The organism is Lactiplantibacillus sp. ME-2, assembly GCF_022549155.1.
Taxonomy (GTDB): Bacteria; Bacillota; Bacilli; order Lactobacillales; family Lactobacillaceae; genus Lactiplantibacillus; species Lactiplantibacillus plantarum.
Genome location: NZ_JAKZEQ010000032.1, coordinates 1 through 43,072, shown reverse-complemented (window position 1 = coordinate 43,072; position 43,072 = coordinate 1). Strand labels below are relative to the sequence as shown.

The following is a 43,072-nucleotide window of genomic DNA, read 5'->3' as shown; positions in this document are numbered from 1 at the left end:
CTTACCGTCCAGAAAGCAGCTTAATAAAGTTGTCCAATTTTAAGGGTTCACTTTAAACTCGCGTGAGTTTAGTCGATTTTTTTATTATTACGTTTACTTATAGCAATCACTATTATAATTATTTATACATCTGCTTAAGCGTACTAATCTCACGAGTCGTGATATGTGCTGCTCGATGCGACTGGTAATACATCACCGCACTCTTATTGTTCTCATGCTCTAGTCCCAGTGCATGTCCCAATTCATGGGTCGCAACGGACAGCTTATATTCTACCGAATGATTGCTGGCTGGAAAGCGATTCGTGTAAATCACACACTTCGCCGAATCCATCCAAGTTGTTCCTTGCGAACCACTTTGATAGTACGTCCGCCAAGTCCGGCCGATTTCCGATCCGGTCGTCTCCGTCTCGTCTTCACTCTCGCCCAACGTAATCTGGGCTTTCGCTTGGTCCTCAGCCTCAACTAACCACACCGCGTTAGTGTTATTCCAACGTTCCACGGCTCGTAGCCAAATCGCTCGATACACCTTGCTGTCACTCGTGATCCGATACGTGATGACCCGACTCTTAAAACGGGCCTTATAGTTCAAAACCTTAGTCCCGTTATTTATATAATCATATTGATAGTTATCCATCTGATCATTGTAGTAGACCTGATCATGCGTCGTATCGTGACCACTAGCCTTATCCGCTTCAACTCGCGACGCATTCGGGTTGATCAGCGTACTGATTTGTGGCGCAAACATCAACAGCATCCCGCAGAAACCCAAGCTCATTATAATTAATAATAATAAATTTTTATGTTTCATCATAACGTTACCCGGCTTTCTGATCAGATTTTTGGCTGTCAAGCGCGCCAAATCGCAACTTTGTCCATCTGATATGTTACAGCGTTCACCATTCTATTACAAGTTATATATTATATTTATTTATGAAAACTGAAGGATTTTATTACATTAAAAATATTTATATTAACTCAAACAGTTATGAAAGCACTGTTATATCAACTTTTTAAGCCCGTATCATTTTTTGAGTACTCGTCGGCAATTATTATCAATGATTATAATTACTTATACTGGGCATTTGTTTAACACTTTAACTAAAAAAGAGCTTCAGCGTCTGCTGAAGCTCTTAACTCAGGCTCGATTAATCTGATAATGGTCTAAAAAAGCAGTCCAGATTAGCACTTACTTTCAATAAAAGTACCGCTTAGGAGAACTATTACTAAATTTAATACTCTTCTTTACCGATAACGTGCAGTTGCTGATCAAGGTGATAACAAATTGGCACCCCGTTAGCAACTTCGACACCATCAATCCCAGTATCACTAATATGCTCTAAATATTTGATCATCGCACGCAACGTACTACCATGCGCCACCACGAGTTGGCTTTGACCGTCTAACAGCCGCGGTGCAATCTCATCGATCCAATAAGGCATGATGCGGTCGTAAGCCATCTTCAAGCTTTCTCCCCGCGGTTCGACGGCGGCACCGTACTTGGTGTAACGTCGATCATGGTCTAGTTCAGCTGGTGTCAACAACGGCGGCACCGTATAAAAGCTCCGCCGCCACTGTTGAACTTGCGCCTTACCGTACTCTTGACGAGTCACATCCTTATTTTGACCACGTAAGGCACCGTAATGTCGTTCATTTAACCGCCACGTCTTATACTCAGGCAGCCATAACTGATCAATTTCACTTAACATAATATTCGCGGTAACGATAGCCCGTTTTAGGACTGAGGTATGCACAGCGCCAAACTGCAGTCCCGTAGCTCGTAATCGCTTGCCAGCTTGATGAGCCTGTGCAATACCCACTGCTGTTAGCGGGACGTCACTCCAACCGGTATACGTATTATCCCGATTGGCCGTACTCTCACCATGGCGAACCAATACTAGTTCTGTCATTCTCTTTCCCACCTACTATCTTCAATACTTCCTATGATAATCGATTTGGTTCATTTTTCAAAGTCACAACCAGCTGTTACGTGCGATAACGCACTTGCCACAAAAAAACGGTCAAGCTGATTAATATCACCCTGACCGTCCACGATTAATTAATTTTCTTGATTTGAAACGGCGTGCGCGGCTTTGATGACATGTTCATCATCAGTGGCGGCCGCTGTTGGCTGCTCAATCGCACCCATCGTATCCCGTTCACGGAACCGATTACCGACAAAGGTCACGACGGAACCAATCAAAATCACAACAATTCCGACCACTGTCGTCCACAAAATTTGTTCATGGAGGATCAACGCTGCTAAGATTGGCGCCAACCCCGGCTTAATGAAGAATACTAGGGAAGCCGTTGAAACATCGGTTTGTTCCATTGCCAAGAAATAAAACGCGAAGCCCCCACCAGTAACACAAACGCCGATAAAAAATAGTAACCAGAAATAGTTGAGATTAACATTCACCAAAACCGGAATGGCAGCAAATTGCCGCAAACCGATGGCCGTCAACCCATTGGCGACAGCCGGAATCTTAGTAATCCAAGCTAAAACTAGAAGTTCAAACGCACCAGCAAAGAAAGTAAAACAAGTCATCGTCAGCCCATTCAAGCCCCGTTTAACAGACCCATAACGCGAGATGATACTGTACAGCCCAAAAGTCACGGCAGACCCGATGGCTAATAGCAGCCCGAGCCCATTCGTCAAATGGGCCGGATTAACAATGATCAACAACCCAATCACAGAAATCACGACGGAGATCAAGTTAGCTCGACCCAACCGTTCTCGCAGAATTAAATAGGAGAATAATAGCGCAAATACCGGATTACAACTAAACAATACGGCCACAGTCGAAGCTTGATCGACCGTAATCGCGAGTTGGTAAAGCGACATACTGACAATGACACACACTAGCCCGGTTAAAGCAAATAGCCGCCAGTCAGCACTCACTAACTTTCGTCCGGTTTGCTTTAATGCCCGCAATGCAAATGGCAGTAACACAATTGCCCCAATAAAAAATCGAATTAGATTCAATTGGATTGGGTTAAAGGCACTGCCGGCCATCTTTAGCGCAATTTCCATCGAACTAAACATTAAGGTCGAAATTGCAATGTAAAGATATGCTTTCTTCACGAAACGTTCGCTTCCTTCTTAATCAAAATTTAATACGCAACGGTTCTCAGTATAGCACCATTTTCACGTGATTTTCAAATCAGCTCAGTATACTACCTCGCTTTTATCCGCGGGAAAACGCCTTTTAACGCGGAATCAGGCGTTATTTTTTTCAATTTTTAATTGCTTTTGAAAACAATTTTCATCAGGCTTGAACCATTCAATGGCATCTTGCCGCCTCAACCATCATCCAGCACGCACTCATCAGCTTGTCATCAAAAACTACCAGCGAGACGTGTTGGGACGGCCCTGAGCAGAAAGTATCTAATTGGTCAAACCTTGTTGACCGAACTAAATTGAGTTTTCATCATTAATAACCAGCAAAAAAGCACCCGCAACGCCTGTCACTAGTGGCACGCATTCGGGTACTTTTAATTTTAAGTCACACAATAATTAACGAATAAAGTTGGCTTGAACGATCACCATCAAAATCGGAATAACGATCAGGCTCAGTAGTGTCGTTTCTGTCACCATGACCGCGGCATAATCGGCATCCGCCCCGTACAGTTTGGAGACAACTGGCGCGTTCGTCATGACAGGCATCGCGGACTGCAGAATGAAGACTTGCTTCATCTCCAATGGAATCGACATCGGAATAAGCATCAGCGTCATCAGTACCGGCGCAAGGATAAAACGCCCAAGTAAAATTCCCAAGCTATCCCGGTCGAAGCGCATGCTGCTTAACCCGGCGTTGGCCATTGAAATCCCAATAAAGATCATGGACAGCGGAATCGTTAGACCGCCGATATATGAGAAATCATCCATCAAGAATTTTGGAACGTGAATGTTTCCTAGAACAAGCAAGACACCAATCATAAATCCTAGTAATGGCGGTGAGAAGATCTTGGTCAGTGTCTGCTTCAAGTCAAACTTAGCGGTGCCAGTACCGTCACGTTGAATCAAGTAAACGCCCAGCGTCCAGAAAATGGTGGTATTGGCCATGTAATAAACTAACACATATGGTAATGCGCTATTCCCAAACAAGGCTTGATTAACCGGTAGCCCAATAAACACCGTATTGGAGTTCAAAAACATGGAGGCAAATAAGCCGCGATGACTCTTTTTAATATTTAAGGCTCGCATCACCCCGAACGAAATACCAAACAAAATAGCCATATTAAGAACTGGAAAACGTAATCCTGGCAACGTTGATAATAATTTATGCGCTGTAAACTGCTTTGTGATCGTTGCAATCATGTAGGCTGGTAGCGCAATTTGAGTGACCAATCGGGCAATCAGCTTAGTCGCACTTTCATTAAACCAGCCCCAGCGTGCCAACAAGTAACCAACTGCAATCATCACGATGATCGTCATGACACCTTGAATACTCTGCACGAATGTCTGTAAAATTTGCACGCTCAGTCTTCCCCTCTTAACAAATTGCTCATCATTGAATATCGCTATCAAGCTATGTAAAATAATAATTCAATGAGAATTATTCAAGTATACCACTGTTTTATGATGGCTTGTACCGTAATTTATAGATGGAAACGTTTGACGCCGGTCACAATATTACTTATAGTGTTCTATAATTGTGTTACTACTGATGCCAGTAATTTTTTGATTATTAAAATCTTTTTAAATTACTAACTTTAAGGACCAATGATTTGCTAAACGTCATAAAATGACTATTGAGGGAAAAATCTAAAGTGATGAGGAACGAATATGTCAGAAAATAACAATGATAATGAAATGGGACCACGCCAACGCCGCTATCGTGAACAGCAACAGCGTAACCCACATTTGAAACCACACAAAAAACGTCCTTGGTTAATTACTTTACTAATCGTCGTTGTCCTGTTGATCGTTACGGGTGGCTGGTGGGGCTATAAGACCTGGAATGCCGCTAAGGATACGATGAATACGACCTACCAGTCGACCGGCTCGACCAAGCTTCGGAATGTTGATGCCGTTATTAAGAAGGGCAAGCCATTCTCGATTCTACTGTTGGGAACTGATACTGGTGCACTAGGTCGCGGCAAGGACTTCTCGGCCCGGACTGATACCATGATTGTTGCGACAATCAATCCTAAAAAAGAAAGTATGACGCTCACTAGTATTCCACGGGATACGCAAGTGATGATCAATGGGCAATCACAAAAAATTAACGCAGCCTACACCATTGGGGGCGCAAGTGGTGCCGTCAAGTCAGTGGAGAAGTTACTGGATGTTCCAATTGACTTCTACGTCTTACTGAACATGGGTGGTTTAAAACAGATCATCAACGCGATGGGCGGCGTGACCGTGACACCTAAGCTGACTTTCAAATACGGTAATGCCAACGTTAAGAAGGGCGTTAAGATCAAACTTAATGGTGCAGCGGCACTTGATTACTCACGGATGCGTTATGACGATCCTCAGGGTGATTATGGTCGTCAAAAACGGCAACGGCAGGTTATTATGGCCATGGTTAGTCAGTCTAACTCACTTGGGTCAATTGCCAATATTGAAAAGATTACGAAAAAACTCGCTAAGAACATGCGCACCGACTTAACTTGGAATGACATGGTCGCACTCGATACGAAGTACAAGAATGCGTCTCACCATGCCAAATCATATACCGTTCAAGGTACTGACGCGACGATCGATGGGCTCTCTTATCAAGTTGCCTCTTCGTCAGAACGTTACAAGAATTCGAAGCGCATCCGTAAAGCGCTGGGACTCTCAAACAGTAATTTAACAGAGTCAGTCTTCTCTGAGACAGCTTCAATTACAACGGGTAGCTCAAGTTCCAGTTCAAGTTCATCAAGTACCACAACGTCTAGTGATACCACTACTTATGGCACTAGTACGACACAAGATACAACGACGCAGGACCAGACCACGACTCAAGATCAAACCACAACTAATCAGTACTAAGCAACTATTAAAAAATGGGTTTCTTCAGAATAAAAATTCTGAGAAACCCATTTTTTGATGATTATTTTTAATTGACCGGCCAAGATTGTAAAAAGTGTTGAAACTTTGTTTCGCGCTGTTCAATTAGATCCGGTGTCGGCAATGCTTCTAGTGCGGTAAGTTGGGTCTCAATCGCCTGGTTGATCGCAGCAACTAATGTCTGATCCTGATGGTCAATAACCAGGTCAACTAAGCCGCGCGACTGCAAAGCGCTAGCTGTCATTGGTAATAAATCGATGGCGTCACTGCTAGTTTGTTGCCCATGTAAAATCGCTGTAACTGCCTCGGGAGAAGCAACGTTGAAAAGTGCATCATCTAGCATGATAATGCGGTTGGCGTTGGCAAAGGCTAACGCCCCACCGCTATGGCCCTCACCGAGAAATACAACAACGTTCGGTACGGTCAGCTGACCAGTCACCGCAATCAAGTCCGCAATGGCCTGACTCTGACCATAGCGTTCCGATTGGGGACTCGCATCAGCACCTGGCATATTGATTAAGCTAACGACCGGCCACCCAAATTTAGCCGCATGGGTTACGACTCTTAACGCCGTGCGATAGCCTGGAACAGTTAATGCCCCCCCGTTTTTTCGACGCCGGCTCGCAATATCAACACCCCGGTCAACGCCCAGAACAGCTAATTGGCGACCAGTAGCAGTGCGCCCAAAGCCCGCCGTCAAAGCCGCATCCTGACCTAATAAACGGTCTCCCCGTTGTTGCGTCATTGTCGGCAATAACGCTTGAATGATAGTCGGCGCACTGATCCGATCAGCCGCCCGTAATCGCTGTAATCGTTTATCCATGGGCTGACCTCCCAATCCCATAATTCGCTAATGCTTGTCCTAGCGTTGACCGCAATTGAGGTCGTTCAACAACTGCATCCACCATGCCATTTTTAAACAGCTGATCCGCCGTTTGAAAATCCGCCGGCAGCTTGACAGGCAAAGTTTGTTGAATGACCCGGGCTCCGGCAAAGCCAATCTTAGCACCCGCTTCTGCGATAATCAGGTCACCCTTAAACGCAAAACTCGCCGATACGCCCCCCATAGTGGGATCTGTCAGCACTGTGATCAAGGGTAACGGCGTTGCTGCTAACCGTGCTAATTCTGCCAGAATCAAATTCATTCCGACCAAGGCATAAACACCTTCTTGCATCCGAGCACCACCTGAGGCGGTCACAATGATCAGTGGTAGCCGTTGGGCCTGCGCCTGTTCACTAGCGTGCAATAAGCGACGTGTGACCGCCGTGTTTAACGTCCCCATCATAAAATGACTATCCATCACTGCTAAGATACAGGGTTGTTGCTCAATCAGGGCCGTTCCACAGACAACAGCCTCGTTTAACCCGGTCTGGCGTTGAGCCCGCCGCAGTTTGTTCGTATAGTCCGGGAATCCCAGCTGATTGACAGGCCGCTCAGTCATCGTCAACGGCTGAAACGCCCCTTCATCGACGAGTTGTTCTAATCGTTGCGCCGTCGTCAATCGTTGCCAATAGTGACAATAAGGACATTGCTGATAAGTGCCCCATTGGCGTTGGTGGACGTGCCGACCGCACTTAGGGCAGGCTTGCCAGGTCCCAGAAGCTGGATAATGACTCATTTCGACGCCTCCCAACGTGCTAGACTGTGAATCGTGTACTGATCATGAATGTAGGCGGGCCGGGCCACCGTTTGCTGTAGAAAAGTTAAGTTCGTCGTGGGTCCCGTCAATGTTACTTGCGCTAAGGCCCGTTGTAAGTTGCGCACGGCTTGCTGACGGTTCGCACCGGTGACCATCAACTTGGCAATCAAACCATCATACATGGTTACTAGCCGATCGCCCTGATGATAATCCGTATCCACTCGTACATCGGCTGGCCAGCTCAGCGTTTCAATCCGCGTCTGCTTAACCGGTAAGGTCGCGGTCAACCGAGCTTCGATCGCCGTACACTTGGGCTGCAAGCCAACATGTTCTGGAAAATCAACCGGGACGCCAGCCGCCTGTTTGATTTGTTCAGCCACAATATCAATTCCGGTGGTTAATTCTGTCACCCCGTGTTCAACCTGTAAACGCGTATTCATTTCCATGAAATAGAACTGACCATCCGCAAATAAGTATTCAATTGTGCCCAAACTTTGATAATGTGTACCCGCTAATAACTGCCGGGACAAATCGTATAAGGTCCGGCGTTGTGTCTCAGTCAAAATACTTGCCGGACTTTCTTCGAGAACCTTTTGCTTGTGCAATTGGAGGCTACAGTCACGATCACCAAGAATGAATAATTTCGTCCCCGTGCCGAGGACTTGAACTTCAATGTGGCGAGCAGTTGTCAGAAATTGCTCTAAATACATCGCATCATTCAAAAAGGACGCAGCAGCTTCTTGACGCGCAGCCCGCAATTGTTGATGGAGTTCATGAACGTTGGTAAGCACTCGAATACCCTTGCCACCGCCACCATAACTGGCTTTCAAAACTAGTGGAAAACCGATCTTGGCGGCCGCGTGTTTAATATCCGGCCATGCTAAGCCCTGTAATGATTGACCTGCTAGTACCGGAACGGCTTGTTGCCGTGCAAAATCCTTAGCACGGGCCTTATCACCCATCAACTTAATTTGCTCAGTCTGCGGGCCAATCCAGGCAATGCCACATTCCGCACACATGGCGGCAAAATCCGCATTTTCAGCTAAAAAACCATATCCCGGGTGAATCGCATCGGCGTGCGTATTAATTGCAGCCATTAGAATCGCTTCGGCATTTAAATACGATCCACTGGCAGCTGCAGGTCCGATACAGACCACTTCATCCGCTAATTGTGTGTAACCCGCATGCCGATCAGCAGTTGAGCAAACGGCGACCGTCTGAATATTCAATTGTTGACAGGCTTTGATAATCCGTACGGCAATTTCACCGCGATTCGCGATTAACAGCTTGCGAAACATAGCTACCGATCCTTTCGCATTGTAAATAACGGTTGTTCGTACTCAACAGTGGCGTCGTCAGCAACTAGTACTGCTGTTAACGTCCCATCGGTCGGACTAACTAATGGATTGAATAATTTCATACTCTCAATCTGGCCTAGTTCTTGACCAGCTGTCAGTGACTGACCAACCTTTAAATCTGGTGCCAAGTGGACCACCCCGACCATCGGACTCGGCAGTGTAACGACTTCATCTTCAGTCTCCGCAACTGTGCTGGCAGGCGTAGCGGCTACGGGAGTTACCGTTTCTGAAGCTAACGCTGGTTTTGTCACTTCAATCTCCAAGTCGCCGGCTTTAACACGAATTTGCTGATAACCCTGTCGCGCGTATTTCTCAACTAATCGATCTAAATCTTTTAATTCCATCTGCACACCCCTACTTCTTGATCAAGACTGAGCCATATGCTAGCCCGCCACCAAATGCTGTTAACAGCACTGGCCCAGTTAAGGTATCAAAAACATTGGCTAAGGCCATTGCCACCCCAGCTGAGGACGTATTACCATAATGATCAACATTATGTGGAAACTTCGTCATTGGTAACGCCAAGTTAGCCGCAATTTTTTCAATGATCCGTAAATTAGCTTGATGACAGATCACGTATTGTAAATCACTGGGTGTCAGTTGCGCACTCGCAATTAACCCACGCATCTGTTCTGGAACAACCGTCGTGGCAAATTGAAAAACATCCCGTCCAACTTGGTAAAACGCATCCGTTTGCGGGTAGTTCGTTGCGGCAACTTCAGTAATCGGCCGTACTCGTCCAGAGTGAATGACCGTAGCGTTTCCTTGCGATTCTAATTTCTCAGCGATCAAGCTGTTTTCATCTGGATTGTCAGTAGCTTGTAATAACGCGCCACCAGCACCGTCCCCAAAGAAGACGGCTGCCGTCCGGTCTTGAAAGTCCATCATCTTGGAATTAACTTCCGCACTGATCACCATCACATTTTGGTATTGCCCACTGCGAATAAACTTGTCAGCCGTTGCTAGGCCAAACGTGAACCCAGCACACGCTGCACTCAGGTCGAACGCAAACGCATTATCAGCGCCAATATTAGCTTGCACTAAACAAGCCGTCGCAGGTGTTAAGGCATCGGGCGTAATTGTCGTAACTAGGATCAAATCAATGGCACTGGCAGCTAAACCACTTTTTTGTAGTAACTGATGGGCGACCTGGGTGGCTAAATCCGAGGTGTTTTCATCATTCATCGCGTAGTGTCGGGTTTTAATCCCAGTATGCGCCTGAATCCATTCGTCGCTAGTGTCCATAATGGCTGCTAATTCGTCATTATCAACAACGCGTCCCGGAACATATTGTCCCATGGCGGTTAATTTTGTATAAGTTGGCATTTTTAAACCCCCGCTACTTTCCGTTTCGATTAGTTTAATTTTATCAATAAAAGCCTATCCGTCAAAGTTTACGGCTGTATTTTTGGTAAATCCTTAGAAACCTAGCCAAAATGAAAGAACAGTGGTGCCCATAACCGACACACCACTGTCCATCATAACTTTGTTAATACTTATCTGGCGCCATAAAGCCATTTTTAGCTAATAGCGTCATCACATCAACCCGTTTATCCGTCGGGACTTTCTGCGCAAACACCTTTAATCCCGCTGCTTGTAACGCATATAATGCCCGTGCTTCGGCTTGACCGATTGCAATAGCATTGGTGACCATCACCATGCCCGCTGAAAAAGCTAGACTACCAATATCAATGCCCGTTTTGCTAAAATCAAGTCCCCCCGCTACTAAGCGCGCCATGTTCTGGGGCGTATCAGTTAGGATTAGTGGCTTTACTTCATCAAATAGCGAGTCTTGATAAATCTCGATCATTTTGTCAACTGTAATCACATTAGCTTTCACACCAGGGGGCGCGGCTTGCACAATTAGAATCTTGCGAAGTGCATCCTGGGCAACTTCGTCTGAGACGACCAAAATACGGTTAGGACTGACCGTCTTGGTCCACACCGTGGCAACTTGCCCGTGGAGTAGCCGACTATCAATGCGTGCTAAACGAATATCCATCGTCATAGCGGCTCATCTTCCCCATCGTCCTGTAACAACTTGAGATGCTTAATCCCAATCTTTCCAGTCTCTTCAAGGTGGGCAATCACCTCATCAATTGGCTTATCACGAACAGTGTAAGCCTCAATCAGCATTGGCAGATTCAGACCGGTAATCAGACCCATGCGCTCTGTATGTTCGGCAACGATCCGACTAGCGGCGTTAAATGGCGAACCGCCCCATAGGTCAACCAAGAATAAAACTTGATCATCCGCGTCAAACCGGGCAACCGCAGCAGCTAATTTATCAGCTAATTCATTAGGTTCTTCGTCTAGTTGAAAGGTAACCGTTTGGACCTTATCTTGCTTGCCAAAGATCATGTAGGATGAATCGACAACGCCCTGCGCAAAACTCCCATGACTGACAACGACAAATGCTAACATCTACTTTCCCTCCTCAGTCGGTTAAATCTACTCAATAAGATACATGCAAAAAGCATGCCAAGTTAGTGTATCAACTCATCGCGACCTTTGCCTGATGAGTCTCCAATAATTGCACAATATAATAATTTTCAGCATCTGAGAAGGTTAACTGTAGTTGATCTGTCAATTGCTGATTGGCCTGTTGCACAAGTGGGTACCACTTCGATGCCATAATGTCTGGCATCTCTTCGGTGGGTGCCGAAATTTCATCTTTGATGGCCGTTCGTTCTAGCGCACCCGCTAAGTGCATAATCAAATCAATGCGAAAAGCATTCGTCATTACACCATCCAAGTGCGTCGCAATCACTTCGCTATACTCCCATAAAATTCCCGTTAACTTCTTAGGATTTAAAAACGTGAAGTAATCGCCTAAGTACCGTTCGCAGAGTTCCGGTGTCAACTGCTGACTTTCTTCCGCCATGGTCTGTGGCGAATCGATACCCGTCGCTAACTGGTCAATAAACTTTTCGCCACCACCTTGTAGCAATTCTTCCAATGAAATAAAAGGGACGTCTAATTCGGGTTTTGTAATCCCAGTTGCCGCAATGATTTGATAATTTTGACTGATTTGTTGTATCCGTGTCTTCATTTCGACCACTGAGATTGGGAATACCGTAATACCTTCGATAAAGTTTTGAGCTAATAAACTGTCTAAAATTGACTTGATACGTTCAGCCGTCCCAACGCCGGTCGCACAAATTGCAATAATCGCCCGTTGTGCCGTCTTATCCGTCGCTAAGGCGGGCTTGACTGTTGCGCGCTGACTATCCGTTGGTAGGTTCCGTGAAATTCGCGAATAACCTTTGAAACCAACGAGCTCCTGATACATAGAATCCAGATCACTATCGACCAGTCTAGCCTTCCGAACGGCTTCCAAAACAACCGGCGTGGTCACCATGTCAATCGTTCGCGTCGCAATTCCTGTCTCCTGCTGAATTCGTTCCCCGAAGGTCGTTAACGACCCCATATCGACTAGTAACAAAATTCCTTTCCCAGAATCAAGCTTTTCTACTCGTCGCTTGACATGATCATAGGCGACACTCGGGTCCATATCGAGAGGCATGTCGAAAGCCTGAACATCATAATCATCTAACAATTGTCCGACGACCTGTGCCATGGAAGACGCGGTACTCATCCCGTGCGCTGCCACCAACACGCCAACTTTGCCGTTAAGCTGCATCGATTTTAACGAGATGAGCAAAATGGCCAGATAATAAACTTCGGACTTGGGAATCGGTAAATGATACCGTTCCTCTAATCCTTGCTTGAGCGCCTCCGCTGCTTTGATTTCAGCCGGATATTCACGCACCATCGCTAACATATCCGAACTCATTTGACGCATGGGCTTGCCTGCCTGGATGCGTTTGATAAAGGAACTGACATGCAAGCTCACAGCGTAAATAAAGTTATCCTTGAAGTTATAACCCAGCATATCTTGAACCGTCATCTGTGCCGTCTTGGTAAAATCAATAACGTCCTGATCAACGATCTCGGCTAACTTGTTTTCTGGTGAAACTTCTAACTGATTTTGTTTATAAAATGATTTCAAATGCACATTGATATCGGTCGTGATGAAACGATTGATGTGTTCTTTATCAAGGCCTTCTCGTCGGAGTAACGCTGCTTTATCACCAATAATCTCATATAAATTATATGGTAATTCATAATTATCGTTCTTATTACGAAGCGGTTTTGGACCATCATTTGGCTTCACGATGAGAACCGGGTCCAACAACTCAGAGATGGCCCCCAGTTCGTGACGGTTAGAGGCTACTGTCATGAGACCGCTACGGATATTCTGTGGCAAATCATCCATCGTGATTGTGATTTCACTGTCATTTTCGATGCTATTGACAAAACCCTGGGCACACACCAGCTGAATGTTCGACTTCAACTGACCGACGTTCCCAAATGTGACTGAGCCAAGTAAGGCCTGCACCACGTCCTCCGTTAACCGAATCTGTTTATTGATTCGATTAGCTTCCAATGACAATAATGCCTTCAGTAATTCTAAACGTTCCTTGGCTGAGCGATGATTGAACGCTGGTAGCTGAATCGTAATCGGAATTCGCCGAACAAAGGTCTGCAGTAGGGTACTTTCTGGGTCCTCGGTCGTTGCACAGACTAAGCGGACATTGGCATGGTGACTCTTCGCCGTCTCACCGAGTCGTGAATAAGTCCCGTGATCCATGAAATAAAAAATCATTTCCTGACCTTCTGGTGGTAGACGGTGCACTTCATCTAGGAACAACATGCCCCCATCCGCTTCTTGGATCAAACCGTCCTTATCTTCATTAGCACCTGTAAAAGACCCCTTAACATAACCAAACAAATGCGACATCAATAATTCCGGATTATGCGCATAATCGGCACAATTGAATGTAATCAGGCCTTGCGGGTTCGTTAAGACTTGTTGGGTTTCCGCAAAACGATACATGGCGTTTGCAAAGTAAGTTTTACCAGAACCAGTCGGGCCAATGATTAATGTATTCAATCCCCGCGGTGGGTAAAGAATGGCCGCTTTCGCCTGTTCCACTTGATTAGCAAGGCTCTCATGCGAACCAATCATGCTGGCAAATATATCATTTACAACCGGTTTAGGCACAGACGTCGCGACGGGCGCTGTCGGTATTCGCTCTGTCGTCGCCCCATTCGCTACGCCACTAGTTGTTGTGGCCGTTGTGGCTGTCGTATTCACCGGAACATAGTGCACAGGCCGCCCTGTCAGCTTGTGCAGCTGGCCTTCTCGTACCAGTGCATTTAATTCCTTGCTGACGTTTGAACGCGCTATCATTAAAGCGGTCGCTACCATTTCCGTCGTCAGTCCGTGTCGATCGCTATGTTGACGGACGTATTCACAAATCTTGGATTTTCTGGTCAACTTCGCCACTCCTTTTCACCACTATCAAATAGCTGATCCGTTTTGATACACTATAACACACTATATTCTACCATAGTTCCCGAATCAGTTACTTTTTAAGACTTGTCAGTACAACTATTTCTGTTTCATGGTATTGAAATTCCATTTATGACGCACCTTAACGTGCTCGGATACTGCTTTTGATGCGTTAAAAAAGCTTAAGTATCAACCCGCGCTAACCCCACCCGTTGATACTTAAGCTTCTTAAACTAACTATTAAATAATCACCAATCCGTCGGCAAAGAACCCTCGACAGCATTGGTCATTATTTCAAATACTTATCTTTTTTACCTTTACCCTTGAATATTCTCCCAAGGACTTGGAAAAATGTCAGTGATTTTACAATTCGATCAGGCTCAATATATTGCCGAACGGCTCGTAGCACCTTCTTAGGGTCCTTAGCTGAGAAAGTAATCATACCGTTCCGTTTCGTTTGAAAAGAGAACCGCGGAATCCAACGGCCACCAAACATTACGGATACGACCACATATTTCACTTCAGTCCAAGGGATTTGAATAAAGTTACGAACATTGCGATCATCATAAAATTCAAAGCCGTTATCACCGACCATGATTTTACCGTAATCGGTCAACCCCATATGTGAATTGCCGTTCGTAACTAAATCAACCTTAGTATTGATTGATTGCACCATATTAATCCCTCCTCGTATCCATCCTCATACCGATTATACGGCGAGTTTGTCAGTTATGCAAAGTACGCTTGTAAATAAAAAGGATGAGCTCCCACGAGTCCATCCTTTAAATATGACATAAGCAAGTATTACATCCAACCAATAACGTGCAACAGAACCCCCAATACGAAGAGGCCAAGAATAATAATGATTGGTGAAACTTTCTTCTTTAATAACCACATGCAGAGGAAGGTTAACAGCAACGCCATCAAACCAGGAATCAATTGATCCAAGTTATCTTGTAAGGTGGTTACCTTGTATTTGTCAAGTGAACGACCAGCAGCTTGCTGTGTTAAGGCTTCCTTAACACCAGAAGCACCCTTGGGCAGTTTATCCCAGTCAATGTACGAACCAGCTTGTTGCTTAATGGTCGAAACTTTAACTGGACTGAAGTCCACCTTAACCCACCGTTCAATTAACGCCGCTAAGATAAACATCCCTAACATGGAAGCACCACGGGTAATATCTTGCAAAATACCACCAGATAAGTCATCAGTAATCTTAGAACCGGCTTTGTAACCGAATTCTTGGGTATACCACATGAAGCCCATCCGAATTGCATTCCAAACAACGAAGTATAAGATTGGTCCAACAATGCTACCAGAAATAGCCAATGATGCAGCTAAGGCACCAACGATAGGCTTAACCGTGTACCAGAACACTGGGTCCCCAACACCGGCTAAAGGTCCCATCATACCAACTTTAACCCCTTGAATCGTAACGTCATCAATAGGTGCCCCATTGGCACGTTCTTCTTCAAGCGCTAAGGTAACACCAATAACTGGTGAAGCCACGTATGGATGAGTGTTGAAGAATTCTAGATGCCGCTTCAAAGCAGCAGCACGGTCTTCTTTAGTTGTATATAATTTCTTGATTGCTGGAATTAAAGAATAAGCCCAACCACCGTTTTGCATACGTTCGTAGTTCCATGAACCTTGGAGGAACGTTGAACGCCACCAAACATGCAGACGATCACTTTTACTTAATGTAACTTTTTTAGTAATATTTGTAGTTTCAGACATCTCAGTTTGCCTCCTTCTCTAATACTTGTCGATAATGTCGCCAACCGGATCACCCGTGTTGGAGCCACCACCATTGCCAGAGTTACCTTGCTTTGAAAGTGCCAAGTACATTAAGGCTAAGGAAATACCAATTGCACCTAAACCAATCAAAGTAATTTCACTGATTGCAGCTAAAACAAAACCTAAAGCGAAGAATGGCCAAACTTCACGAGAAGCCATCATGTTGATAACCATTGCATAACCAACGGCAACAACCATACCACCACCGATTGATAAACCATCAGTTAACCAGCTAGGCATAGCGTTTAACATTGCCTTCACTGGCGTAGCACCAACGGCCAAAATCAAAGCGGCTGGAATCGCAATACGAAGTCCTTGCATGCAGATCGCAACCCATTGCCAGAAGTCAATTTTACTAAAACTACCTTCTTCAGCGGCACGGTCCATGATGTGGACAATCCCAGTTGCTAACGTACGAGCGATGATCGTTAAGAGTAACCCAGCAACGGCTAAAGGAACGGCAATCGCAATAGCTGAAGTAACTCCGGCACGGCCTTGACCACCTAAAACTAAAATAATTGCAGATGCAATTGATGCTAACGCAGCATCAGGTGCAACGGCGGCACCAATGTTGGCCCAACCTAAGGCAATCATTTGTAAACTCCCACCTAAGATAATACATGGGACTAATTGTCCGGTTACTAATCCGATTAGGGTACATGCAACAACTGGTTGATGGAAGTGGAATTCATCCAAAATACCTTCCATACCAGCTAAAAATGATACAAGTACGACTAAAATCACTTGAATTACGTTCAAATTCATGATTTAATCCTCCATCTTTTCTGATATTCTTGGAACTACTTTTGTTCCTTCAACATATTTTCAGCTTTGTTCAAAATGTTATCCATATTTTCTTTACCATCACTTGGAACCTTCCGAACATCAAATTCGATGCCGTCTTTTTCAAGTTTACGGTAAGTGTCGATATCATCTTGATCAAATGCCAAAACCTTGTTTGGTTGAACTTTACCAGCCGAATGAGCCATCGAACCAATGTTCAATGTCTTAATTGGCACACCACCCTCGATTGCACGTAATGCATCTTGTGGTGTTTCGAATAAGACCAACGCCTTTTGACCACCAAAGTGCTTGTCGTCTTTAGCAATCTTAATCATTTGAGCAATTGGAATAACGTGCGCTTTGACACCAGATGGCGCTGCTTGCTTGATCATGTTAGTCCGCAGCTCGTCTTTAGCAACGTTATCAGACGCAACAATGATCCGAGTTGGGTTAACTGTCTTACTCCAAGCAGTAGCAACTTGTCCATGCAAGAGTCGCGAGTCAATCCGTGCTAACCCATATTCCAACTTCCCTGGCCGGCCAGCGTTATTGTTGGTCGTTGCAGCGGCAGCAGCCTTTTCTTCCTTAGGTGCTAATGCTTCAGGACGAACCTTTACCCCATCCTTAGCAGTTTCAATGATATGCGTGGCAATTTCGTGTGCCGAATCCATTGAAAGTCGTGAAGCATACGCTTCAATTAACATTGGCAAGTTCAAACCGGCAACGATTGCCCATTTGTCCTTGTGTGCTTCAAACAAGCCGTTAACTTGATTGAATGGTGTACCGCCCCAAAGGTCGACTAAGAATAAGACTTGCTCTTGATCGTCGAATGAAGCAATGGCTTTTTCTAACTTAGCCTTGATGTCGTCAGGGCCTTCGCTAGGCATCAACGTAACGGCTTGAACGTTTTCTTGTTCGCCGAAAATCATTGATCCAGATTGATAGATGCCTTTAGCGAATTCGCCGTGACTAGCAATGATAATGCTTACCATCTTTGTACCTCCTATTTTTTCGTTACAGTCATATAAAACGAATAAATAATATCTAAATTGCCTGTAACTATTTATGTTTTTGATACTGTAAGCGCAATCTTTTTCGCACTCACTTATATATATGCAAATTCCGTGCCAAAATACACTAAAGCTAAAAGCCCTTATTTCAGGCTAGAAGTTGATACACTAGTGTGATACAGTATTAAAAACGATTATTTTGTGTGTCAAATAGCGTATTTTTAATATAAAATTATGAAACAGTAACTAATGTTAACTATGGTATCAATTTCTTAATAGCTCAGTGCCCGACGACCATTTAATTGCCACATCGTCTCAAATGCTTGGTTATCCATCTGTCCGGATTGACCACGCCAAGGATCATTGTACCTAATAGTTGCCGTTGTATATCCAGTGAGCGTCACTGTATGACTCGCAAAACCATCGAGTCCCTGAACCCAAGCGACTACCGGATGACGTTTAGTGAGCTGTGCTTTAAGTCGTTGCAGGCCCACCCCGCTGAGATCTACAGCGGACGGCAGATAGTGGCGGATTGTTGGTAACAAGCCTTGGGGGTAGATGTAGAGACCAATACCGTAAGCCGAAGCAGGATCACCAACAAAACCAGTGTTAGGATTCGAACTGCGCGGCACGTGGCTGGCAAACTGTTCCTTATTAATATTAACACCGGCATACTGCAGCATCATGGTAGTCGCTGTCATCTCACACCCCGTTGGCAACTCCGGTAGCTGGTCAATCAGTGGTACCCGCAGTTGAACCGACGCCGTACTGGCGGGTTTTAGCTGATTAGCAGCTATCCAGCCGCTCTGCTGATGACCATTATGCACGTAGTAGAAGCGCTGGTAATGCCCGTTGCGATAAATATCAGCTTGCTCAGTACGCGTCCACTGTGTATGCTGGTGATACTTTAAATGTAAATTAACACGCAATTGGGCACGCTGATGACGCACGACGGTTAAATGGTAACCGACACCGTTCTGACTATTCGTCTGATAGACCCGCGTCTGCACCACCTGAATCCCTGTAATCGGATAAGTCGTTACGGCCGCTTGTGCGGGGTAAACCACGCCACTAACAAGCACTCCGCCCACCAAGATACGCCACCACCATCTACTCATTCTAATCAATGCCTGGTCCTCGCCTTCTCTTAATATCGTAATCAGTAGATTAACCGTTTTCATTATAATGCTGGTAATCATGAGATTAAACAATAAGGTACGGCAAATTTGGTGAACATAGTTGAAGTAGTTGGCAAAAAAGCAAGCCTGAAATAACGTGACCAGTCCAATTTACCGCAACAAAAAAAGAATCGATCCTTCAAGGCTTAACCTATCGAAATCGATTCTTATATTCGTTAGTGCGGCCAAGAAGATTCGAACTTCCACCGGGTTAACCCCGACAAGATCCTTAATCTTGCGCGTCTGCCAATTCCGCCATGGCCGCATCACAACTCACAAAAAATATCATAACAAAATTTTGCGAGTCTGACAAGCTTATTTTAAGATTTTTGTACTTTTACACCAGTTGCATCCATTGGCAATAGGAATAATTGGCCGGTGAGTGTTGCATCTCGGCTCAATTGCGCCTGCAACGTAGCGAGTTGCCCGTAATCACCCAAAGTAATCACTGTCGGCCCAGCACCACTCAAATAAGTCCCCGTTAATCCCAGAGCGTGGGCATGGTCTCTAACCGTTTGTAGTGCCGGCACTAACTTAGCCCGATACTGTTCATGGAACTGGTCCTGTTCTAGCAGCGGTAACGCCACGTCCCAATTTTGAGTTGCTAGAGCAGCCACTAACGTATTCGCCACACTACTACCAGTAACGGCTTGGTGGTACGCCAATTCAGTTGGCAAGGCTTGGCGACTGGCGGTCGTCAATAGCGGTTCGTTAGGCACGTAGACACTTGCAAAAAGCATCGGTAACTGTAACTTCACCGCACGGACGCGTTCATCAGTGTTCGTCGCCACAACCAAGCCTCCTAATAGGGCTGGTGCAACGTTATCTGGATGACCCTCCAGTTGAGTGGCAACTTCCAGTAGCTCAGCAGAAGAGTGCGTTGCGCCGGTCAATTCATTTGCCAGCACTAAGCCGGCTACGATGGCCGTCGAGCTACTACCCAATCCGCGCGCTAACGGGATTTTTGAAGCCATCTGTAAATGCTGTGGTTGTAAATCTGGTACCAAATGCAACGCCGTTTTAATAATTAAGTTGCGTTCATCCGTCGGCACATCCGCCCCAAAGGGATGGTCAATCTGCCAATGATCACTAGGTTGCAACACTTGTAGCGTTAGTTGCATGTCCAGCGCCAGACCGATTGAATCAAAACCGGGACCAAGATTAGCGGAAGTCGCCGGAACCGAAATCGTTAACATGTCCTCACCTACGCATTCTTTAAAACTTTATAACTCGCTAATAGTTGCATATTCTCTTGTTCACCGATTTCACGAGTGATATCTGCTAACTGTTGATCATTCATGGCATGGGTAATGATCACAACACGAGCGTTGCCGTCACCTAATTGATTTTGAATGATTCGACTAAATGAAACTTCTGCGCGGGTCATAATCGCCGTCAATTTCATCATCATCCCCGGCACATCACGCATCTTCAAGGCAATAAAGTGAGGATACACAACATCTTCAGGCGTTGCTAAGACTGTCTCCTGGCGATAAGAGTTAAACGTGTTACCAGTCGTATTCAACGCAATATTTTTCGCAACCGTTGTAATATCACTCAGCACACTGTTGGCGGTCGGGAGTTCTCCAGCGCCAGGACCGTAAAACATCGTGTTCCCCACAGCCGTTCCCGTTACCATTACAGCATTATTTTCATTTTGTACCGTGGCAAGTGGATGCTGATCAGAAACAAGCACAGGCCCGACTGAGACCGCAATGCGATCGTCAATTTCTTCCGCAATCCCGAGTAATTTAATTGTATACCCAAGCTGGTGAGCTTCCGCAATATCCTCTGGGCTGATTTTCGTAATTCCCTGAACTTGAACGTGGTCGAGGGAAAGACTCATCCCAAAGGCAAACTGCGTTAAAATAATCATCTTGAACGCCGCATCAAGGCCTTCGACATCATTAGTGGGATCACTTTCGGCAAACCCCAAGTCTTGTGCTGAGCTCAAGGCTTGATCATACGACCAATGCTTAGTCAGCATCTGCGTCATGATGTAATTAGTGGTCCCGTTGACGATTCCCATGACCCGTTGAATCCGGTCAGCGGCGAAACTATTATCAATCGTCCGTAAAATTGGAATCCCACCAGCAACACTAGCTTCATAGAATAAGTCGCGATGATTTTCACGAGCAATCTGAACCAACTCCCGGCCATATTGCGCAATCAAGTCCTTATTGGCCGTCACCACGTGTTTGCCAGCTTGCAAGGCTTGCGTAATATATTCCTTCGCCGGATGAATTGAACCCATCACTTCGACCATAATTTGAATGGACGGATCATCAAGCAGGGTCGCGATTTGGTCGGTCATCTGAACGTCCCCCAAATCAACTTGTTCATGCTTTTTCAAGTTGTGGACAACTACGCAGGCTAGTTCCAACTTACGACCGGTAATTTCTGAAATCTTTTCCTGATGCGCTTGAAGCATTTTTACAACGCCGGTCCCGACTGTGCCTAGTCCGACCACACCAATTTTAATCGTTTCCATCTTAATCCCTCCATATCAATAGTTAAGCTAATTCTATCGGAAGCGTACCACTTTAGCAAACCTTTTCAGACTAATTTAATTGGCCCCTGACAACGACCACACGTATAGCGGCGAGTGTCCATGCGGCGCTTGCGGTAATACCGCTGGCCACACCGTTGGCATTCATAAGTATACCGATACGGCCGGGCCGTCGCCTGCTTCGGCGCTGGTGCATAGCGCGAGCCACCCACTTGCGCGAGTAATCGTTTAAAGTCTGCATCACGATGCCGATATCCCCGCTTAGTCAAATGTAAATGATAATGGCACAATTCATGCTTGATGACGCCAATCAAGGTGGCCTCATCAAAATCAGTCAGCATCTTCGGATTGATATCAATATCATGCGAGGCCAACTGATAACGACCACCCGTCGTTCGTAACCGAGCATTAAAATAAGCGCGGTGCTGGAACGGACGGTGAAAATCACGCATGGAAATGGTCGCAACGAGCTGCTGTAACTCTAAATCAGTCATTATGCTTCAGCCGGTGCAATCATCGTCAAAGCGATGCGCTGCCGCTGTTCATCAACTGCTTCGACCCACACCGTTACGATGTCGCCAACTGCCACCGCCTGACGCGGATCTTTCAAGAACTTATCCGTTAGTTTGGAGACATGTACGAGGCCATCTTGCTTGACACCAATATCCACAAACGCCCCAAAGTCGACCACGTTGCGTACGGTTCCTTGCAACTGCATCCCTGGTTTTAGATCACTCATCTTTAAAACGTCTTGCCGGAGTAACGGTGCGGGCATCGTATCACGAACATCACGCCCGGGCTTTTGCAAACTACTAATAATATCCTTTAAGGTCAGTTCACCGACACCGGTGCTGGTCGCAAGTTGCGCTAAATCTAATTGATTCAACTGTTGGGCTTTAGTCGTCCCAACGTCCGTCGTCTTCAATCCAGCCGCTGCCAATAACGCTTTGGCTGCGGGATAACTTTCTGGATGAATATCCGTGTTATCAAAAACATTCTTGCCGTCAATGATTCGCAGGAAGCCGACCGCTTGTTCATAAGCTTTCGGTCCCAACCGCGGCACTTTTTTCAATTGTGGTCGGCTCGTGAATTCGCCATTTTCATCCCGATAAGTAATCACATTTTGGGCAATCGTGCTGGATAGCCCCGAAATATGCGTCAATAGCTCCGAACTAGCGGTATTCAAATTGACCCCAACTTGGTTAACCGCGGTCTCAATCACCGTATCTAGCTGCGTTGTCAATTCCTTCTGGGGCACATCGTGTTGGTATTGCCCCACTCCCACTGACTTCGGATCGATTTTGATCAATTCTGCCAGTGGGTCTTGTAGTCGCCGGCCGATACTAATCGCACTACGTTGTTCAACGTGTAGCTCAGGAAATTCGGCGCGCGCCTTAGCACTAGCAGAGTACACGGAAGCCCCGGCTTCGTTCACGATGACATAATAAACCGGTCGGGTCATAGTCTTCAATACCTGTGCCACAAACTCCTCGGATTCGCGGGAAGCCGTCCCGTTACCAATCGCAATCATTTCAACATGATACTTCTCCAAAAAGGTTTTAAACTCACCCGCAGCAGCTTCCCGTTTGGCAGTTGGAGCTGGTTTGTGTGGATAAATCACGAGCTTATCTAAGAACTTACCATTCGCGTCCATCACGGCTAATTTACACCCCGTCCGGTAAGCAGGGTCGAACCCTAATACCACGCGACCTTTTAATGGTGCCTGCATTAATAAGTGGTACAAATTATCGCCAAAGACTTTGATGGCCTGTTCATTGGCAGCCGCACTCAATTCATTGCGAAGTTCACGTTCGATGGCTGGGCCAATAAAGCGTTTGTAGGCATCCTGATAAGCAGCTTCTACTAGTTCAATCGCTGGGCCGTGGTGCTGACCAATAAAGCGAAAATGACAATACCGGTCAATTCCAGCACGATCAACATCAATGCTGACTTTCAATACTTTTTCGGCTTCCCCACGGTTGATAGCCAGTACCCGGTACGGTACCATCTGCTTGATGGGACTATTAAAATCATAATACTGTTGGTAAACACCTTGTTCATCGGCTGCTTTACCCTTGGGTTTCACTTTTGCGACTAGTAAGCCCCGGTCACGCGTATAATTCCGGACCCAGTTTCGTAAACCGGCATTATCACCAAAGGCCTCAGCCAAGATTTCGTGAGCTCCAGCTAACGCGGTATTCGCGTCTGTGATGTCCTGCGCTTCGTTCACAAACTGCGCCGCGTGTTCCTGAATACCACTTGCCGGAAAACGTAATAACCAAGCTGCTAACGGCTCCAGTCCAGCATCTTTCGCAATCGTTGCCTTCGTACGTCGCTTCTGTTTGTACGGTAAGTACAAATCTTCGACATCTTGCAACTTGTCAGCTTTTTCAATGGCTTGCTTTAAAGCCGGCGTCAAGTGATCTTGTTCAGCGATCAACTTCATCACATCTGCCTTACGACTCTCTAGACTCGCAAGCCGATCATAGTTATCTTTAATTTCGCGAATTTCAACTTCATCTAAGTTACCGGTACGTTCCTTTCGATACCGTGCGATAAACGGAACGGTGTTGCCTTCGTCCATGAGTCCGAGAACCGCTTTGATCTGTTGCGGTTTAAACTTCGTCAGCGTTTGATTAACTAACGTTAAAATCTGATTATCCATTATTTCACCCAATCTTTTAATCTCATTACATTATATTATACGCGTTTTACCCAAGTTTCCGCGCCGAATGACCATCTAAAAATTGTCGTTGACTGTCACTACCAATCGAAGCCATTACCGATACTGTTCACACATTGGTTGTGAGCTGGAAAAAACCAGCCCATTAGGCTAAACGAGCACGGCGCGGCCGCACAGTTGGCTGCCCCGCAACCAACAATAAAACGCTCGGCAACGCATAAACGTTACCGAGCGTTTTATTAGTGTGCTAAATCCAATCACCCAGATTAGCGCTCCTACATGACTGTATTCATGATCCGTTGCACGTTATTTGAAACGCGGCCCATTTCAGTCTCTTGATCCGTTTCAGCCTGATTAAAAGCAGCCACATCAATCGTTTGATTGTCGATGTTCATGCTAGCCGTCATGGCCGCACACGCATTCGTGTAGGCTTCGTATGCTGCTAACAAATTACGGTGCCGCCCCATTAACCGTGCGGGTACCGCAACTTTTTTCAACTGTGCCAAATTTTGTTGATACTGTTCAGTACCATCGCTAAATTCCATCTGAATATCATTGAATTCAGCTGGAACCATTTTGGCAACTGCGTCATTATCAATGGCCTGACGTAGTTTTTCAAAAGATGGGTTTAATTCTTCCCCCATTTTTTCAGTACTTTCGATAACTTTAGACAGTACTGGCATATACGTTTGAATCGTTGCTTTTTTCATGTACAAACTCTTTTCTTTAAATTAGTTAGCCTTATTTTACCCCTAATGGATGGGTTATGCGCGCCGCATGTGTCGACGTTGGAAGAACTTAACAATTTCAACAATCACGACCATCGATAAGGAAGCTAAGGCCACGATTCCCCATTGGTAAGCATCCAAGTGACTCACGTGGAATAACCCATTCAGACCGGGAACGACGATTGTCATCGCCAGCATCACAAATGCAATTAGAATCGCCCAATTAAAGAACTTGTTTCGGAACAAGCCGACCGTAAACAACGATTCATGAATGGATTTAGAATTAAACGCGTGGAACAACTGAATCAAGCCAAGGGTCGCGAAAGCCATCGTTAACGCATCAGCATGAGCTAATGAGGCCGTTGCGTGAACCGGATACGTCAAAGCTAACCAGTACACGAGCAACGTAATGCCACCTTCCAGTAGCCCTTGATAAATAATACTGCTGAAGACCCCACCTGAGAAGAAATTAGAATTTCTCCCGCGCGGTTTATGCTGCATAATGTTCTTTTCAGTTGGTTCAACGCCTAAGGCAATTGCTGGCAAGGTGTCGGTCACTAGGTTGATCCATAAGATATGCACTGGTGCCAAGATTTGCCAGCCCAACATCGTCATCACGAACAAGGTTAAGACTTCCCCTAAGTTTGCTGACAAAAGGTACTGAATCGCCTTTTGAATATTGGCGAACACTTTTCGGCCTTCCTCGACAGCAACCACGATCGTGGCGAAGTTATCATCAGCCAAGACCATGTCACTAGCCCCCTTGGAAACTTCCGTCCCAGTGATTCCCATACCAATACCGATATCAGCAGCCTTCAAGGCGGGCGCATCGTTGACCCCATCACCAGTCATAGCAACAACTTTGCCTCGTTTTTGCCATGCGTTCACGATTCGAACTTTGTGTTCAGGCGCCACCCGGGCATACACCGAGTAATCGCCGACCTTTTTGCCGAATTCCGCATCACTCATTGCATCTAACTCGGCACCAGTAATCACAGCGTCATCTTCGCCAGCGTTAATGATACCAAGACGGACGGCAATTGCTTCGGCGGTATCACGGTGGTCACCCGTGATCATCAACGGCCGAATTCCAGCTGATTTAGCTTCTGCAACGGCTTGTTCAACTTCTGGCCGTTCTGGATCAATCATGCCGACCATCCCGGCAAAGACCAGGTCATTTTCTAACGTCTCCGTATTAACAGTCGTTGGAACCGTGGTGATCACTTTATAAGCAAATGCTAAGACCCGTAAGGCTTGCGTTGCCAATTCATGATTAACAGTTAGAATCTGGTCACGGCTTGTCTTGGTTAACGGCTGAACGTCACCGTTACTTTCAATCTGAGTGACCCGTTTAAGTAATTCATCAGGAGCCCCCTTGACGGCTACTAAGAAGCGACCATCTTCTAAGGGGTGCACCGTCGACATCAATTTACGTTCCGAATCAAAGGGGACTTCTGTCACTCGGGGACGGTCCGTCAACAACTGATCGACTGGATAACCCTGATCCAAATTATATTGAATCAACGCTGTTTCCGTTGGGTCACCTGCTAACCCATCCGGCATGATCTTTGTATCATTACTTAAAATCATCACTTGCGCTAAATGGCTATCAAGCGGCAATTCAGTAGCGCGCGCGTCCACCAGTTCCTGGTTGACGACCAACTTTTCAACGGTCATTTTGTTTTGCGTCAACGTTCCGGTCTTATCAGAGGCAATAATATCGGTACTTCCCAACGTTTCAACTGCGGGTAATTTTCGTACTAACGCATGCCGTTTGGCCATCCGCTGGGTTCCTAACGCTAACGTGATCGTAACGATTGCCGGCAACCCTTCTGGAATTGCGGCTACGGCTAACGAAATCGCCGTCAATAACATGTTGATCAAACTCTCTTGACCGCGCAACATTCCGATACCAAATACCACTGCGGCAATAACTAAGATTAAAATCGTCAGCGACTTCCCTAACTGTGTCAAGTTCGCTTGCAGTGGTGTGGTCGTCTCATCGGCCGCTTCAATCATGCCGGCAATTCGACCTACTTCAGTCTGCATCCCAGTCGCCACCACAATCCCAGTGGCCCGACCATACGTCACGTTACTATTCATGTACGCCATGTTTAACCGGTCCCCGATTGGTAATTCCCCATCGGCAATCATCTCCGCCTGCTTCTCAACTGGGACAGATTCACCCGTCAGCGCCGATTCTTCAACCTTCAATGACGCACTCTCAATTAATCGTAAATCCGCGGGAACGATATCCCCGGCTTCTAGCGACACAACATCCCCAGGAACCAACGCGTCACTCTTGACCGTTTGCAGCTGACCATCCCGTAAAACAGTCGCGTCCGGCGCTGACATTTCCTTCAACGCGTTGATGGCCTCTTCCGCTTTCGATTCCTGGAAGACACCGAAAATCGCATTTAATACCACCACCAATAAGATGATAACGGCATCGACGGCTTCCCCAGTAAAGGCGGCAATCAAGGCGGCCACTAACAGGACGATAATCATGAAATCCTTGAACTGCGCAATAAATTTTTGCAACAAGGAAGTCGTTTTTTGCTGATTCAACGCATTCGGCCCATATTGTTCTAACCGTTGCGACGCAGCACTTTGCTGTAAGCCGTATTCATCAGTGCCTAGTTCCTCATAAACGGCGGATAACGCTTGTTGATACTTTGGTTTTGTACTCATCGTAAGCTCCTTTTCTGGCATCCGAGCCCCACTCCCTAACTGATCTCCAGATAGAAAATGAGACTCATGTATGCACGCAAAATTGTGTGAACATACATAAGTCTCACTATTTAAGACAATACCGGATTGGCTTCTTGCTGACGATATTGCCGCAGAATATTTCTGCTAGTTACTCCCTTATGATTGTATCGTAAGAATACCAGATTCCATGGGAGCTGTCTAGCAAAATAATCGCTTTGACTACCTCTGCATTCGCCACAGCACTTGGATATTCTCACATTAAGCGTTTACATATTTTAAACCATTCTACCGCTTTTCCACCAATCCCACCAATATTACGGTAGTCACCATAAAATTATGTGACTATGCAAAAAGGCGACCTGAAGCTGAATAATCTTCAAGTCGCCTTTTTAATTAGGTTAGCCGTAATCCTAATCGATTATCAGCTAACTAGCTTATTTCCAAAAATCATCAAACACAGTGATGGCCGCGTGCCGTTTGTGGGCAGTCTTTAAGTACCACGCCTCAATCTTTTCGGCCGCAGCATCGCTGACCGTCCGGCCTTCCAAGTAATCGTCGATGTCGTCGTAACGAACACCTAACGCGACTTCATCAGGTAATGCTGGCCGATCTTCTTCCAAGTCAGCGGTCGGGACTTTGTCATACAAATGCTTGGGCGCATCTAAAGCGGCCAGCATTTGTTTACCTTGACGCTTGTTCAATCGCCATAGTGGCACAATATCCGCACCACCGTCACCGTACTTGGTATAAAAACCAGTAACAGCTTCGGCTGCATGGTCGGTTCCCACGACAGCGCCGTGCATTTCACCAGCAATCCCATATTGCACGATCATGCGTTGGCGCGCTTTAATATTGCCCTTGTTGAAATCATGAATCGTCAATTGGTTAGCTTCCAATGCAGTTACCATGGCATCCGTAGCCGGTTGAATATCCACCCGATCCGTCACGTCGGCTTGCATAAAATCAATCGCTGCCATCGCATCCGCTTCATCCGCTTGATTGCCATATGGTAACCGGACTGCGATGAATTGATAGCGATCATCACCCGTTTCCTGCCGCATTTCGGTAATGGCCATCTCCGTCAATTTTCCAGCTAACGTGGAATCTTGACCGCCAGAGATGCCAAGCACATAGGTCTTCAAAAAGGTATTTTTAGTTAAATAAGCCTTCAAAAAATCAATACTTCGACGAATCTCAACTTCTGGATCAATCGTTGGTGCAACGTGTAACGCTTTAATAATCTCAGCTTGTAATGGCCGCATTAGTAAGCTTCCTCCTCATCTTTATGGTTAACGTGGTCTCTGACCGTGTTAATAATATTCATTTTATGATCATAAAGTTTTTGTGACAAGTCGACCGGGTAATCCTGAGGGTTTAAATCCCGCTTGTATTCGTCCCAGAGTGCATCTAGACTTTCAAATGAATACTCCTTGATTTCATCTAACGTTGGTAAAGTATAAACTTGTTGACCGCGGTCATAGATGGGAACCAATAGTGGTCGCGCATCAAAATCGCTGACCGTCTTATTAATATACGTATAGCTTGGATGGAACATGTAAATTGATTCTTCGTTGCGCGGATCTTCATCGTACAACGTCACATAGTCACCTTCTGACTTGCCATCCGCACGCTTCGTAATCCGCCAAACTTGTTTTTGACCAGGCGTTGAGACCTTTTCCGCGTTATTTGAAAGTTTGATCGTATCAACCATCTGATGATGATCATTCTCGATCGAAACCATCTTGTACACGGCCCCTAACGCGGGTTGGTCAAAGGCCGTGATTAGCTTCGTCCCAACACCCCAGACACTAATTTTAGCACCTTGCATCTTCAAGTTTTGGATCGTTTTTTCGTCCAAATCATTTGACGCATAAATCTTGGCATCCGGAAAACCAGCTTCGTCTAGCTGTTCACGCACGCGTTTTGATAAGTAAGCCATATCGCCACTATCGATACGAACCCCTTGGAAATTGATTTTATCACCCATTTCCTTAGCCACTCGAATCGCACTCGGCACCCCGCTACGTAACGTATCATACGTATCCACTAGAAAGACACAGTCATGATGGGTCTCCGCATAGGCCTTGAAAGCTTGATAATCGTTTCGATAAGTCTGCACGAGCGCATGCGCATGGGTCCCGCTAATCGGAATACCAAAAATTTTGCCAGCCCGCACGTTACTCGTCGCGTCAAAGCCACCAATATAAGCCGCCCGGGTTCCCCAGATGGCCGCATCAAACTCTTGCGCCCGCCGAGTACCGAATTCTAGCAAGCCATCTTCACCGACAACCGACTTAATGCGCGCCGCTTTAGTCGCAATCAGCGTTTGATAATTGATAATATTGAGTAGTGCCGTTTCAATTAACTGACAAGTGGCCAGTGGTCCTTCGACTTGTAACAACGGTTCATTATTAAAGACCAAGTCTCCTTCACGAACCGCACGAATCGTCGCATCAAATTTGAAATTCGCTAAATAATCTAGAAAACCGTCTGAGTAGCCACCCAGTTCACGTAAATATGCGATGTCAGTTGCCGTAAAATGTAAATGATTGATATAATTAACAACTCGTTCCAGACCCGCAAATACCGCGTACCCATTTTGGAACGGCATCTTACGAAAGAACACTTCAAACACCGCATGTTTGTTGTGAATACCTTGTTCCCAGTAGGTTTGGATCATATTAATTTGATAAGCATCCGTATGCAAGGTAAAACTATCATCCGGATAGATTTGCGTCATGAGTATAATTCTCCATTTCGTAGGTAATAACCGTGTTTACAGTAAGTTAAGCTTATTTTAGCATTTTTTATAAAAGAATGCGCTTAAGCATCCAAAAAGTTGCAGAATTCGTTGATTTACCTATACTTTAATTATGATTAGAAAGTGAGGTCGCTTATGTCAGTCCCTTTTGACACGGTTAACATCTTAAACGTGCCGTTTATCAAGACAACTAACGCTGGTTTTGTTCAGCAACTTCAAACCGATATTCTCGCGCATCGCAATCGCTTTGTGGTGACCGCTAACCCCGAGATCTTAATGTACGCTCGTGAACACCCCGATTACCAACAGGTGTTAACGCAAGCGGACTATATCACGCCAGACGGCATTGGCGTCATTCAGGGGGCCCAGATTCTTGGCACACCACTCCCCGAACGGATCACCGGCTATGACACCCTTTTAACACTACTAGAATGGGGTAGCCAACAGCACCAACGGATCTTTTTGTTAGGTGCCAAGCCGGCCGTGTTAAAGCAAGTGACCACGATCGTTCAACGAGCTTATCCCGGCATCGTTGTCGCGGGTGCCCGTGATGGCTATTATGACGACGAACAAACCGTTGTCGACCAAATCGTGGCCGCGCAACCCGATATGGTCTTCGTAGCCACTGGTTTTCCTAAGCAGGAATTTTTCATTGCCGAACACCGTCAACGCCTCGATGCGCTCTGGATGGGTGTCGGGGGTAGCTTCGACGTAATTGCAGGCGCGGTTAAGCGGGCGCCGTTATTTTGGCAAAAACACCACGTTGAATGGCTCTACCGTCTGATTCAAGAACCAAGTCGTTTCAAGCGGATGCTCGTGTTACCCCGCTACTTGCGGTTAGTTAAAAAAATAGCGCGCCAGCAAGCCAATTAACTGGCAATCATTACCAGTTATAAGCCACTGCGTTACGATGACAATTGCTTTTGTGCGTGTACCCAGTCTTCAGTCATGAATTCAAAAATAGCTCACCTAGAATAACATCCTAGGTGAGCTATTTTTGGTATCATCACTCTAATTAGGTGCCCAGCACCCGACCGACTGGTTATTTTTCAAGATAAAACTCAAACCGGTTACCAACGTACTGGGTCCGCACGTATTCAAACGGTTCGCCGGTTTGCAGATACGAAATCTGCCGTAACCGTAGCAACGCATCGCCACGCCGGACTGACAAGTATTCTGCGATACGCTCAGAAGCAGACATCGCCGAAACAGTCTGTTGAGCCTTACCAGGCACTAAACTTGCCTTCTCTTCCAACGTCCGATACAACGAACTCGTAATTTCGTCCTTGGTGAACTGCTTGACGAGTCGTTCTGGAACTGTTGCGACCTCAAAACAAATTGGCACATCATCACCATAGCGAATTCGTTCCATCCGTAGAACTTGTTCGTTGGCGCCTAACGCCAACTTTTCGCTCTCAGATAGCGACGGGCTCGTCACGTGATATGAAATCGTCTTACTTGATGGGACCTTACCCTGGGCCAGCATTAGATCAGTAAAACTGGTGACACCGGACATTTTTTCTTGGACCTTCTGATTCGCGACAAACGTGCCGGCACCGACTCGCCGCTCTAATATTCCTTCGTCAACCAATGTCTGGATTGCTTGTCGAAGGGTCATCCGACTAACATCGAACTGTGTAGCCAGCTCCCGTTCAGACGGAATCCGGTCACCAACGGCCCACCGACCTGCTTCAATCGCCTGCTTAATTTGGTTGTGGATTTGAATATAAATTGGCGAACTCATGGTACTCATCCCTTACTTCTAATTTATTTAGCTGCTTTTTTACCGTAGCTATATGTTGCGACTAAATCTTGATTGCCATCTAAGATGTTGATATCAGCATCTTTACCGGCTTCCAATGTTCCTTTCTTAGTCAACCCAAATTCACGTGCTTGGTTGACAGAAGCCATCTTAACCGCTTCAGCAATGCCGCAACCGGTGAACTTCTGAATGTTCTTGAAGGCATTAATGAATGTCAGGACAGAACCAGCCAAGTTACCTTCTTCAAGACGTGCTTGACCATCCTTAACAATCACTTTTTGACCACCTAATTCACTGATACCGTCGGGTTCACCCTTGGCACGCATTGAATCAGTCACCAATTCGATCCGGTCAACGCCCTTTTGTTCGTAAGCGAGCTTGATCATGTCAGGCACGATATGGAACCCATCACAGATCAATTCACAGTACATGTTGTTTTCAAGCATGGCATGACCAGTAACACCTGGTTCACGGTGCTTGAATTCACGTTGCGCGTTGTATAAATGCGTCACGTGAGTTGCTTTACTTGCTAATAATTGTTCACGAGTCGCGTTACTGTGGCCCACTGAAGGCACAATGCCATTTTCCAAGCAGTACTTTTCAAATTCACGCGAACCAGGATCTTCCGGCGCGTAAGTAATCAACTTAACCCGACCACCCGACAACTTGTTCCAGTTGTCTAATAAGTCAACGTTAGGATTCTTAATGTACTTTTCAGGTTGGGCACCCTTAAACGTCGCCGAAATGAATGGGCCTTCCAAATGAACCCCTTGGATAACCGGATTTTCATCGGCGGCCTTGTTAATACCGGCCATCGAATGGTCTAAGTTTTCGTTGGATTGCGTCATGGTCGTACAGAAGTATGACGTAATACCTTCGCGGGCAACCATATCATTAACCATTTCGTTAATTTCAGCTGGATTCCCGTCCATTGAATCAAAACTATAACCACCATGGCTATGAACATCAATGAAGCCCGGTACAATCGTTTTGCCACTCACAAATTCGATATCATCATCGGGTTGGGCCACGTAGTCATCCATTGGACCAACCGCTTCAATTTCCTTACCGAAACGAATGTAGCCGTCATCGATCTTTTCTAGACCAGTATAAATGATGGCATGTTTTAACACTTTGCTCATGAACAATTCCTCCTTGGATTTATCTGGTTTAATTATAATCGGTATAGACCAAACTTGCAACCACCAGCACCAAGTAATTTAAGATTCGCCAAGTTCCTTCGCAATCGTTGCATCAATTCCCTTCACCACTGCGGTCATAAAGCCGGCCTCTTCCATGGCCAGTAATCCAGCAACCGTCGTGCCACCAGGTGAAGAAACTTGATCGATCAGGTCAAACGGAATTTTATCAGAAGCTAAAACATTCTGCGCACTGCCCAGCGTGGCCTGCGCCGCAATCTTAGTCGCTGCATCCTTGCTCAAACCGTGCTTGACGCCTGCGCGGGCCATCGCGTCAATAAAGAAATAGATGTAGGCCGGCGAACTACCTGCTAAGGCTGAAAAAGTTGGAAAATCTTTCTCAGCGATGGCACTCGTGGCACCAATCGCATCGAATAATTGTTGTCCAGCCGCATATTGCTCTGGTGTTAAGGCATCATTACCAACCAACGCCGTCATCCCGGCACCAATCGCCACGTTCACATTCGGCATGATTCTCAGAACGGGGAGATCAGGGACAACCGTGGCATAATCGGCCAAACTCAATCCTGATACCATTGTAATAACCCACTTGCCCGTTAAAGCTGCTTGAACTTCTTTTAATGCGGCCAACGCAATGTTCGGCTTAACTGCCAAAACGATAACGTCAGCAGCTTGTGCCACGGCCAAATTAGTGTCACAGGCCTGTAGCCCATTTTTTTGCGCATAAGGTTGATAACTCGCAGCATGGGCACTGTGAATATAAATATCTGCTGGGACGACCGCTTGTTGTTTTAACCACCCATCAATAATCGCGCGGCCCATGTTACCGGCACCAATAAATCCGATTTTCATCCGTAAAACGCTCCTCTGACTTATAATTTATATCATTAACCACTAACCGATTAACGGCTAGGCAGGATTAAACAGACATTCCCGCTTACTCTTCTACTATACCAATATTTGTGAAACTGTGGGTAATTAATCACTTCTTTCAGCTCAACTTTCACTATCAACAAATAAATATCACGAGCCACTCTATTAAGGTGATTGCTTATCAATACTGAAACCAATTGATTAATCTATTAATAATCGGCCTTCAATATGTGCGAAGCTCGTTGACAGGTCTGCTTGAACAAGCTAATGTAAACAGCAATCAAACACAGCGTTGCTTCCGAACACGGCTGTCTAAAAACAACTAAGGAGTGTTTCACTATGAACCAGAACAACCATTTCCGACTCACCTTATCAACCCTGCTGCAACAATGCCAGCAAGACATCACTAGTCTGCCCACGGCCATGCGCGCCGTCTTCAGCTGGCAACGGGGACTTAATGAATTAAAGACGCTTCGCCGCACCACTAAGTTGATGATGAGCACGATGCTAATCGTGACCATCATTGGTTTTATTCTGGGTCGCGATTACAGCCTACATGGCTGGATTGGCCTATTGACCGGGATTACGGTCGTGATTAACTTAATTCTGGTTGATCAAGGGCGACTGACGAACTATAGTTGGGGCATTATTGCCTGTGCGGCTTGGCTTACTACGGCCATCACCAATCGGCTGATTGGTGACATTGCGTCGCAATCATTTTACCTTATCATGCAATTTGTCGGCATCACCGTCTGGCATCGTAAAATGGCAGCGCAACCCGATGCCAGCGAACTGACTGGTCGTAAATTGAGCAAATTAGCCGGTTGTGCCTGGTTCGCGTTAGCCGTACTCGTCTACGCCATTGTCTTACACTTTAGTAAACAACTTAACGGTAACCAAATCTACCTGGACGCGACCCTGTTACCACTTGGGATTGTCGGTAGTGTCCTCATGGTCAACGGTTATCGTTCCCAATGGGTTGCGTGGATCACACTCGACGTGATTAACGTTATTATCTGGTTCAACCAATTAAAAGGCTTCAGTCCTGCAGCCGCCTCAATGTTAGCATTGCAACTAGTGATGCTCGCTAACGCGTTATATGGTGCCTACTTGTGGTTCTTCGGTCAAAACACTCAGCAAGATAAACTAGATACACATTAAGCAAGCTAACTGGCAATCAAAACCAAGCACTAATCGCTTCAAAGTTAAACACATAACTTTGAAGCGATTTTTTATTTGGGTTACCGTTCGGGTGGCTACATCCTTATCTGAAAAATGTCTATCAGTTTACATTTAGCGACGAGTTTGTTTAAGTTAGAACTAATTAACTGACTATTGAGGGGGACGTTTACCATGGTGACAGTCGTTCGTCGCACACTTCACGATAAAATCTTTATTATTGCATTAATTTGTGCTGGTTTAAGTTTGTTCATCGGGACACCCCAACTGACGGCAATTAATTGGGCTACGATTGGCACCTTATTTGCACTCATGATCAGTGTTCAATTACTTCGCGCGATGCATTTGCTTGATACTTTAAGGGACTGGCTCTTAGTTAAATCACACGATACCCGTCAAATGTGTCAATTATTCATCTTACTGGCCTTTGGTGGCTCAATGATTTTAACTAACGACGTTGCGATCCTAACGTTAATTCCAATCTTTCTCACACTCGCCCGGCGTCAGCACCTGGCCATTGCCTACCCAACGACTTTAATTATCATGGCAGCCAATCTTGGTAGCGCGTTTACGCCCATTGGCAATCCCCAAAATTTATTTTTGGTCACGTTCTATCACGTTAATCTATTCACGTTTTTTAAATTGTCGACTCCGTTAATGCTTGCTAGTCTAGCTTTATTAGTTGCCTTAAGCCGGCGGTTACCTCGGTTGCCGCTAACTGTAACACCAACCAAATCTACGCCCATTTCTCGCAGTCAAATCGGGCTTGCGGGCGGCCTGATCAGTTTCATTATGCTTGGCATTTTTAATTTGGTGCCCATTTCACTAGTTATTATCGGAACGATTGTCGTAGGCCTCATGATTAACCGACGCGTCTTTCAGTACGTTGATTACGCACTACTCTTAACCTTTATCTGCTTCTTCATCTTCGTTAGCGCCATCAGTCATAATCCCGCAATAACGCATTGGCTCAACCAATTAACTCAGACAGCCCCCAGTGTCTATATTACTGGACTAATTACTAGCCAAGTCATCAGCAATGTTCCAGCCGCCATCTTACTAGCGAATTTCACGCCCCATTTATCAGCGCTATTTTTAGGCGTCAATATCGGCGGTCTGGGGTCATTGGTGGCCTCACTAGCAAATCTGCTTGCCTTAAAACAATTGTTGCCCTTCAATGATGAACAACCACTCCACCATTTTTTGATCGTGTTTACGGCCCTCAATGGACTTGGCCTGTTCATTTTAGGCCTTGGTGGCTGGTTCTATTTACACCTATAATTCAGTTACGCTGAGTAACGATTCAGTGAGAACTTGCAAACCAATCAACTTGAAATAGTGCGAAAACCAGTAACTAGCGTGACATCATAAAAGGAGCAGTCTCAATATCATGTGAGCCTGCTCCTTTTACGTTCTATCTCTGAGATGTTTAGTGATACTTAGTGCACCTGATCCACCAACATGGCCGGAGTGACGATTTGCTGACCATCGTAGCGGTGACCCTTGATCACGCGTTTCGCCCTGACAAATTCACCATCGACCGTCAGCGTTAACGCACAAATTCCACCATCAAACAGGCCTGAACGACTGCCTGCATCAATTAGATATCGTGGAACGTCTTGCGCATCTGCCTGCATCTTTAAATAACCAGTGTGTGAACCAGTCAAGGTCTGCACCTGCGTATGACCAGTAATGATGACTTTATTGAATAAGTTCCGATGCCAACGGTGACTGCCAGTCGTGAAGTCATCATAATAGTCATCCCGAATCCACAGTAGGTCAGTCGTTGTTTGTTGTGTTAATGGGTATTGCCAGTTAACACCCGCGTGCATAGCCAGTAACCGACCATGTTGCCACATCAGCGGCAAATGTGCTAAGAAATCAGTATCCGGCTTTAATGGCGCACCATTTAATGCCCGCCGAACATGATTGGGATTGGAGGAGTAAATCCCTAATTTGCGACAGGTCCGGTGACCACCGTTCAACACCCAAGTTGCGGTGGCATTGTCATCACCATGAGCTGTCCGTAGCCAAAATTCATCATGATTGCCAAGTAAAGCCACATCGCCGTATTCCCGTACCCGTTTTCTAACCATCGTCAGTACTTTTAGCGGCGCCAACGGAGCTGACTCGGTGGCATGACCAAAATAGCGTGCCGCCGTACCATCAATATAATCGCCCAAGAAAATCAAGCGCGTCGCGGTAACTTCAGGATCGGCTAATAAAACTGCCAGATCATCCGCGGCACTATGAATATCACCAATAAACGTATACAGCGGCATATTACTCCCTCCGTCTCATCGATAACCACGTGCATTAGTCGGGTTTAACGACCACCAATAACATCTGAAATCCTTGAACGGCATATAACGCGTGCCGGGCATCCTTAGGAATCACGATCGATTGTCCCGCAGTTAAATGATAAATGGTGCCTTCAATCGTAATTTCCGCTTCTCCACTTAAAATATTGACCATCGCATCGCCCTGGGCAGAATGGCCGCCAATCTCTTGGTCGGTTGCGACTGAAAATAGCGTCATACTTAAATCATCCCGTTGAACCAGTGTCCGGCTATTAACTTGATCATCATCCAGTGGAATTTGTTCAGTTAAATTGAGGACCTTAGCATGATCAATTTTGTTAATTAAACTCATTTGAATTCCTCCGCATCTCGCTATTAAGGCCTATTTCGTTTCTAATTGAATAAACTGGCACGGCTGCTCAGCGACCAACGTATGGACCGTATGAGCTGGCACCACTAACATCTCGCCCGCATGCACTTCTTGGTCGGTCTCCGTCGCCAAACGGACGGTCAAAGTACCATCAACAACCTCAAATAAGCGGGTCAGCGTGGATTGTTCAGCACTAATACTTTCACCCGCCGCCATTGCGTACATCGCAAACGGCAGTTCAATCCCTAATTTTCGAGCAAATGATTTACTAGTAATTGCATGCTCCCGGTAAGTCATCGTGGTTTTTAAATCAATTTTAGTTACCGCCATTTCAAATCCTCCTTGGTCATCATCATGGTCGCTTACGTTATTCATGATGGTATGATTCCCTAAATTAAGCTTAACGCTAACAAACTCAATTTTCGAGGTTCGATTGAATAAACATCTTATAATTCTGAATAACTGACTACTAGTCATATACTTAATAACCACGTCATCTCTGGCAGGTAAATGCCTTTGCATCCAGATATGGGCCATGCAAAAAGCTGTCCAAGCGTCATTGCGACGCTGAACAGTCTGCTGTTACTACATTTGATAACAGTTCTGTGGAAAATTTGATTTATTCAGTCAACTAGTTGGGGCTGGTAGTGGGACAACTAAGGCTACGTAGCCTCTTCAACCAAATCTCATAGATCAAGTTCCAATACGACTTATTTTCGATAATAAGCCTTGGCCCAGCAGTTGCGACGCTCCCGACACCACTGTTCAAAAGTACCTACAAACATTTGGACATCTTGCGCAGGAATTAGTTCTTCCGTTCGCTGCATGTGCACAATATCAGATATCACCGGATCAAAAGTATACGTAACAACCAGATGTTGTGGGATTCTTCGAATAATCCCACCGTTACGAGTAATCTCTAATCGCATCGTCTCCAGCTCAAGTTGAACTTGCGAATAAGTCTCTCTGGAGCAATAATCGACAACATCATACTGCTCATAACATCGTTTATACCAGGCATGCGAATTAGCCGGCAAAACATCAAATTCACCACGATTCATACGATTTCGAACAGCACGGTTAGCGCGCTTCTTTCCATAACCCATATGTGCTTTAAAAATTGGTGTGCTTTTATAAGAACGACTCATAATAATTGTGATGGCCGTCATGACGAGTTAACTAGTACGTATTTTTAAAATTAACAATGCCAGCCATTAACCTCTTCCGTGTACTTACGGAATAAATAAATTCATTGACCAGACCTCCTATCCCATCTGGATCGTGCCCCAAATAGAATACTAAAACATATCACATTATTATTGATGATGGCAAATAAACAGACCGAGACAAAAAAATCCACTTCGTGAAGAATCCGTTACGCATTCTTCACGAAGTGGCACTACCCGCCGATATTAAGATAAATTTAAGCCAATAAAAAAGTCGTTACATCAAGATCCTAAGACCTGATTAACGACGAAAGGCGTAACAATTGGGCTAGCTGGGTTCGAACCAGCGCATCACGGGATCAAAACCCGTTGCCTTACCACTTGGCTATAGCCCAATAATGAAATGGAGGGGAGTGGATTCGAACCACCGAACCCGAAGGAGCGGATTTACAGTCCGCCGCGTTTAGCCAGACTTCGCTACCCCTCCGTAAATCATTCAACTATATTAGAATACATAATTTTGAATAAAAAATCAAGACTTTTTTCAAAGTTTTTTCAGTTTTTATTTCAAATCCAGAATTTGCGTATCTTGATACCACTCCGCCATAAAATTATTGGCTTGCCATTCATTGATACGCTTGAGTCCATAGCCCACTGCTTGGTCATAATAGGTGGTCTGACCAAACACCCGCGGTTGCGGATGGACGTGCAAATGACCAAATAAAACGTGCGCCACGTTAAACTGCTCCAACAGTTGTCCTAACCGGGGCGTTCCCATTAACGCGTTAGCCATATTCCAAAACCGATTATCATCAGAAAAACGCAAATAATCGATCCGGGGAACAAAGTGCGTCATAAAAATAACTTGCTTGTGATCCACAGCAGCCAAGTTAAGCTGCGCTTTTACTTGGTTGAGCATTAAATCAGTCCGCTCCTGATCGCTCATCGGCTGTTTAATAGCCCGGTCGATCCAAAACGCATTCTTCCAGTGTAAGAAGTCGGCCGCAGTCGTATCAGGGACCTGGGCAGCATACTGATAGTCATACCACCCATTATGTCCAATCACGCGCCAATCTGTACCAGAAATATCGATATACCGGTTATGCAGGTAGCCATCAAAATGCCCTGTTTCAAGCTCGTCAAACGAAATGCCATGGACCATGTCATGATTACCCGCAATCCAGTAAACACACGTCTGTGCGCCTAATAGGGCCTGTAAATCGACGACAAACTGCTGACTACGCTGAAAGTCATTAAAAAGATCGCCAGCAATCAAATAAATCTGAACACCATTCTGTAAAAGATAGGTCGCCTGAGATCGCATCATCGCAGTCGCATCCACTCGATTAACATCAAAATGATTATCACTACTGAAAGCAATTCGTACGATGGTCAACCCCTCCAAAACAAAAAAGATATGCTACCACTAAGATAACATATCTTCGAGTAAATATTCAATTTAGCGAATGCCTTGCATCGACCGTTTAATCATTGGCACCATCATAAAGAGGATAATCCCTAAAACGACACTAACAATCCCGGTAATCGCAAAATATGGCACTTCGGTTTGCGTCGAGTAGAAACGGACAATCTGTGCATTAAGCGCACTACCAACCGAATCAGTTAGGAACCACATACTCATCATCTGAGAAGCAAAAGCCTTTGGTGCAAGCTTGGTGGTAACTGATAAACCAATTGGTGAAATCAACATTTCAGCAATTTCAACGACTGCCCAACTGGCAACTAACCACCATGGACTAACCTTCCCTGCAGTTCCAAAGAGCGCTCCAGGTACAGCCATCACTAGGTAAGAAGCCCCAGCGAATAGCAACCCAATCGCAAATTTAGTTGGTGAACTAGGTTGTTTTTTACCCCACTTAGTCCACAACCACACGAATGGTGTTGTATAAATCATGATGAACAATGGGTTTAGCATTTGGAAATCAGAAGCAGCTAGATGGGTAAAACCAAGATCCAAATTAACCCGATTAGCTGCAAATAACGCAAGTACGGACGAACCCTGTTCTTCAATTGCCCAGAATAAAGCAGCGGCAATAAACAATGGGATATAAGCCCGAACACGTGAACGTTCTGTTGCATTAGTCTTGTCAGACGTTAACATCAAAATAAAGTAAACGATTGGTGTCAAGATAACAAGCGTACTAATTAAACTAATAACATTTGCTAACGTAAGAGCATTCATTAATTGCATTAATAGTAGAATCAACCCAATCCCAACGATTCCTAAGATTGTCCACCGCATGATTTTTTTCAAATCACCGGGTTCTAATGGATCAGTTGGATAGAGGCTAGCAGAACTTAAATTCTTCTTACCATCAAAGTAGTATTGCAATAGACCAAAGAACATCCCAATCGCAGCTAAGGAGAAGCCTAAGTGGAAGTTAACATTTAAGCCGATCCGACCAACTAAGGCTGGTGCAACCAATGAACCTAAGTTAATCCCGAAGACGAAAATACTAAAACCTGCATCCCGACGTGTATCTTCCACTGTATACAATTGACCAACCATGTCAGAGACGTTTGGCTTTAATAACCCAGTCCCAATGACAATAAGTGCGATTGAAACAAATAGTGCACCAACTCCAAATGGCGTTGATAAAACGATGTGGCCTAACATGATGAAGACCCCACCAATAAAGACGGTCTTACGGCTACCCCAGACACGGTCACTTAGAAAGCCACCGAGGACACTAGAAACGTAAACTAATGCCGAATAGATTGACATAATGGATGCTGCGGTGACTTGGTCAAATCCAAGACCACCTTTAGCGACACTGTAGTACATGTAATAGATCAGTAGCGCACGCATCCCGTAGTAACTGAATCGTTCCCACATTTCAGTGAAGAACAACGTCCGTAAGCCACGGGGTTGGCCAAAGAACGACCGATCCAGCTTTTGTTCCTTATCCAATAGAGATTCCTCCAAACTTCTTAACCAGTTTGTATTTCGTTTAAAAGTAACAAGTTTTGTTTCTTAATTAAACATAATAACTATTATACTAGCCTTAATCTTAATCAACAATAGCACTAACCGTTTTCTAATCTAATAACCATTAATTAAATTAATATCCACCATACATAAATAGTCTTAAATCCTTTTATAGCACCAAAAACTAGTTGATAGGACATTTTATAAGGCTTTTAGCTTTCTGAAATTAACACTAAATTCTAATTTAATATAAAATAATTAATAGCATTCAAATGCTGAAAATACGCAATTGGTATTAAAAATCTAATTAAACAAAAAAACAAAACTGAAATTATCAACAATAAAGTACCGCTATTAAAATGGCTATGATTGTTCGCAGCATGTAATTTACAGTTATTGCGACTAATTATAATAAACCGCAAGATTGATATGCTAAGCATACCTAAAAAGCAGTGGCGACAATAGGCATCATCCTACTAAGCCCTTACGATCATTTTGATACTTCGGCATTCAAATAGCTAACATTCTTATATCAAAAAAGCAGCTTTGCGTTTGCGCAAAGCTGCCAATCATTTTATGTCTATTTAAAAATAAAAAGGCGAGAACCACGTCCCACCTCACAAGTGCCGGCTACCAGAGTCGAACTGATGACCCTCGGTTTACGATACCGATGCTCTACCAACTGAGCTAAGCCGGCATGATATAAAAATAGATGTTAACACAATTGCCAACATCTATGTCACTCCGACAGGCGGGCTCGAACCGTCGACATCTTGATTAACAGTCAAGCGCTCTA

General features: G+C 45.3%; 38 protein-coding genes and 4 tRNA genes. 4 read left to right on the top strand and 38 right to left on the bottom strand.

Features of this window, described 5'->3' with window-relative positions:
• Positions 1–118: 118 nt before the first annotated feature.
• The 4 genes from MMY95_RS11715 to MMY95_RS11700 all read right to left on the bottom strand — a co-directional run bounded on the left by MMY95_RS11715 (position 119) and on the right by MMY95_RS11700 (position 4,477).
• Positions 119–811 carry a matrixin family metalloprotease gene (locus tag MMY95_RS11715; RefSeq protein ID WP_104796052.1) on the bottom strand — a complete coding sequence of 231 codons (693 nt, stop codon included), beginning with the start codon at positions 809–811 and terminating at the stop codon, positions 119–121.
• A 418-nt stretch (positions 812–1,229) separates the two neighbouring features.
• Entirely contained in the window at positions 1,230–1,907 is a 678-nt protein-coding gene (locus MMY95_RS11710) for a 2,3-diphosphoglycerate-dependent phosphoglycerate mutase (protein WP_021356512.1), read from the bottom strand.
• A gap of 149 nt (positions 1,908–2,056) precedes the next feature.
• Positions 2,057–3,082: a DMT family transporter gene (locus MMY95_RS11705; RefSeq protein WP_003643926.1), complete on the bottom strand. Its 1,026-nt coding sequence runs from the start codon at positions 3,080–3,082 to the stop codon at positions 2,057–2,059.
• A gap of 432 nt (positions 3,083–3,514) precedes the next feature.
• On the bottom strand, positions 3,515–4,477 hold the full coding sequence (locus tag MMY95_RS11700) for an AEC family transporter (protein ID WP_003643925.1): 963 nt from the start codon (positions 4,475–4,477) through the stop codon (positions 3,515–3,517).
• A 309-nt stretch (positions 4,478–4,786) separates the two neighbouring features.
• On the opposite strand from MMY95_RS11700, the gene MMY95_RS11695 reads away from it, so the two are divergent.
• Entirely contained in the window at positions 4,787–5,980 is a 1,194-nt protein-coding gene (locus MMY95_RS11695; protein WP_016526944.1) for an LCP family protein, read from the top strand.
• Positions 5,981–6,047: 67 nt separating this feature from the next.
• Here the strand turns inward: MMY95_RS11695 and accA are convergent, their stop codons facing one another.
• From accA to MMY95_RS11585, 22 genes are all read right to left on the bottom strand, one after another.
• Positions 6,048–6,821, bottom strand: coding sequence for a carboxyltransferase subunit alpha (gene accA, locus MMY95_RS11690; RefSeq protein ID WP_016526943.1), 774 nt, complete (start codon positions 6,819–6,821; stop codon positions 6,048–6,050).
• Positions 6,814–7,617: an acetyl-CoA carboxylase carboxyltransferase subunit beta gene (locus MMY95_RS11685; RefSeq protein WP_202861264.1), complete on the bottom strand. Its 804-nt coding sequence runs from the start codon at positions 7,615–7,617 to the stop codon at positions 6,814–6,816. The genes accA and MMY95_RS11685 overlap by 8 nt, the downstream gene beginning before the upstream one ends.
• On the bottom strand, positions 7,614–8,936 hold the full coding sequence (locus tag MMY95_RS11680) for a biotin carboxylase N-terminal domain-containing protein (RefSeq protein ID WP_003644984.1): 1,323 nt from the start codon (positions 8,934–8,936) through the stop codon (positions 7,614–7,616). The genes MMY95_RS11685 and MMY95_RS11680 overlap by 4 nt, the downstream gene beginning before the upstream one ends.
• Before the next feature lie 2 nt (positions 8,937–8,938).
• Positions 8,939–9,340, bottom strand: coding sequence for a biotin/lipoyl-containing protein (locus MMY95_RS11675; RefSeq protein ID WP_003640916.1), 402 nt, complete (start codon positions 9,338–9,340; stop codon positions 8,939–8,941).
• Between the two features lie 10 nt (positions 9,341–9,350).
• Positions 9,351–10,322, bottom strand: a complete 972-nt coding sequence (locus MMY95_RS11670) for a ketoacyl-ACP synthase III (RefSeq protein WP_104795548.1) — start codon at positions 10,320–10,322, stop codon at positions 9,351–9,353.
• A gap of 163 nt (positions 10,323–10,485) precedes the next feature.
• Complete coding sequence (locus MMY95_RS11665) at positions 10,486–11,004, bottom strand: PTS sugar transporter subunit IIB (protein ID WP_241277654.1); 519 nt, start codon at positions 11,002–11,004, stop codon at positions 10,486–10,488.
• Entirely contained in the window at positions 11,001–11,420 is a 420-nt protein-coding gene (locus MMY95_RS11660) for a PTS sugar transporter subunit IIA (protein WP_003640913.1), read from the bottom strand. Before MMY95_RS11660 ends, MMY95_RS11665 begins: the two co-directional genes overlap by 4 nt.
• A gap of 70 nt (positions 11,421–11,490) precedes the next feature.
• On the bottom strand, positions 11,491–14,340 hold the full coding sequence (locus MMY95_RS11655) for a sigma-54-dependent transcriptional regulator (RefSeq protein ID WP_241277653.1): 2,850 nt from the start codon (positions 14,338–14,340) through the stop codon (positions 11,491–11,493).
• Positions 14,341–14,644: 304 nt separating this feature from the next.
• A complete protein-coding gene (locus tag MMY95_RS11650; RefSeq protein WP_003640911.1) occupies positions 14,645–15,031 on the bottom strand; it encodes a DUF956 family protein in 387 nt (128 codons plus the stop codon).
• A gap of 128 nt (positions 15,032–15,159) precedes the next feature.
• Positions 15,160–16,092 carry a PTS system mannose/fructose/sorbose family transporter subunit IID gene (locus MMY95_RS11645; protein ID WP_003644988.1) on the bottom strand — a complete coding sequence of 311 codons (933 nt, stop codon included), beginning with the start codon at positions 16,090–16,092 and terminating at the stop codon, positions 15,160–15,162.
• Positions 16,093–16,110: 18 nt separating this feature from the next.
• Entirely contained in the window at positions 16,111–16,917 is an 807-nt protein-coding gene (locus MMY95_RS11640; RefSeq protein WP_003640909.1) for a PTS mannose/fructose/sorbose transporter subunit IIC, read from the bottom strand.
• Between the two features lie 35 nt (positions 16,918–16,952).
• Positions 16,953–17,927, bottom strand: a complete 975-nt coding sequence (locus MMY95_RS11635) for a mannose/fructose/sorbose PTS transporter subunit IIA (protein WP_003640908.1) — start codon at positions 17,925–17,927, stop codon at positions 16,953–16,955.
• 290 nt (positions 17,928–18,217) lie between these two features.
• Positions 18,218–19,072, bottom strand: a complete 855-nt coding sequence (locus tag MMY95_RS11630; RefSeq protein ID WP_046038320.1) for a C39 family peptidase — start codon at positions 19,070–19,072, stop codon at positions 18,218–18,220.
• A gap of 231 nt (positions 19,073–19,303) precedes the next feature.
• Positions 19,304–19,388 (bottom strand) — tRNA-Leu (locus tag MMY95_RS11625).
• 55 nt (positions 19,389–19,443) lie between these two features.
• Positions 19,444–20,319, bottom strand: a complete 876-nt coding sequence (gene thrB, locus MMY95_RS11620; RefSeq protein ID WP_003644991.1) for a homoserine kinase — start codon at positions 20,317–20,319, stop codon at positions 19,444–19,446.
• A gap of 8 nt (positions 20,320–20,327) precedes the next feature.
• The gene (locus tag MMY95_RS11615; protein ID WP_003640905.1) at positions 20,328–21,614 is read right to left on the bottom strand and encodes a homoserine dehydrogenase; all 1,287 of its coding nucleotides are present in this window, start codon (positions 21,612–21,614) and stop codon (positions 20,328–20,330) included.
• A gap of 65 nt (positions 21,615–21,679) precedes the next feature.
• Positions 21,680–22,126, bottom strand: coding sequence for a SprT family protein (locus MMY95_RS11610; RefSeq protein WP_241277652.1), 447 nt, complete (start codon positions 22,124–22,126; stop codon positions 21,680–21,682).
• Positions 22,126–24,297 (bottom strand): Tex family protein, encoded by a 2,172-nt coding sequence (locus MMY95_RS11605; RefSeq protein WP_033615666.1) that lies wholly within the window; start codon positions 24,295–24,297, stop codon positions 22,126–22,128. Before MMY95_RS11605 ends, MMY95_RS11610 begins: the two co-directional genes overlap by 1 nt.
• 293 nt (positions 24,298–24,590) lie before the next feature.
• Complete coding sequence (locus MMY95_RS11600; protein ID WP_003644994.1) at positions 24,591–25,025, bottom strand: hypothetical protein; 435 nt, start codon at positions 25,023–25,025, stop codon at positions 24,591–24,593.
• Between the two features lie 54 nt (positions 25,026–25,079).
• Complete coding sequence (locus tag MMY95_RS11595; RefSeq protein WP_003644995.1) at positions 25,080–27,734, bottom strand: cation-translocating P-type ATPase; 2,655 nt, start codon at positions 27,732–27,734, stop codon at positions 25,080–25,082.
• 455 nt (positions 27,735–28,189) lie between these two features.
• Positions 28,190–29,017: an ammonia-dependent NAD(+) synthetase gene (gene nadE, locus MMY95_RS11590; protein ID WP_003640900.1), complete on the bottom strand. Its 828-nt coding sequence runs from the start codon at positions 29,015–29,017 to the stop codon at positions 28,190–28,192.
• Positions 29,017–30,495, bottom strand: coding sequence for a nicotinate phosphoribosyltransferase (locus tag MMY95_RS11585; RefSeq protein WP_003640899.1), 1,479 nt, complete (start codon positions 30,493–30,495; stop codon positions 29,017–29,019). The genes nadE and MMY95_RS11585 overlap by 1 nt, the downstream gene beginning before the upstream one ends.
• Positions 30,496–30,651: 156 nt before the next feature.
• Here MMY95_RS11585 and MMY95_RS11580 point away from each other — a divergent pair, with 156 nt between their 5' ends.
• The gene (locus tag MMY95_RS11580) at positions 30,652–31,389 is read left to right on the top strand and encodes a WecB/TagA/CpsF family glycosyltransferase (protein ID WP_003644996.1); all 738 of its coding nucleotides are present in this window, start codon (positions 30,652–30,654) and stop codon (positions 31,387–31,389) included.
• Between the two features lie 169 nt (positions 31,390–31,558).
• Here MMY95_RS11580 and MMY95_RS11575 read toward each other — a convergent pair whose 3' ends face one another.
• From MMY95_RS11575 to proC, 3 genes are all read right to left on the bottom strand, one after another.
• Positions 31,559–32,260, bottom strand: coding sequence for a GntR family transcriptional regulator (locus MMY95_RS11575; protein WP_003640897.1), 702 nt, complete (start codon positions 32,258–32,260; stop codon positions 31,559–31,561).
• Positions 32,261–32,283: 23 nt separating this feature from the next.
• On the bottom strand, positions 32,284–33,420 hold the full coding sequence (gene nagA, locus MMY95_RS11570; RefSeq protein WP_003644997.1) for an N-acetylglucosamine-6-phosphate deacetylase: 1,137 nt from the start codon (positions 33,418–33,420) through the stop codon (positions 32,284–32,286).
• A 78-nt stretch (positions 33,421–33,498) separates the two neighbouring features.
• Positions 33,499–34,290, bottom strand: a complete 792-nt coding sequence (gene proC, locus MMY95_RS11565; protein WP_003640895.1) for a pyrroline-5-carboxylate reductase — start codon at positions 34,288–34,290, stop codon at positions 33,499–33,501.
• Positions 34,291–34,650: 360 nt separating this feature from the next.
• On the opposite strand from proC, the gene pnuC reads away from it, so the two are divergent.
• Positions 34,651–35,472 carry a nicotinamide riboside transporter PnuC gene (gene pnuC / locus MMY95_RS11560; RefSeq protein ID WP_003640894.1) on the top strand — a complete coding sequence of 274 codons (822 nt, stop codon included), beginning with the start codon at positions 34,651–34,653 and terminating at the stop codon, positions 35,470–35,472.
• 192 nt (positions 35,473–35,664) lie between these two features.
• Positions 35,665–36,771 carry an SLC13 family permease gene (locus tag MMY95_RS11555; RefSeq protein WP_104795545.1) on the top strand — a complete coding sequence of 369 codons (1,107 nt, stop codon included), beginning with the start codon at positions 35,665–35,667 and terminating at the stop codon, positions 36,769–36,771.
• A 158-nt stretch (positions 36,772–36,929) separates the two neighbouring features.
• On the opposite strand, the gene MMY95_RS11550 is transcribed toward MMY95_RS11555, so the two are convergent.
• The 9 genes from MMY95_RS11550 to MMY95_RS11510 form a co-directional block, all read right to left on the bottom strand.
• Positions 36,930–37,772: a metallophosphoesterase gene (locus tag MMY95_RS11550; protein WP_241277651.1), complete on the bottom strand. Its 843-nt coding sequence runs from the start codon at positions 37,770–37,772 to the stop codon at positions 36,930–36,932.
• A 34-nt stretch (positions 37,773–37,806) separates the two neighbouring features.
• Complete coding sequence (locus MMY95_RS11545) at positions 37,807–38,142, bottom strand: cupin domain-containing protein (protein WP_003640891.1); 336 nt, start codon at positions 38,140–38,142, stop codon at positions 37,807–37,809.
• A gap of 30 nt (positions 38,143–38,172) precedes the next feature.
• Complete coding sequence (locus MMY95_RS11540; protein WP_003644999.1) at positions 38,173–38,490, bottom strand: cupin domain-containing protein; 318 nt, start codon at positions 38,488–38,490, stop codon at positions 38,173–38,175.
• Between the two features lie 380 nt (positions 38,491–38,870).
• Positions 38,871–39,308: a hypothetical protein gene (locus MMY95_RS11535; RefSeq protein ID WP_225443008.1), complete on the bottom strand. Its 438-nt coding sequence runs from the start codon at positions 39,306–39,308 to the stop codon at positions 38,871–38,873.
• 341 nt (positions 39,309–39,649) lie between these two features.
• A tRNA-Gln gene (locus MMY95_RS11530) sits at positions 39,650–39,721 on the bottom strand.
• A gap of 9 nt (positions 39,722–39,730) precedes the next feature.
• Positions 39,731–39,813, bottom strand: a tRNA-Tyr gene (locus MMY95_RS11525).
• Between the two features lie 75 nt (positions 39,814–39,888).
• A complete protein-coding gene (locus MMY95_RS11520; protein WP_015639982.1) occupies positions 39,889–40,731 on the bottom strand; it encodes a metallophosphoesterase in 843 nt (280 codons plus the stop codon).
• 54 nt (positions 40,732–40,785) lie between these two features.
• The gene (locus tag MMY95_RS11515; RefSeq protein ID WP_003643855.1) at positions 40,786–42,258 is read right to left on the bottom strand and encodes a peptide MFS transporter; all 1,473 of its coding nucleotides are present in this window, start codon (positions 42,256–42,258) and stop codon (positions 40,786–40,788) included.
• A gap of 642 nt (positions 42,259–42,900) precedes the next feature.
• Positions 42,901–42,973 (bottom strand) — tRNA-Thr (locus MMY95_RS11510).
• Positions 42,974–43,072 lie beyond the last annotated feature (99 nt).

Bases quoted from the DNA above. Each gene is read 5' to 3' on its own strand.
- MMY95_RS11580 (WP_003644996.1), top strand. From the start codon at position 30,652: ATGTCAGTCCCTTTTGACACGGTTAACATCTTAAACGTGCCGTTTATC.
- MMY95_RS11640 (WP_003640909.1), bottom strand. From the start codon at position 16,917: ATGAATTTGAACGTAATTCAAGTGATTTTAGTCGTACTTGTATCATTT.
- MMY95_RS11645 (WP_003644988.1), bottom strand. From the start codon at position 16,092: ATGTCTGAAACTACAAATATTACTAAAAAAGTTACATTAAGTAAAAGT.
- MMY95_RS11550 (WP_241277651.1), bottom strand. From the start codon at position 37,772: ATGCCGCTGTATACGTTTATTGGTGATATTCATAGTGCCGCGGATGAT.
- MMY95_RS11595 (WP_003644995.1), bottom strand. From the start codon at position 27,734: ATGAGTACAAAACCAAAGTATCAACAAGCGTTATCCGCCGTTTATGAG.
- nadE (WP_003640900.1), bottom strand. From the start codon at position 29,017: ATGCGGCCATTACAAGCTGAGATTATTAAAGCGTTACACGTTGCACCA.
- MMY95_RS11605 (WP_033615666.1), bottom strand. From the start codon at position 24,297: ATGGATAATCAGATTTTAACGTTAGTTAATCAAACGCTGACGAAGTTT.
- MMY95_RS11585 (WP_003640899.1), bottom strand. From the start codon at position 30,495: ATGACGCAAATCTATCCGGATGATAGTTTTACCTTGCATACGGATGCT.
- MMY95_RS11695 (WP_016526944.1), top strand. From the start codon at position 4,787: ATGTCAGAAAATAACAATGATAATGAAATGGGACCACGCCAACGCCGC.
- MMY95_RS11665 (WP_241277654.1), bottom strand. From the start codon at position 11,004: ATGACGATGGATATTCGTTTAGCACGCATTGATAGTCGGCTACTCCAC.
- MMY95_RS11610 (WP_241277652.1), bottom strand. From the start codon at position 22,126: ATGACTGATTTAGAGTTACAGCAGCTCGTTGCGACCATTTCCATGCGT.
- MMY95_RS11635 (WP_003640908.1), bottom strand. From the start codon at position 17,927: ATGGTAAGCATTATCATTGCTAGTCACGGCGAATTCGCTAAAGGCATC.
- MMY95_RS11680 (WP_003644984.1), bottom strand. From the start codon at position 8,936: ATGTTTCGCAAGCTGTTAATCGCGAATCGCGGTGAAATTGCCGTACGG.
- accA (WP_016526943.1), bottom strand. From the start codon at position 6,821: ATGGATAAACGATTACAGCGATTACGGGCGGCTGATCGGATCAGTGCG.
- MMY95_RS11555 (WP_104795545.1), top strand. From the start codon at position 35,665: ATGGTGACAGTCGTTCGTCGCACACTTCACGATAAAATCTTTATTATT.
- MMY95_RS11670 (WP_104795548.1), bottom strand. From the start codon at position 10,322: ATGCCAACTTATACAAAATTAACCGCCATGGGACAATATGTTCCGGGA.
- thrB (WP_003644991.1), bottom strand. From the start codon at position 20,319: ATGTTAACGATTTCGGTTCCGGCGACTTCCGCTAATCTTGGTCCCGGT.
- MMY95_RS11715 (WP_104796052.1), bottom strand. From the start codon at position 811: ATGATGAAACATAAAAATTTATTATTATTAATTATAATGAGCTTGGGT.
- MMY95_RS11545 (WP_003640891.1), bottom strand. From the start codon at position 38,142: ATGAGTTTAATTAACAAAATTGATCATGCTAAGGTCCTCAATTTAACT.
- MMY95_RS11615 (WP_003640905.1), bottom strand. From the start codon at position 21,614: ATGGAAACGATTAAAATTGGTGTGGTCGGACTAGGCACAGTCGGGACC.
- MMY95_RS11660 (WP_003640913.1), bottom strand. From the start codon at position 11,420: ATGTTAGCATTTGTCGTTGTCAGTCATGGGAGTTTTGCGCAGGGCGTT.
- MMY95_RS11540 (WP_003644999.1), bottom strand. From the start codon at position 38,490: ATGGCGGTAACTAAAATTGATTTAAAAACCACGATGACTTACCGGGAG.
- pnuC (WP_003640894.1), top strand. From the start codon at position 34,651: ATGAACCAGAACAACCATTTCCGACTCACCTTATCAACCCTGCTGCAA.
- nagA (WP_003644997.1), bottom strand. From the start codon at position 33,420: ATGAGCAAAGTGTTAAAACATGCCATCATTTATACTGGTCTAGAAAAG.
- MMY95_RS11600 (WP_003644994.1), bottom strand. From the start codon at position 25,025: ATGAAAAAAGCAACGATTCAAACGTATATGCCAGTACTGTCTAAAGTT.
- MMY95_RS11535 (WP_225443008.1), bottom strand. From the start codon at position 39,308: ATGAGTCGTTCTTATAAAAGCACACCAATTTTTAAAGCACATATGGGT.
- MMY95_RS11575 (WP_003640897.1), bottom strand. From the start codon at position 32,260: ATGAGTTCGCCAATTTATATTCAAATCCACAACCAAATTAAGCAGGCG.
- proC (WP_003640895.1), bottom strand. From the start codon at position 34,290: ATGAAAATCGGATTTATTGGTGCCGGTAACATGGGCCGCGCGATTATT.
- MMY95_RS11675 (WP_003640916.1), bottom strand. From the start codon at position 9,340: ATGGAATTAAAAGATTTAGATCGATTAGTTGAGAAATACGCGCGACAG.
- MMY95_RS11685 (WP_202861264.1), bottom strand. From the start codon at position 7,617: ATGAGTCATTATCCAGCTTCTGGGACCTGGCAAGCCTGCCCTAAGTGC.
- MMY95_RS11710 (WP_021356512.1), bottom strand. From the start codon at position 1,907: ATGACAGAACTAGTATTGGTTCGCCATGGTGAGAGTACGGCCAATCGG.
- MMY95_RS11650 (WP_003640911.1), bottom strand. From the start codon at position 15,031: ATGGTGCAATCAATCAATACTAAGGTTGATTTAGTTACGAACGGCAAT.